At 73.2% G+C, this 57,671-nt stretch carries 48 protein-coding genes and 2 pseudogenes (2 of these 50 running past the window's edge); 24 read left to right on the top strand and 26 right to left on the bottom strand.

Features of this window, described 5'->3' with window-relative positions:
* From HJG43_12355 to HJG43_12320, 8 genes are all read left to right on the top strand, one after another.
* Nucleotides 1-926 carry the 3' portion of an XshC-Cox1 family protein gene (locus HJG43_12355; GenBank protein ID UER55203.1) on the top strand. The gene continues 205 nt to the left of window position 1, outside the view, so the window shows 926 of its 1,131 coding nt (coding positions 206-1,131); its start codon lies off the left edge, out of view; it ends in the stop codon at nucleotides 924-926.
* Between the two features lie 131 nt (nucleotides 927-1,057).
* On the top strand, nucleotides 1,058-1,555 hold the full coding sequence (locus tag HJG43_12350; GenBank protein UER55202.1) for a (2Fe-2S)-binding protein: 498 nt from the start codon (nucleotides 1,058-1,060) through the stop codon (nucleotides 1,553-1,555).
* Nucleotides 1,556-1,683: 128 nt separating this feature from the next.
* Nucleotides 1,684-4,056, top strand: a complete 2,373-nt coding sequence (locus HJG43_12345) for a xanthine dehydrogenase family protein (protein ID UER55944.1) — start codon at nucleotides 1,684-1,686, stop codon at nucleotides 4,054-4,056.
* A complete protein-coding gene (locus tag HJG43_12340) occupies nucleotides 4,053-4,916 on the top strand; it encodes a xanthine dehydrogenase family protein subunit M (protein ID UER55201.1) in 864 nt (287 codons plus the stop codon). The genes HJG43_12345 and HJG43_12340 overlap by 4 nt, the downstream gene beginning before the upstream one ends.
* 4 nt (nucleotides 4,917-4,920) lie before the next feature.
* Nucleotides 4,921-5,724: an SRPBCC family protein gene (locus HJG43_12335; GenBank protein ID UER55200.1), complete on the top strand. Its 804-nt coding sequence runs from the start codon at nucleotides 4,921-4,923 to the stop codon at nucleotides 5,722-5,724.
* A 552-nt stretch (nucleotides 5,725-6,276) separates the two neighbouring features.
* The gene (locus HJG43_12330) at nucleotides 6,277-6,618 is read left to right on the top strand and encodes a transposase (GenBank protein ID UER55199.1); all 342 of its coding nucleotides are present in this window, start codon (nucleotides 6,277-6,279) and stop codon (nucleotides 6,616-6,618) included.
* A 77-nt stretch (nucleotides 6,619-6,695) separates the two neighbouring features.
* Nucleotides 6,696-7,985: an MFS transporter gene (locus tag HJG43_12325; protein ID UER55198.1), complete on the top strand. Its 1,290-nt coding sequence runs from the start codon at nucleotides 6,696-6,698 to the stop codon at nucleotides 7,983-7,985.
* Nucleotides 7,978-8,808: a metalloregulator ArsR/SmtB family transcription factor gene (locus tag HJG43_12320; GenBank protein ID UER55197.1), complete on the top strand. Its 831-nt coding sequence runs from the start codon at nucleotides 7,978-7,980 to the stop codon at nucleotides 8,806-8,808. The genes HJG43_12325 and HJG43_12320 overlap by 8 nt, the downstream gene beginning before the upstream one ends.
* Nucleotides 8,809-8,883: 75 nt before the next feature.
* On the opposite strand, the gene HJG43_12315 is transcribed toward HJG43_12320, so the two are convergent.
* The 3 genes and pseudogenes from HJG43_12315 to HJG43_12305 form a co-directional block, all read right to left on the bottom strand.
* On the bottom strand, nucleotides 8,884-9,567 hold the full coding sequence (locus HJG43_12315) for a hypothetical protein (GenBank protein ID UER55196.1): 684 nt from the start codon (nucleotides 9,565-9,567) through the stop codon (nucleotides 8,884-8,886).
* A 122-nt stretch (nucleotides 9,568-9,689) separates the two neighbouring features.
* Nucleotides 9,690-10,484, bottom strand: a complete 795-nt coding sequence (locus HJG43_12310; protein UER55195.1) for a hypothetical protein — start codon at nucleotides 10,482-10,484, stop codon at nucleotides 9,690-9,692.
* A gap of 327 nt (nucleotides 10,485-10,811) precedes the next feature.
* Nucleotides 10,812-10,919, bottom strand: a pseudogene (locus HJG43_12305) (ATP-binding protein).
* Between the two features lie 211 nt (nucleotides 10,920-11,130).
* Here HJG43_12305 and HJG43_12300 point away from each other — a divergent pair.
* The 3 genes and pseudogenes from HJG43_12300 (at nucleotide 11,131) to HJG43_12290 (ending at nucleotide 12,735) form a co-directional block, all read left to right on the top strand.
* Nucleotides 11,131-11,412: pseudogene (locus HJG43_12300) on the top strand (MFS transporter).
* A complete protein-coding gene (locus HJG43_12295) occupies nucleotides 11,405-12,079 on the top strand; it encodes a metalloregulator ArsR/SmtB family transcription factor (GenBank protein UER55194.1) in 675 nt (224 codons plus the stop codon). Before HJG43_12300 ends, HJG43_12295 begins: the two are co-directional and overlap by 8 nt.
* Nucleotides 12,079-12,735: a PIG-L family deacetylase gene (locus tag HJG43_12290; protein ID UER55193.1), complete on the top strand. Its 657-nt coding sequence runs from the start codon at nucleotides 12,079-12,081 to the stop codon at nucleotides 12,733-12,735. Before HJG43_12295 ends, HJG43_12290 begins: the two co-directional genes overlap by 1 nt.
* Nucleotides 12,736-12,876: 141 nt before the next feature.
* Here HJG43_12290 and HJG43_12285 read toward each other — a convergent pair whose 3' ends face one another.
* From HJG43_12285 to HJG43_12235, 11 genes are all read right to left on the bottom strand, one after another.
* The gene (locus HJG43_12285) at nucleotides 12,877-13,167 is read right to left on the bottom strand and encodes a WXG100 family type VII secretion target (GenBank protein ID UER55192.1); all 291 of its coding nucleotides are present in this window, start codon (nucleotides 13,165-13,167) and stop codon (nucleotides 12,877-12,879) included.
* Nucleotides 13,168-13,239: 72 nt separating this feature from the next.
* Nucleotides 13,240-13,908: a metal-dependent phosphohydrolase gene (locus HJG43_12280; protein UER55191.1), complete on the bottom strand. Its 669-nt coding sequence runs from the start codon at nucleotides 13,906-13,908 to the stop codon at nucleotides 13,240-13,242.
* A gap of 18 nt (nucleotides 13,909-13,926) precedes the next feature.
* Nucleotides 13,927-15,147, bottom strand: a complete 1,221-nt coding sequence (locus HJG43_12275) for a trypsin-like serine protease (GenBank protein ID UER55190.1) — start codon at nucleotides 15,145-15,147, stop codon at nucleotides 13,927-13,929.
* Between the two features lie 52 nt (nucleotides 15,148-15,199).
* Complete coding sequence (locus HJG43_12270) at nucleotides 15,200-16,666, bottom strand: HAMP domain-containing histidine kinase (GenBank protein ID UER55189.1); 1,467 nt, start codon at nucleotides 16,664-16,666, stop codon at nucleotides 15,200-15,202.
* Nucleotides 16,666-17,391, bottom strand: coding sequence for a response regulator transcription factor (locus HJG43_12265; GenBank protein UER55188.1), 726 nt, complete (start codon nucleotides 17,389-17,391; stop codon nucleotides 16,666-16,668). Before HJG43_12265 ends, HJG43_12270 begins: the two co-directional genes overlap by 1 nt.
* A 70-nt stretch (nucleotides 17,392-17,461) precedes the next feature.
* Entirely contained in the window at nucleotides 17,462-19,924 is a 2,463-nt protein-coding gene (locus HJG43_12260) for a sensor domain-containing phosphodiesterase (protein UER55187.1), read from the bottom strand.
* Between the two features lie 44 nt (nucleotides 19,925-19,968).
* Complete coding sequence (locus HJG43_12255; protein UER55186.1) at nucleotides 19,969-20,337, bottom strand: pentapeptide repeat-containing protein; 369 nt, start codon at nucleotides 20,335-20,337, stop codon at nucleotides 19,969-19,971.
* A 632-nt stretch (nucleotides 20,338-20,969) separates the two neighbouring features.
* Nucleotides 20,970-22,316: an IS110 family transposase gene (locus tag HJG43_12250; GenBank protein ID UER55185.1), complete on the bottom strand. Its 1,347-nt coding sequence runs from the start codon at nucleotides 22,314-22,316 to the stop codon at nucleotides 20,970-20,972.
* Nucleotides 22,317-22,481: 165 nt separating this feature from the next.
* Complete coding sequence (locus tag HJG43_12245) at nucleotides 22,482-24,134, bottom strand: DEAD/DEAH box helicase (protein UER55184.1); 1,653 nt, start codon at nucleotides 24,132-24,134, stop codon at nucleotides 22,482-22,484.
* A gap of 108 nt (nucleotides 24,135-24,242) precedes the next feature.
* Nucleotides 24,243-24,881, bottom strand: coding sequence for a hypothetical protein (locus HJG43_12240; protein UER55183.1), 639 nt, complete (start codon nucleotides 24,879-24,881; stop codon nucleotides 24,243-24,245).
* Between the two features lie 9 nt (nucleotides 24,882-24,890).
* Nucleotides 24,891-27,275, bottom strand: a complete 2,385-nt coding sequence (locus tag HJG43_12235; GenBank protein ID UER55182.1) for a helicase-associated domain-containing protein — start codon at nucleotides 27,273-27,275, stop codon at nucleotides 24,891-24,893.
* Between the two features lie 39 nt (nucleotides 27,276-27,314).
* Here HJG43_12235 and HJG43_12230 point away from each other — a divergent pair, with 39 nt between their 5' ends.
* Nucleotides 27,315-28,199, top strand: coding sequence for an LLM class flavin-dependent oxidoreductase (locus HJG43_12230; GenBank protein ID UER55181.1), 885 nt, complete (start codon nucleotides 27,315-27,317; stop codon nucleotides 28,197-28,199).
* Between the two features lie 115 nt (nucleotides 28,200-28,314).
* Here HJG43_12230 and HJG43_12225 read toward each other — a convergent pair whose 3' ends face one another.
* Nucleotides 28,315-31,311, bottom strand: coding sequence for a S8 family serine peptidase (locus HJG43_12225; GenBank protein ID UER55180.1), 2,997 nt, complete (start codon nucleotides 31,309-31,311; stop codon nucleotides 28,315-28,317).
* A 222-nt stretch (nucleotides 31,312-31,533) separates the two neighbouring features.
* Between HJG43_12225 and HJG43_12220 the strand changes: the two genes are divergently transcribed.
* The 4 genes from HJG43_12220 to HJG43_12205 all read left to right on the top strand — a co-directional run bounded on the left by HJG43_12220 (nucleotide 31,534) and on the right by HJG43_12205 (nucleotide 36,412).
* Nucleotides 31,534-32,127: an HAD family hydrolase gene (locus HJG43_12220; GenBank protein UER55943.1), complete on the top strand. Its 594-nt coding sequence runs from the start codon at nucleotides 31,534-31,536 to the stop codon at nucleotides 32,125-32,127.
* A gap of 87 nt (nucleotides 32,128-32,214) precedes the next feature.
* Nucleotides 32,215-32,598 (top strand): cold-shock protein, encoded by a 384-nt coding sequence (locus HJG43_12215; protein UER55179.1) that lies wholly within the window; start codon nucleotides 32,215-32,217, stop codon nucleotides 32,596-32,598.
* On the top strand, nucleotides 32,598-33,425 hold the full coding sequence (locus HJG43_12210) for a DUF3027 domain-containing protein (GenBank protein ID UER55178.1): 828 nt from the start codon (nucleotides 32,598-32,600) through the stop codon (nucleotides 33,423-33,425). Before HJG43_12215 ends, HJG43_12210 begins: the two co-directional genes overlap by 1 nt.
* A gap of 5 nt (nucleotides 33,426-33,430) precedes the next feature.
* Nucleotides 33,431-36,412, top strand: coding sequence for a hypothetical protein (locus HJG43_12205; GenBank protein UER55177.1), 2,982 nt, complete (start codon nucleotides 33,431-33,433; stop codon nucleotides 36,410-36,412).
* A 257-nt stretch (nucleotides 36,413-36,669) separates the two neighbouring features.
* Here the strand turns inward: HJG43_12205 and HJG43_12200 are convergent, their stop codons facing one another.
* The 3 genes from HJG43_12200 to HJG43_12190 form a co-directional block, all read right to left on the bottom strand.
* A complete protein-coding gene (locus tag HJG43_12200; protein UER55176.1) occupies nucleotides 36,670-37,014 on the bottom strand; it encodes a hypothetical protein in 345 nt (114 codons plus the stop codon).
* A gap of 71 nt (nucleotides 37,015-37,085) precedes the next feature.
* Nucleotides 37,086-37,364 carry a DUF2530 domain-containing protein gene (locus tag HJG43_12195; GenBank protein UER55175.1) on the bottom strand — a complete coding sequence of 93 codons (279 nt, stop codon included), beginning with the start codon at nucleotides 37,362-37,364 and terminating at the stop codon, nucleotides 37,086-37,088.
* A 262-nt stretch (nucleotides 37,365-37,626) separates the two neighbouring features.
* Nucleotides 37,627-39,054: an FAD-dependent oxidoreductase gene (locus HJG43_12190; protein UER55942.1), complete on the bottom strand. Its 1,428-nt coding sequence runs from the start codon at nucleotides 39,052-39,054 to the stop codon at nucleotides 37,627-37,629.
* Between the two features lie 194 nt (nucleotides 39,055-39,248).
* On the opposite strand from HJG43_12190, the gene HJG43_12185 reads away from it, so the two are divergent.
* The 4 genes from HJG43_12185 to HJG43_12170 all read left to right on the top strand — a co-directional run bounded on the left by HJG43_12185 (nucleotide 39,249) and on the right by HJG43_12170 (nucleotide 44,327).
* Complete coding sequence (locus HJG43_12185; protein ID UER55174.1) at nucleotides 39,249-40,727, top strand: NCS2 family permease; 1,479 nt, start codon at nucleotides 39,249-39,251, stop codon at nucleotides 40,725-40,727.
* Between the two features lie 398 nt (nucleotides 40,728-41,125).
* Nucleotides 41,126-41,578 carry a MarR family transcriptional regulator gene (locus HJG43_12180; protein ID UER55173.1) on the top strand — a complete coding sequence of 151 codons (453 nt, stop codon included), beginning with the start codon at nucleotides 41,126-41,128 and terminating at the stop codon, nucleotides 41,576-41,578.
* A complete protein-coding gene (locus HJG43_12175) occupies nucleotides 41,575-42,909 on the top strand; it encodes an MFS transporter (protein UER55172.1) in 1,335 nt (444 codons plus the stop codon). The genes HJG43_12180 and HJG43_12175 overlap by 4 nt, the downstream gene beginning before the upstream one ends.
* A gap of 224 nt (nucleotides 42,910-43,133) precedes the next feature.
* Entirely contained in the window at nucleotides 43,134-44,327 is a 1,194-nt protein-coding gene (locus HJG43_12170; protein UER55171.1) for an SAM-dependent methyltransferase, read from the top strand.
* On the opposite strand, the gene HJG43_12165 is transcribed toward HJG43_12170, so the two are convergent.
* From HJG43_12165 to HJG43_12155, 3 genes are read right to left on the bottom strand one after another with little or no spacing between them, the layout of a single operon-like run.
* On the bottom strand, nucleotides 44,269-45,525 hold the full coding sequence (locus HJG43_12165; protein UER55170.1) for an MFS transporter: 1,257 nt from the start codon (nucleotides 45,523-45,525) through the stop codon (nucleotides 44,269-44,271). The two genes, HJG43_12170 and HJG43_12165, sit on opposite strands and share 59 nt — an antisense overlap.
* The gene (locus tag HJG43_12160; GenBank protein ID UER55169.1) at nucleotides 45,492-46,652 is read right to left on the bottom strand and encodes a phosphoserine transaminase; all 1,161 of its coding nucleotides are present in this window, start codon (nucleotides 46,650-46,652) and stop codon (nucleotides 45,492-45,494) included. Before HJG43_12160 ends, HJG43_12165 begins: the two co-directional genes overlap by 34 nt.
* A complete protein-coding gene (locus tag HJG43_12155) occupies nucleotides 46,649-47,773 on the bottom strand; it encodes a citrate synthase 2 (GenBank protein ID UER55168.1) in 1,125 nt (374 codons plus the stop codon). The genes HJG43_12160 and HJG43_12155 overlap by 4 nt, the downstream gene beginning before the upstream one ends.
* Nucleotides 47,774-47,837: 64 nt before the next feature.
* Here HJG43_12155 and pdxH point away from each other — a divergent pair, with 64 nt between their 5' ends.
* Both pdxH and HJG43_12145 read left to right on the top strand, forming a co-directional pair.
* Nucleotides 47,838-48,536: a pyridoxamine 5'-phosphate oxidase gene (gene pdxH, locus HJG43_12150; GenBank protein ID UER55167.1), complete on the top strand. Its 699-nt coding sequence runs from the start codon at nucleotides 47,838-47,840 to the stop codon at nucleotides 48,534-48,536.
* 108 nt (nucleotides 48,537-48,644) lie between these two features.
* Nucleotides 48,645-49,775, top strand: a complete 1,131-nt coding sequence (locus HJG43_12145; protein ID UER55166.1) for a hypothetical protein — start codon at nucleotides 48,645-48,647, stop codon at nucleotides 49,773-49,775.
* Between the two features lie 18 nt (nucleotides 49,776-49,793).
* Here the strand turns inward: HJG43_12145 and HJG43_12140 are convergent, their stop codons facing one another.
* The 3 genes from HJG43_12140 to HJG43_12130 are packed head-to-tail and all read right to left on the bottom strand — an operon-like array spanning nucleotide 49,794 to nucleotide 52,392.
* The gene (locus HJG43_12140; protein UER55165.1) at nucleotides 49,794-50,579 is read right to left on the bottom strand and encodes a metal ABC transporter ATP-binding protein; all 786 of its coding nucleotides are present in this window, start codon (nucleotides 50,577-50,579) and stop codon (nucleotides 49,794-49,796) included.
* Entirely contained in the window at nucleotides 50,576-51,445 is an 870-nt protein-coding gene (locus HJG43_12135; GenBank protein UER55941.1) for a metal ABC transporter permease, read from the bottom strand. The genes HJG43_12140 and HJG43_12135 overlap by 4 nt, the downstream gene beginning before the upstream one ends.
* Nucleotides 51,445-52,392: a zinc ABC transporter substrate-binding protein gene (locus HJG43_12130; GenBank protein ID UER55164.1), complete on the bottom strand. Its 948-nt coding sequence runs from the start codon at nucleotides 52,390-52,392 to the stop codon at nucleotides 51,445-51,447. The genes HJG43_12135 and HJG43_12130 overlap by 1 nt, the downstream gene beginning before the upstream one ends.
* Nucleotides 52,393-52,516: 124 nt before the next feature.
* Between HJG43_12130 and HJG43_12125 the strand changes: the two genes are divergently transcribed.
* Together HJG43_12125 and HJG43_12120 are read left to right on the top strand one after the other, a co-directional pair.
* Nucleotides 52,517-53,548: a C4-dicarboxylate ABC transporter gene (locus HJG43_12125; GenBank protein ID UER55163.1), complete on the top strand. Its 1,032-nt coding sequence runs from the start codon at nucleotides 52,517-52,519 to the stop codon at nucleotides 53,546-53,548.
* Nucleotides 53,549-53,909: 361 nt separating this feature from the next.
* Nucleotides 53,910-55,175, top strand: a complete 1,266-nt coding sequence (locus HJG43_12120) for an MFS transporter (protein ID UER55162.1) — start codon at nucleotides 53,910-53,912, stop codon at nucleotides 55,173-55,175.
* Nucleotides 55,176-55,724: 549 nt separating this feature from the next.
* Here the strand turns inward: HJG43_12120 and HJG43_12115 are convergent.
* Together HJG43_12115 and HJG43_12110 are read right to left on the bottom strand one after the other, a co-directional pair.
* Nucleotides 55,725-57,071, bottom strand: coding sequence for an IS110 family transposase (locus HJG43_12115; GenBank protein ID UER55161.1), 1,347 nt, complete (start codon nucleotides 57,069-57,071; stop codon nucleotides 55,725-55,727).
* Between the two features lie 472 nt (nucleotides 57,072-57,543).
* On the bottom strand, nucleotides 57,544-57,671 hold the 3' portion of the coding sequence (locus HJG43_12110; GenBank protein ID UER55160.1) for an IS110 family transposase. The gene runs 1,219 nt beyond the window's last position; only the last 128 of its 1,347 coding nucleotides appear in the window; its start codon lies beyond the right edge, outside the window — the gene reads right to left on this strand; it ends in the stop codon at nucleotides 57,544-57,546.

The raw sequence follows: 57,671 nt of genomic DNA, 5'->3' as shown, positions 1-57,671 counted from the left end.
GCGGCCGGCCGGTCCTGCAGCGCTACGGCGTCAGTGACGACGACGCCTTCGCCGTCGGCCTGACCTGCGGCGGGATCCTCGACGTGTTCGTCGAGCAGGTCGACCCGGCGACGTTCCCCGACCTCGACGAGGTCGCGGACGACGTCGAGGCGGGCCGACCGGTCGCGGTCGCCACCCTCGTGGAGCACCCCGACCCCGACCGGGTCGGGGCCCGGATCGTCGTCCGGCCGCAGGACGCCGACACCCCGACCCGGGGCAGCCTCGGCTCCCCCCGGTTCGACGCCGCCGTCACCGACGACGCCCGCGGCCTGCTGGCCGCCGGGCGCACCGAGACGCTCGGCTACGGCCCGGACGGCGAACGCCGCGGGGAGGGCGCCCGGGTCTTCGTCTCGTCGTACGCGCCCCGGCCGCGGATGATCGTCTTCGGCGCCATCGACTTCGCCGCCGCCCTGGCCCGGATCGGGACCTTCCTCGGCTACCGGGTCACGGTGTGCGACGCCCGGCCGGTGTTCGCCACCCGGTCACGGTTCCCCGACGCCGACGAGGTCGTCGTGTCCTGGCCCCACCGCTACCTCGCCGCCGAGGCCGAGGCCGGCCGCATCGACCGGCGCACCGTCCTCGCCGTCCTCACCCACGACCCCAAGTTCGACGTCCCCGTCCTGCAGGTCGCCCTGCGACTGCCCGAGGTCGGCTACATCGGGGCGATGGGGTCCCGGCGCACCCACGAGGACCGGCTCGCCCGGCTGCGCGACGCCGGCCTCACCGACGACGAGCTGACTCGCCTGTCCTCCCCGATCGGGCTCGACCTCGGAGCCCGCACCCCCGAGGAGACCGCCGTCTCCATCGCCGCCGAGATCATCTCCACCGAGTGGGGTGGCACCGGCGACCGGCTCACCGAGACGGCCGGCGCCATCCACCGGCACTGACCCACTGGCCGGGGCCGGTGCCCACAGTCCGGACCGAACATCCGGATCCAGTTGGCCCGACCCCTTGCGCGCAGGCCACCGGACCGCGTTTGATCGCCGTAACCCGGACGACACACAGTGGAGGCGGATCGGTGACGACACGACGGATCAACGTGACAGTGGACGGGGTCTCGTACACCGACGACGTGGAGCCCCGCACGCTGCTCGTGCACTACCTGCGCGAGACGCTCGGCAAGGTGGGGACGGTGGTCGGCTGCGACACGTCCAACTGCGGGGCCTGCACGGTCCACCTCGACGGGCGCAGCGTGAAGTCCTGCAACGTGCTCGCCGTCCAGGCCGACGGCTGCGAGGTGACGACCATCGAGGGGCTGGCCCCGGACGGCGACCTGCACCCCGTCCAGCGGGCCTTCCACGAGAACCACGCCCTGCAGTGCGGGTTCTGCACGCCCGGGATGATCATGGCGGCGACCGCGCTGCTCCAGGAGAACCCGTCACCGACCGAGACCGAGGTCCGTGAGGGCCTCGAGGGCAACCTGTGCCGCTGCACCGGCTACCAGAACATCGTCGCCGCCGTGCTCGCCGCCGCCAACGGGTCGGCCGACGACCGGACGAAGGAGGGGGCGCTGTGACGACCCTGGAGGACCGCCCCGCCACCGACGGCTCGGGGGCCGAGCTCGGCCGCGCCCGGCGGCGCAAGGAGGACCGCCGGCTCATCACCGGCCGGACCCGCTGGACCGACAACATCGTGCTGCCCGGGATGCTGCACGCGGCGTTCGTGCGCAGCCCGTTCGCCCACGCCCGGATCACCAGCATCGACGTGTCGGCCGCGCGGGCGGCCGAGGGCGTCGTCGCCGTGCTCACCGGGCAGGACCTGGACGACGAGCAGGGCAGCCTGCCGTGCGCGTGGCCGATCACCCCGGACATGAAGTCGCCCCGTCACCCCGCCCTCGCCGTGGACCGGGTGGCGTTCGCGGGGGAGGCCGTCGCGGTCGTCGTCGCCCGCAGCGCGGCCGCCGCCCGGGACGCCCTCGAGCTCGTCGACGTCGAGTACGAGGAGCTGCCCGTCGTCCTCGACATCGAGGCAGCCGTGCAGGACGGCGCCGACCTGGCCCACCCGGACCTCGGCACGAACGCGTCGGCGACGTGGGTGTTCGACTCCGCCGCGGCCGGCACCGGCGACGACGTCGACGCGGCCATCGAGACCGCCCGGCGCGAGGGCGTCGTCATCGAGCGACGGTTCCGCCAGCAGCGGCTGGTCCCGGCGTTCATGGAGCCCCGCTCGGTCGTCGTCGACCCGACCGGCGAGCAGATCACGATGTGGTCGGCGACCCAGGTGCCTCACATCCTGCGGGTCATGCTCGCGCTGACCACCGGGACGCCGGAGAGCAAGCTGCGGGTCATCGCCCCCGACGTCGGCGGCGGGTTCGGCGGCAAGCTGCAGGTGACCCCCGAGGAGGTCGCGACCCTGCTCGTCGCCAAGCGGCTCGGCAAGCCGGTGAAGTACACCGAGACCCGCACCGAGTCCATCCTCACCGCTCACCACGGCCGCGACCAGGTGCAGCGGCTCACGCTGGCGGCGACCAAGGACGGGCGGGTCACCGGCCTCAAGGTCGACCTGCTCGCCGACATGGGCGCCTACCTCGGTCTGGTCACCCCGGGCGTGCCGATCCTCGGCGCGTTCATGTTCAACGCCATCTACAAGTTCCCCGCCTACCGGTTCACCTGCACGAACGTGTTCACCAACAAGGCGTGGACCGACGCCTACCGCGGCGCCGGCCGACCCGAGGCCACGTTCGCGATCGAGCGGCTCATGGACGAGCTCGCCGCCGAGCTCGGCGAGGACCCCCTCGTCGTCCGGGAGCGGAACTGGATCCGGCACGAGGAGTTCCCGTTCACGACGGTCGCCGGGCTCGAGTACGACTCCGGCAACTACGAGGCCGCCACCGCCCGGGCCAAGGAGCTGTTCGGCTACGACGAGCTGCGCCGCGAGCAGGCCGAGCGGCGCGAGCGCCGCGACCCGGTCCAGCTCGGTATCGGTGTCTCGACGTTCACCGAGATGTGCGGGCTGGCCCCGTCCCGGGTGCTCGGCGCCCTGTCCTACAGCGCCGGCGGCTGGGAGTCGGCGAGCATTCGGATGCTGCCCACCGGCAAGGTCGAGGTCCTCACCGGCTCGAGCGCGCACGGCCAGGGCCACGAGACGGCGTGGAGCCAGATCGTCGCCGACCAGCTCGGCGTCCCGTTCGAGGACGTCGAGGTGCTGCACGGCGACACCCAGATCGCCCACAAGGGCATGGACACCTACGGCTCGCGGTCCCTCGTCGTCGGCGGGATCGCCGTGGTCAAGGCGGCTGAGAAGGTCGTCCAGAAGGCGAAAATCGTCGCGGCCCACATGCTCGAGGCCGACCCCGACGACCTGGAGTTCTCCGGCGGCCGGTTCACCGTCCGCGGCACCGACAAGGGCACGAGCATGGCCGACGTCGCCTTCGCCGTGTTCGCCGCCCACGACCTGCCGGACGGCGTCGAGCCGAGCCTGGACTCCGACGCCACCTACGACCCGGACAACTTCTCCTACCCGCACGGCACCCACCTGTGCGCGGCCGAGGTCGACACCGAGACGGGCCGGGTCACCATCCGCCGGTACGTCGCGGTGGACGACGTCGGCCGGGTGGTGAACCCGCTCATCGTCGAGGGGCAGGTGCACGGCGGCCTGGCCCAGGGCATCGCGCAGGCGCTGTACGAGGAGGCCGTCTACGACGAGCAGGGCACGCTGACGACCGCGACGTTCGTCGACTACCTCCTGCCGGGTGCCCCGGACCTGCCGCACTTCACCCTGGACCGCACCGAGACCCCGTCGACGACGAACCCGCTGGGCGTCAAGGGCGTCGGGGAGGCCGGGACGATCGCGTCGACCCCCGCGGTGGTCAACGCCGTCGTCGACGCCCTGCGCCCGTACGGGGTGCAGGACGTCGAGATGCCGATGACCCCGCAACGGGTGTGGCGGGCGGTGCACGGCGCCGGCGGCGGGGAGACCTCCCGCCAGGACGAGCACTGGGCGCAGCCGGTCCAGTCCTCGCAGTCCGTCAGCGGGGCCCAGGACGACACCCTCGACGCACAGGGAGGTGCCCGGTGATCCCGGCCCGGTTCGACTACCACGCCCCGGAGTCCGCCGAGGCTGCCGTGCAGCTGCTCGGTGACCTCTCGTCGTCCGGGGCCGACGTCAAGGTCCTCGGCGGCGGGCAGAGCCTGCTGCCGGTGATGCGGATGCGCCTGGCCGCCCCCGAGGTCGTCGTCGACCTGTCCCGGGCCGCCGACCTGTCCGGCGTCCGGGACGACGGGGACGCCATCGTCATCGGCGCGATGACCACGCACGCGGACGTCGTCCGCGACCCGTTGGTCCGCGAGCACGCGTTGCTCGTCGCACTGGCCACCGAGACCGTGGCCGACCCGCAGGTACGTCACCGCGGCACGTTCGGGGGCGCCCTCGTGCACGCCGACCCGGCCGGGGACCTGCCCGCCCCGGCGCTGGCCCTGGACGCCGAGATGGTCATCGCCGGTCCGGGCGGACGCCGCACCGTCCCGGCGCGGGAGTTCTTCCTCGACGTGTTCACCACGGCCGTCGGGGAGGACGAGCTGCTCGTCGAGGTGCGGGTCCCGAAGTACACCGGGTGGGGCGCGCACTACGAGAAGTTCTCCCGGGTGGCGCAGGCGTGGGCGATCGTCGGGGTCGCCGCCGCCGTCCGGGTCGAGGGCGGCACCATCGCCGAGGCGCGGATCGGCCTGACCAACATGGGGTCCACGCCGGTGCGGGCCACCGCGGCGGAGCAGGCGCTGATCGGCCGGCCCGTCACGGCCGAGGCGGTCAAGGAGGCCTCGTCGGCCGCCGCGGACGGCGCCCAGCCGCCCGAGGACGCCAACGGCGACGCCGAGTACCGCCGCCACCTCGCCGGGGTGCTCACCGCTCGCGCCGTCCTGGCCGCTGCGGGAGCCTGAGGGGATGGAGCTTCAGCACACGTTCACCGTCCCGCTGCCCGTCGAGGCTGCGTGGGAGGCGTTCAACGACCTGCCGCGGATCGCCCCGTGCCTGCCGGGCGCCGAGGTGACCAGCATGGACGGCGACGACTTCACCGGGCTGGCGAAGGTGCGGCTCGGGCCGATCTCGCTGCACTACACCGGGACCGGGCGGTTCCTCGAGCGGGACCGGGACGCCTACCGCGCGGTCATCGAGGCCAGCGGCAAGGACAGGCGTGGCAACGGGACGGCGTCGGCCACCATCACCGCCCGGCTCGAGCCCGAGGGCGAGGGCACCCGGTGCGTCGTGGACACCGACCTGCGGATCACCGGTCGGCCGGCCCAGTTCGGCCGGGGCGTGATCTCCGACGTCGGGGACAAGCTGCTCGGGCAGTTCGCGACCTGCCTGTCCGAGACGCTGGGCGCTCCGGCGCCGGCGGAGGCTGAGCAGCCAGCGGCCTCGCCGGAGCAGGCGGAGGCTCGGGAGCCGGTGCCGTCCGCCGACCAGGACGCCGCTCAGCGGGCCGTCGCCGCGCAGGAGCCTGCCGCCGCGCAGGAGTTTGCGGTCGGCGGTGCCGCTCCGGGGGAGCCTGCCGCGAAGCCCGCTCCCAGCACGCCGCCCCCGCGCCCGCTGGCGCCGCCGGCGACCCGGAGGACCAGCGCCGAGCTCGACCTGGGATCGGTCGTCGGCCCGGCGCTGGTGAGCCGGTACGGCACGACGGCGGTCGCCGTCGTCGTCACCGCGGTCGTCACCTGGTGGCTGGCCCGCCGCCGCCACCCCCGCCCCTAACCCCCCCCGTGATCATGCAATCCCGCCACCCTGCACCCCCCTAACCCCCCGTGATCATGCAATCCCGCCACCCTGCGGCCACCGTCTGGCCCGCAGAATGCTGGGTTGGTGGCGCGACACGCCGTGAGAGTCGTGCAGAATCCAGCATTCTGCGGCAGGAAGAGGTGGCGGGATTGCATGATCACGAATGTTGGGGGATGGTCGACTCTTACCAGTTCGCCATGTCAGTACGTGCAGGTGCGCCGGGGCAGGAGATAGTCGAGGTCGTGGTTGGCGACGTCGTCACCGGGTTCGGGGTAGATGCGGCTCAGCCTGACCATGAGCGCCTAGCTGCCGTCGCGAGCGGCGTGCAAGACGCCGTGATCGAGACACTACGAGTTGGCGTTCCCGAGTGCCCGATGCACCCCCGGGCGCATCCGCTGGACCCACGCGTCATTGACAACGACGCCTGGTGGGTGTGTCCAGCCACGAGTCAGCCGGTCCGGAGAATTGGCGAACTGAAGAGCCACGCACGCTGAGGCGCGCCTGATCCGTTGCTTGGAGGAGTCCGGGATGCCCGCACCGTACCCGCCGGAGTTCCGCCGGAGGGCTGTCGACCTGGCTCGTCAGCCGGGCGCTTCCGTCGCCCGGGTCGCCAAGGACCTCGGGATCAGCGAGTCTGGTCTGCGTCGCTGGTTGAACCAGGACGGCAGGGACACCGGGCCCAGGGAGGGGACGTCGACCAGCCCAGCAGGTCGTCCACCAGCGGAGAGTGCGGTCCGGACGAGGAGCGCCGACCTCGACCTGGGGACGGCCCTCGGCCCCGGGGTGGTGGAGCGGTACGGCACGACAGCGGTCGCCGTCCTCATCACTGCCCTGGTCACGTGGTGGCTGACCCGGCGAGGTTGCGACTGAGCCGTCGTGGTGGTCGTCGCGTCATTGCCGACACTCAATCATTCCAATGCTCAATGGAATGATGTAGCGTCGGACGGGTGTCCGAGACTCGTCCCGTCCTCGGCCTGCGCGCGAACGCCGCTCAGTTCACGCTGCTCGTGGCCGTCAACGCCCTCGTCGGCGGGATGGTCGGCCAGCAGCAGACGGTTCTGCCGCTGCTCGCCGAGCGTGAGCTGGGCGTCACCGGCTACACGTTCATCTTCAGCTACGTCGCCGCGTTCGGCGTGGCCAAGGCTGCCGCCAACTACGCGGCTGGCGAGCTGTCGGACCGCCACGGGCGCAAGCCCGTGCTCGTCGGTGGCTGGCTGCTCGCCGTCCCGGTGCCGCTGCTTCTCATCTGGGCACCGGACTGGGGCTGGGTGGTGGCAGCCAACGTCCTGCTCGGCCTGAGCCAGGGACTGACCTGGTCGACCACCGTCATCATGAAGATCGACCTCGTCGGCCCGCGGCGGCGGGGGCTGGCGATGGGCCTCAACGAGGCTGCCGGCTACGGCGCGGTCGCCGTGACCTCGGTCGCCGCCGGCTACCTGGCTGCGGAGTACGGCCTGCGGCCGGCGCCGTTCCTCCTCGGCCTCGCCTACACCGGCCTGGCCCTCGGCCTGTCCACGCTCGTCGTCCGGGAGACCCGCGGGCACGCCTCGCTGGAGGCGTCCCGTCACGTCCCGCGAGCCGACGGTCGCCACGACCACCTGCACGGAGGTCTCACCGGTCGCGAGGTTGTGCTGCAGACGAGCCTGCGCGAGCCGGCGCTGTCCTCGGCGAGCCAGGCCGGCCTGGTGAACAACCTCAACTTCGGTCTGTCCTGGGGGCTGTTCCCGCTGCTGTTCGCCGGGTCGGGGCTGCCGGTCGACCGGGTCGGCCTGCTCTTCGCGCTGTACCCGGCGGTGTGGGGGGTGGGTCAGCTGCTCACCGGCGCGCTGTCCGACCGGTGGGGCCGCAAGCACCTCGTCACCGCCGGGATGGCCACGCAGGCCGCTGCGCTCGCCGTTATCGCCTCGGCCGACGCGTTCACGCCCTGGGCCGTGGGCACCGTCGTCCTCGGGGCCGGGACGGCGATGGTCTACCCGACCTTGTTGGCCGTCGTCGGGGACGTGGCTCATCCCGTCTGGCGGGGCCGGGCCGTCGGCGTGTACCGGGTCTGGCGGGACCTGGGCTACGCCGTCGGTGCTGTCGCCGGTGGTGTCGTGGCGGATCTGTGGGACCTGCGTGCCGCGGTGTGGGCCGCCGCGGCGGTTAGCCTGCTGTCCGCCCTGGTCGTCGCGGTGCGGATGTACGAGACGCATGACCCGGTGGGTGCGCGCAGGGCCGTGGAGGTCACCGATGGCTGACCGTGCCGCCAAGGACGCGTTGTTCGCGGAGTTCGCGGCCGTCGGCAAGGCGCTCGGCAGCCCGAAGCGTCTGGAGCTGCTCGACCTGCTGGCGCAGGGGTCCCGGAGCGTCGACGACCTGGCTCGTGCCGCGGGGCTCGGGCTGAGCACCTGCTCGGCTCACCTGCAGGTTCTGCGCGAGTCGGGCCTAGTCGTCTCCCGGCGCGACGGCAAGCGGGTGCGCTACGCCCTGGCCGGGGACGACGTCGCCGCGCTGTGGCAGGCGCTGCGCGGCGTGGCGGCCGCGCACCGTCCGAGTGTGGACGCGGCCGGTGACGCCTACCTGGGAGCGGCGGACGACGCCGCCGTCGGCGTCGATGAGCTGCTCGCCGCCGTGCAGACTGGGGACGCCGTCCTCCTCGACGTCCGGCCCGAGGTCGAGTACGCCGCCGGTCACCTGCCAGGGGCACTGGGCATCCCGCTCGAGCAGCTCGCCGACCGGCTCGCCGAGCTGCCGGCGGACCGGGAGGTCCTCGTCTACTGCCGTGGCCGGTACTGCGCTTTGGCCCACGACGCCCTCCGGCTGCTCGCCGCCCGCGGCCGGCCCGCTCGCCGAAGCCGCGACGGCCTGCTGGAGTGGCGGGTCGCCGGCCGCCCGCTGGAGACCTCCGGGCCGGGGTGCTCGGGCAGGGCCGCCAGTGCCGTGTCTAGCACGGCGACGTGGTCGGCGGCGGTGTTCGACCCGGCGTTACCAGCAGCCCGGCCAGAGCCTCCCCGCCGGCGATCTCGGGGCGGTCGAGGAACGCCAGCGACGGGTGGAACCCGAACGTCTTCTTCCGCGTGACGGGCGCGTTCTCCTCCGAGGAGGCGATGGTGATGACAAGCGAAGGCGGGGAAACCCATCGATAGATTGGCAGCACTATTCCGTCTCGTCTCCCCAACCAGGCACGCCTGATTCGATGAGGGTCGCTCGAAGAAAATTGCCAGCGGACACTCTCATGTGCGCATCAGGAGTTGGGATCGCTGGCCTGACGGGCAGCCACTCCAAGACGATTTCTTGTTCGACTTGTTCGTGCCCGACGGGGATTAGTGGGGATACGCCCGGGGGGAAGGACGTGGTCATTCTTTCGACGAGTCCCCTCTCGTTGACCCGTATAGTCGCGTTGATCTGTTGTCCGGAGAGTCCGACGCGGCCAAATTCCAGCATGCTACGCTCGGTGACGCGTTCCGTGGAATCGAGTTGGTCCAGGTATTCTTGGAAGTCGATCGTGAGCGCATGCTCACCGGCCTGTATGAGGTCGTCCTGAACCTTGACGACGCTACCTCGAAGCCACAGGAGTGGGGCCAGAACGGACGCGGACAGCCCGCCGGCGCCGGTCTCGAATGCAAGCCATTCCTCGTCGGCGTCCTCGGTTGGGGCGAGCACGAAGATGGCGTCTCGATTGGTGATCGTTCGCGTCGCCGGTGGCTTCGCTTTGCTAGTCACGTGGTTGGGGCTGGGTTCGTCGGCCACGAGGTAGTAGTCCACCGTCGCAATTTTCTCGGCTTGGAAGTCGACGACGCCTCGACCGTATGCGATCAAGCCACGGTCTTGGCTGGTCATACGCCAGGTGAATCGGGCTCCAGCTTGCGCGAGCAACCTGTCCACAAGGTTTTCACTCATTAGATCTCTTTGTCTCATGTTGGCCGGACAGCACCGAATTCGCTGATATCGACGTTCGTTGATCAGAGTAGGTGAACGCATCCGCGGTGACAGGGCGCCACTCGGGATCCGCAACTAGCGGTGATGCAGGCTAGGATCGCAGCGGCGAAGATCAGTCGTGAGCAGGTCAGCACCACGGTGGGCGCGCAGAGCCCGGCGACGCAGGTAACCATGCATCCGGTGTACTCGGGTACCCCCGTGGGGGTCACGGTGTTTCCGTCGGAGGTGACGAGCACCTCAAAGTCCCAGTCCTGTGGCGCATCTCCAGCCCGGGTCACCTTCGTCGCTCCGGCCACCGTCTTGTTCGCACTGTCTTGCGCCAGAACGAGAGCAGCTGCCACATTGTCGGGGTCGTCCTTGGATGGGTAGAACAGCAGAGTCTCGCTCTTGCCGCCATCGAAATGACGCACGGTCCCCAGGGGCTCGAGGTCGAAGTCCACGGCGATGGCCTGCTCAAGTTCCGTGATCTGGGATGTGGCTCGTGCTTGCGCCACGAGTTTGTCATCGGCGGCCATCGCGCCCGAAGATTGCGCGGCAGCCGGTGCGGGCCGACCGAGGATCGCTGCGCCAGCTAGTGTCGCGACACCGGCCGCCGCTGACATCAGGAACGTGCGTCGACCTGGTGAGGATGCGTCCGCGGGCGTGCTCTGCTCGCCGACAAGTGAAGCGATCCGCATTGCTTGCCGGGGCCCGATTCCGATCGCGATCCGGGAGAGCAGCGTCGCACCCTGGACGATGCGAACCCGATCGTCTTCGATGAGGAGCAGCGTTGGACGCCATTTCCAATCGGGATCGGCCTTGTCCAGAATCTCCTGCATGGCGGGGTCGCGCAGGCTTCGCACGTCTAGCCAGCCGCGGGCGGCCGTCTTGATCTCGTCAGCGACTCTCGAACACAGTGAGCAACCACTGTCAAAGAGTAGGTATCGACGCATCTCCTTCTCCCGTAAACCGTTGTGCTAGTGGACATGCCAATCTCCCTGTAGACGGACACGGACTCCCTGCCCGTGGCCTGTGGGAACGGCCGTGTCGGTCCGGAGGAAGGCGTCTGTCGATCGTCAGGGTGATAAGACCATCGTGTTGTCACGAGCATGGGACCACCTTGGGGTGTTGCTGAGTATGGCGGACCTCCAGTCCCTGGAGCAACACCGAGTACGCTCGCGTTCGCGGTAGGAGGATCCTTCGACGACGAGGGTGTGGGCGCCTGAGGTGAGCTGGTCGATGGCGGACTGGGCGAGAAGGGTGTCGGTGGTCATGCCCTGCCGTTCAACTGATTCGCCGTTCGCAACTTTGATCGGTCCACCACCGGCGCAAGCCCGTGCTCGTCGGTGGCTGGCTGCTCGCCGTCCCGGTGCCGCTGCTGCTCATCTGGGCGCCGGACTGGGGACCATCGTCATCATGAAGATCGACCTCGTCGGCCCCGCGGCTGTGGGGGCTGGCGAGGGGCCTCAACGAAGCCCCCGGCACGGGACGGCGATGGTCTACCCGACCTTGTTGGCCGTCGTCGGGGACGTGGCTCATCCCGTCTGGCGGGGCCGGGCCGTCGGCGTGTACCGGGTCTGGCGGGACCTGGGCTACGCCGTCGGTGCTGTCGCCGGTGGTGTCGTGGCGGATCTGTGGGACCTGCGTGCCGCGGTGTGGGCCGCCGCGGCGGTTAGCCTGCTGTCCGCCCTGGTCGTCGCGGTGCGGATGTACGAGACGCATGACCCGGTGGGTGCGCGCAGGGCCGTGGAGGTCACCGATGGCTGACCGTGCCGCCAAGGACGCGTTGTTCGCGGAGTTCGCGGCCGTCGGCAAGGCGCTCGGCAGCCCGAAGCGTCTGGAGCTGCTCGACCTGCTGGCGCAGGGGTCCCGGAGCGTCGACGACCTGGCTCGTGCCGCGGGGCTCGGGCTGAGCACCTGCTCGGCTCACCTGCAGGTTCTGCGCGAGTCGGGCCTAGTCGTCTCCCGGCGCGACGGCAAGCGGGTGCGCTACGCCCTGGCCGGGGACGACGTCGCCGCGCTGTGGCAGGCGCTGCGCGGCGTGGCGGCCGCGCACCGTCCGAGTGTGGACGCGGCCGGTGACGCCTACCTGGGAGCGGCGGACGACGCCGCCGTCGGCGTCGATGAGCTGCTCGCCGCCGTGCAGACTGGGGACGCCGTCCTCCTCGACGTCCGGCCCGAGGTCGAGTACGCCGCCGGTCACCTGCCAGGGGCACTGGGCATCCCGCTCGAGCAGCTCGCCGACCGGCTCGCCGAGCTGCCGGCGGACCGGGAGGTCCTCGTCTACTGCCGTGGCCGGTACTGCGCTTTGGCCCACGACGCCCTCCGGCTGCTCGCCGCCCGCGGCCGGCCCGCTCGCCGAAGCCGCGACGGCCTGCTGGAGTGGCGGGTCGCCGGCCGCCCGCTGGAGACCTCGGACCCCGGAGCCGCGTGATGCCCGTGACCACCCTGCCGTCCTGGCGGTCCGTGCTGGCCGTCGTCGCCCACCCGGACGACGAGTCCTTCGCCCTGGGTGCGGTCCTCGCGTCCTTCGCCACCGCCGGCGCCCGAGTGTCGGTGCTGTGCCTAACCCGCGGGGAGGCCTCGACCCTGCACGGCGTCGCCGGTGACCTCGCCGAGCTGCGGGCCCGGGAGCTCGCCGACGCCGCCGAGGTGCTCGGCCTGGACGCGGTGACCCTGCTCGACCACCCCGACGGCGCACTGCAGGACGTGCCGGCCGACCGGCTCACGGACGACGTCCTGCGCGCCGTCCGGGCCGCGGACGCCGACGGACTGGTCGGCTTCGACCTCACCGGCGTCACCGGTCACGCCGACCACGCCGCCGCCACCGCGGCAGCCGTCCGGCTCGACCTGCCGGTCCTGGGCTGGACGGTCCCTCGCACGGTGGCCGAGCGGCTGCGGGTCGAGTACGGCGCCCCGTTCGTCGGGCACGACGACGCCGACATCGACGTCGTCCTGACGGTGGAACGGACCCTGCAGCACCGGGCCGTCGCGTGCCACCCCAGCCAGGCGGTCCCGGGTAGCGTGCTGTGGCGCCGGCTCGAGCTCCTCGGGGAGCACGAGTACCTGCGCTGGCAGGTCCGCGGTTGACGGGAAGGGGCGCCTGCGCCGGGTGGCGGGATTGCATGATCACGAGTGGGGTGGGGTGGCGGGATTGCATGATCACGAGTGGGGGTTGGGGGTCCGCCCTGGCGCTCCGGCCACGGCGGAGCGCCAGGGCGGTGCGCCGCCTCAGCGGGTGAACATCCGCGTGTTGGCCTGCTCCACCTCCGCGTACTGCTGACCGGCCGCCTGCAGCGCCCGGGAGATGTCCTCGAGCGACTGCCGGACCCGCTCCTGGGTGCCGCGCCAGTCGGTGACGAGTCCCTGGAACTGCGTGGCCGCCGTCCCGCGCCAGCTGTTCTGCAGGTCCAGCAGGTTGCGCATCATCCGGTCCACCTCGGTGGAGATCGCCCCCACCGACCCGTTGACAGCGGCGCTCGCCGCCGCCACCCGGGCGCTGTCCACCTCGAAACGGCTCATCTCGTGCTCCTCCCTGTGCCTGTCCTGTGCCTGTGGTCGGCCTCGCGGTACGACGCTAGGCGCAGACGCCGCTCACCCGCCGGCGTTGTCCACAGGCGTCCCCGGCCCGTCAAGGGCAGCGAGCTCGAGCGCGACGTTGCGGCGGGCCCGGGCCTCCCACCGCTCCCGCCCGACCGCGGTGCTGAACAGGGCCGGCCGGTCGAGCAGGTCCCGCAGCACGGCCGCGCGTCCGGCAGCGAAGGTGGCGTCGTCCAGGCCGGGGTACTCGCGGCGCACCCCGGCGACGTAGCGGGCGTACCGCTCGGCGTCCGCGGCGAGAACGGCGAGGTCCGCGTCGCAGAGCGCCGCCGCCGCCTCGTCGCCGGGCGGCACCCGGTGGCCGGCGGTGACGAGGACGAGCCCAGCGACCCGCCGGGCCACGTCGTCCGGCACACCGAGCGCCGCGAGCTCCTTGGCCGCCAGCTCGGCGGACTCGCGCTCGTCGTCCCCGGCCCGGCCCTCGTGGACGGCGTCGTGGAACCAGGCCCCGAGGTAGGCCTCGACGGGCACCGGCACCCCGTGGTCGGCGAGCTCGTCGAGCCGGCCGAGGACCTCGGTGAGGTGCTCGACGTCGTGGTAGCCGCGGTGCGGCTCGGACCACCGGCGCAGTACGTCCATCCCGGCCGCCTCGACGTCGGCCGCCGGGGCGCTGCCCCCGGCGGCGCCGACCGCGGCGGTGAACTGGTCCAGCAGGTGCTCCACGACCACTCCGTCCCCGGCTCAGGGCCGGACGCCGAACTCCACCGTCACCTCACGGACCTCACCGTCCCGGCCGACCACCGACAGGGTGACCTCCGTGCCGGGCTGGCGCTCGCGGACCTGGGCGACGAGCGACTCGGCACCGGGCACGGGCTCGCCGTCCACCGCGACGACCGCCTCGCCGACCCGCAGCCCGGCCTGCTCGGCCGGGGTCCCCGGCACGACGGTGGCGATTCCGGCGGCCTCTCGGGCGACACCGTCGACCTCCACGACAGCGTTCTCCAGGGAGACGCCGAGGTAGGCGTGCTCGACGGCGCCCGTCTCGATGAGCGACTGGGACACCCACTGCGCCTGGTCGACGGGGATGGCGAAACCGAGCCCGATCGAACCGGCCTGACCGCCCTGGCCGAGGGACGCGATGGCGGAGTTGATCCCGATGAGGCGCCCGGCGGCGTCCACGAGCGCACCGCCGGAGTTGCCCGGGTTGATCGCCGCGTCGGTCTGGATCGCGTTCGTCACCACGGGCAGGCCGGGCTCGAACGGCTGACCGCCCACGCTCTGCGTCGTCACCGGGCGGTCCACGGCGCTGACGATGCCCGTGGTGATCGTCTGCGACAGGCCGAGCGGGTTGCCGAGCGCCATCACCGGCTGGCCCACCTGCACCGCGCCGGAGTCCCCGACGTCGATCGCCGGGACGTCGTCCGGCATGTCCGGGACGGCCAGCACGGCGAGGTCGGTCGCCGGGTCGGTGCCGAGCACCTCTGCGTCGAGCACCCGCCCGTCGTCGAGGGAGATCCGGACCTGTGCACCGCTGCCGCCGCCGGCCACGACGTGGTTGTTCGTCAGCACGTGCCCCGCGTCGTCGATGACCACACCGGACCCCTGCCCGGCGCCCGTGCGGCCCCGGACGTCGATGCTCACGACGCTCGGCGCGACCCGCTCGGCGACCGGCGTCCAGTCGACCTGGCCGGCGGGAGCGGGTGCGGACGACGCCGCGTCGGACTGGTCGGTGGTCTCCTGGTCGGACTCGGTGCCCGCCGCCGGCGGGGCCGGGGAAGGGTCGTCGTCCAGGGCGGTGACAAGGCCGGCCGTGCCACCGGCCGCGAGCAGCGCGGACAGGACGGCGGCGGCGATGGTGCCGCCCCAGCCCGGTCCCCGCCGGCGCTCCTCGGCCGGCTGCTGCGGCCCGGGTGGCTCGGTCGGGGGGCGCTGTGCCCACGGGTCGTGCGGGGGCGTGGTCATCTCAGTGGTCAATCGTGCCTCCGGTTCGTCGGTGTCGCACCAGGAGAACCCCTCAGCCTGCGGCCGGGCTGGGCCCTTCCTGGGAGAAACCTGAGGACGCCGCGGGCAGAGCGACCTCGAACGTCGCCCCGCCGCCGGGGGTGGGGACGACGCGCACGGCGCCGTCGTGGGCGCGCACGAGGGCGGCCACGATCGCCAGCCCGAGACCCGACCCGCCGCCCGCGCCGCGGGAGCGGGACTCGTCCCGCCGCCAGAACCGTTCGAAGACCCGCTCGGCGTCCTCGGCCGGAACCCCGGGCCCGTGGTCCACGACCCGGCACAGCGCCCACCCCTGCCGAGTGCCCACCTCGATCTCCACCGGGGAGCCGGCCGGGGTGTGCCGGGCCGCGTTGGCGACCAGGTTCGTCAGCACCTGCCGCAGCCGGGCGTCGTCGCCGACGACCGGGGTGGCGGCCGGCCCGGCACCGTCCAGGCCCGTCAGCCGGACCTGTCGGTCCGGGGCGAGCGCGCGCAGGCTCTCGGCCGCGTCGGCGGCCAGCACCAGCAGGTCGACCGGCTCCCGCCGCAGAGGCCGCTGCTCGTCCAGCCGGGCCAGGGTGAGCAGGTCCTCGACGAGGCCGCTCATCCGGACCGCCTCCTGCTCGATCCGCCCCATGGTCCGGGCGACGTCCTTGGGGTCCCGGACGGCCCCCTGGCGGTGCAGCTCGGCGAAACCGCGGACGGCGGCGAGCGGGGTGCGTAGCTCGTGGCCGGCGTCGCTGACGAACCGGCGCATACGCCTCTCGTTGGCCTCCCGGGCTGCGAGGTCGGCCTCGATCCGGTCCAGCATCTCGTTGACTGCGGCGCCCAGTCGTCCGACTTCGGTGCCGGCCGGCGCGGCCGGCACCCGTCGGGAGGTGTCGCCGTCGGCGAACGCGGCGGTGACCGTCTCGACGTCCCGCAGCGGCCGGAACGCCCTGCGCACCGCCAGCCAACCTGCGAGCACGCTGGCCGCCAGCACCACCAGCCCGAGGACGGCGATCCGGGCGGCAAGTGCCGCCAGCGTCGCGTCCACGGGGGCCAGCGGCAGGGCGACGGTGACCGAGCCGGCCCTGCGGCCCGTCGGGGTGGCCACCGCCACGGGGCGGGACACGGCCCGCCACCCGTCGACCGTGTACGGGTCGCCGCCGATGGCGCGGACCCGCTCCAGGGTGACCGCCGACAGGTCCGGCAGGTCCTCGAACGGGGTGATCCCGGCGTCCAGGAACACCTGCTCGCCGGCGGCGTCGTTGACGCGGACGACGTAGTCCGTCGGGAGTCGGTTGTGCATCCGCCGGCCCAGGCCGGCGTCGTTGACCAGCATCTCCAGGGCCCGTGGGTCGGCGACCGTGGCGGACAGCCGGTCGTCGAGGTCGGCGACGAGTGCCGGGCGCATGGCGGCGAGGGTGGCCGCGCCGACCGCGAGCAGCGACAGCATGACGAGCCCGGAGACGATGGCGACGAGCCGGGTCCGTAGCGAGGACGAGGCGAGCGGGCGCATCACTCCTCCGGCGGGAGGCGCAGCACGTAACCGACCCCGCGCCGGGTGTGGATCAGTGGAGCGAGCGGCGACCCGTCGGGGGCGTGGTCGACCTTGCGCCGCAGGTAGGAGATGTACGACTCGACGATCGAGGCCTCGCCGTCGAAGTCGTAGTGCCAGACGTGGTCGAGGATCTGCGTCTTCGACAGCACCCGGTTCGGGTTGAGCATGAGGTAGCGCAACAGCTTGAACTCGGTGGGGGACAGCTCGATCGTGCGCTCCCCGCGGCGGACCTCGTGGGCGTCCTCGTCGAGCTCGAGGTCGGCGAACACGAGCCGGCCGGCGGCCGGGTCGGCGCCTGCGCCGGTGCGTCGCAGCACGGCGCGGATCCGGGCGACGACCTCCTCCAGCGAGAACGGTTTCGTCACGTAGTCGTCGCCGCCCACGGTCAGACCGGTCACCCTGTCCTGGACGTCGTCCCGTGCCGTGAGGAACAGCACCGGCACGTCCCGGCCGCGCTCGCGCAGCCGGCGGGTGACGGCGAACCCGTCGAGGTCGGGGAGCATGACGTCGAGGACGACGAGGTCGGGGCGGGTCAGCTCGGCCTGCCGCAGCGCCTCCTGGCCGTCGGCCGCGGTGTGGACCTCGAAGCCGGCGAACCGCAGTGCGGCCGCCAGCAGGTCGCGGATGCTCGGCTCGTCGTCGACGACGAGCAGCCTGGCCTCGGGGGTGTCCGGTCGTGCCACCGGACCAGTGTCGGGCAGGAACCTGGGAGTCGGCTGGACGTCGTCCGACGTCGGCTCCGCGGGGGCGGGCTCACACGGCCCGGGGGCGCCCTCCTGCGCGCCGCTCGCGCCGGGTGGCGTCGTGCCGGACCAGCCAGTCCTGCACGTCCTCGGGTGGCATCGGGTAGGCCAGGCCGAAGCCCTGGCCGACGTCGCAGCCCAGCTCGACGAGGGCCTGCCGGGTGGGCTCGTTCTCCACCCCCTCGGCGACGACGGTGAGCTCCAGGGTGTGGGCGAGCTCCACGATCGAGCGCACGATGGCGGTCGCCCCGACGTCCCGGTGCATCGGCAGCACGAACGACTTGTCGATCTTCACCTCCTGCACCGGCAGCCGGTGCAGGTAGTTCAGTGACGAGTAGCCGGTCCCGAAGTCGTCGACCGACAGCCGCACGCCGAGGTCCCGCAGCTGGTGCATGGCCCGGACCGCGGCGTCCGGGTCGGCCATCACGGTGCTTTCCGTGATCTCCAGCGTCAGCAGCTCTGCCGGGACCTCGTGCTCGGCGAGCAACCGGTCCAGCGAGGCGGCGAGACCCGGCTCGAGCAGCCGGCGAGGGGAGAGGTTGACGGCGACGCCGACACCCGGCCGGCGGCTCAGCCAGGTCCGGCACTGCTCGAGCGCCTGGCTGGCGGCGGCCTCGCCGAGGAGCCCGACCAGGCCGGTCTGCTCGGACAGCGGCACGAACACCTCGGGCATGACGACCCCGCGTTCGGGGTGCATCCAGCGGGCGAGGGCCTCGAAGCCGACGATCCGGCCGGTGCGCAGGCTCTCCTTGGGCTGGAAGTACATGACGATCTGGTCCTGCTCCACCGCCGAGCGGAGCTCGCCGGCCAGCTCGAGCAGGCCGGTGCTGCGGTGGTCGAGGACCGGGCTGTAGCGGACGACGCCGGCCCCCGTCCGCTTCGCCTCGTACATGGCCAGGTCGGCCCGGCGCAGCACCGTGGCAGCGTCCCCGCCGTCCGAGGGCACCATGGCGACGCCGACGGAGACGCCGACCTCGAGGAAGGTGCCGGTGACCTCGAACGCTCCGGTGAGGGCGGCCCGCGCGGCGCGCGCGGTGGCCAGCGCCTCCTCCGGTGAGGTGAGACCGCGCAGCAGGACGGCGAACTCGTCGCCGCCGAGCCGGGCCACCTGTGAGCCGGTCGGGACGTGGTCCAGGAGCCGGGCGGCGACCTTCTCGAGCAGGACGTCACCGACCGGGTGACCGAGGGCGTCGTTGACCTCCTTGAACCGGTCGAGGTCGAGCAGCAGGGTCGCGCCGTGGCCGCCGCCGTCGATGAGGGCCTGCAACCCGTCGTTGAACAGGGTGCGGTTGCCCAGGCCGGTCAGGGCGTCGTGGGTCGCCTCGTGGCGCAGCTGGTCGACGAGCCGGCCGTTGTGCCAGAGCACCTCGACGTGGGCGACCAGAGTCTGCAGCAGCTTGAGGTCGTCCTCGGTGAACGAGCTCGCCGCCCCCCGCCGGTTGGCTACCTGGACCACGCCGACCGCTTGTCCGTCGTCGTGCAGAGGCACAAGGACGGCGTCACGCACCCCGGTTCGGTCCAGCCATGCTCGCTGAGCCGGGTCCCGTGTCGTCCGCGGCACGGCGCAGGGGGGAGCGGTCCACAAGAACCGGTCAGCCGATTTGTCGTCTCCCTCCGCTTCCGGCCCCGGAAGCAGGCGAACCACGGCGCTCTCTGCGTTCAGCAGATCCGCAGCCTCCATCTGCAGCTGGTGCACCACCTCCTCGGTCCTGGGCTCGGCGCCGACGGACTGGGTGAACAGGAACAACCGGTTGAGGTCGTTGTGCTGCCGCAGCAGGCGGTGGTACCCGCGGTGAGCAAGGGCCACTGCGACGGCTAGCGTCCCAAGGAGCGCCAGTCCGGCGGTGGAGGCATGCAGCACGAGAACCGCCATCAGGGCGAGTGTCGTGCTGAGCATCCCGGACACGACCAGAGCGGCGAGCATCCGGTACGCCTGAGCCCGGGACGGCGCACTGCCGAGCCGGTGCATGGCCCAGATGACGACTGCGCCACCGACCACGTCCACGATGAGGACGGTGGCGTAGGTCCCTAGCCACGTGCTGATGCCGAAACCGCGTTCAGGGACCAGTGCGTCCATGACGAGGACGGCCAAGCCGACCTCGAGCGTGAACAGCCCGCCATTGAATAGGCCCTTCGGTATCTCGGTCCGGCGCGCGAGCATGACCACAGCGGCAGGCACGAGCCGAGCTGCGAGCAGAAGCGGGGGCGGCAGAAGGAACAGACCGAGCACGAGCGGGAGATCGCTCAGTGACACGGAGAAGGCCTGTCCCCGCACCTCGACGTGCAGCTTGCTCAGCTCCGCCATCACGAACAGGACCGCGACGAAGGCACTGGCAACGGGCAGCCCGATGCCGGGGTCGACCTCGACCCCCGTTGACGGAAGAAATGCGATGAGCCCGGTGGCCGCCAGGACCAGACCAGCCAGCACCAGCGTGGCCTGGCTACGGGACCCTTCGACGTCTTGCGTGGTCATCTGTGCTCCAACGTCGATAGGGCGGACCACCGGGCCCCGTGACGTCAGGTTAGCGAGGCGCCGGTCAGGGACGCGCCGGTGAGGGACGCGCCGGTGAGGGATGCGCCGGTGAGGGATGCGCCGGTGAGGGATGCGCCGGTGAGGGATGCGCCGGTGAGGGATGCGCCGGTGAGGGATGCGCCGGTGAGGGATGCGCCGGTGAGGGATGCGCCGGTGAGGGATGCGCCGGTGAGGGATGCGCCGGTGAGGGATGCGCCGGTGAGGGATGCGCCGGTGAGGGATGCGCCGGTGAGGGATGCGCCGGTGAGGGATGCTCCCGCCGTGTCCTTGGGGGCGGCCTGAGCGGGGGCAGCGGTGACCACGAGCGCGAGGCCGAGGCCGGCCGCGGCGAGCACCTTGAGCGGGGACTTCATGGCATTCTCCTTGTCGTCGGGCGGACCTACTCAGTGTCGGACGTTCGTGACAATCCGTAAAGCGGTGCTCTACGGTCCGTCGCGCCGACCACTCCAGTGGGCTAACGCCTCGGACGGTACCGGATCAGGCCCCGCACGTGTCCGCCCGCAGGCGTCCGCATCGTCGATCCGGTAGGCGTACCTCCGCGCGCCACGTCGACCGGTGCGTGCACCGAGTGCTGCGGGACCTTCCCGGCTTGGCGCGTCCGGTCCGGCGCGTCGGCCACAGAATGCTGCGTTCGGCGCAGCTTGGCCGGCGTGTCGCGCCACCAACCCAGCATTCTGTGAACTGGACAGTGGGCCGTGGGTGGCGGGATTGCATGATCACCAGCGTAAGAGGTTTCACGTCAAGGTCTTGGGTCGTTTTGATCTTGTTGGTGGTGTGTGGGGTTCCCCGCCGGGGGGGGTGGCCGGGGTCGGGTTCCTCGTCTCTACGTAGCTGGCAAGTGGGCTTGGGGTCCCAACAGCGTTCAAGCGAGCTTGTGAGGTTCCCTGGCGGCCTGGCGGGGCTGCTCATGGTGATCATCGAGGTGGAAGGGTTTCCCCTCTACGAAGGTGCGAGCTCGCCCCGCCGGGGTCGGCGGGTGTGCTGGTCAGGCGGCCATGGGGGCCTCGGTGGTGGGGCCGGCGGCGATCCGGGGGTCCCAGCGCTGCCCGGTGGTGGTGACGGCGTAGATCCAGCGCAGCAGGGTCGTGGCGCAGGCCACGTGGGCCTGTGCGCGGGTGAGCCGGTTGTGCTGGCGGCTGGTCAGGTGGGCGTGGCGGGCGGCCAGGACCGGGTTGTGCCGGATCACCGTCCAGGTGGCACGCCAGGCGGCCAGCCGCAGCCCGGGGCGGCCGCGTTTGGAGGTGCGGGTGCGGCCGCGGAAGGTGGCCGAGGTGTTCTCCACCGGGTTCAGCCCGGCGTGCTTGACCAGGGACCGTGCGCTGTCGAAGCGGGTCGGGTCACCGGCCTCGGCGAGGATCTGCGCGGCAGCCGGCAGGGACAGCCCGGGGATCGAGGCCAGCGGGTCGCTCAGGCCCAGGGCGTCCACGGCGGTGAGCATCTCCTGCTCGACGGTCTGCTGCTGGGCGCGGGCGGCGCGCAGGTCATCCACCGCCCAGGCGGCGCGTTTGAGCGCCCCGGCGCGTTGGCGGGCCACCGCGCCGGTGGTGTCGTTGAGGGCGGCGAACACGCCCTCGACGATCCGGCGGCGGATCTTGCGCCCACCCCAGCGAGGCAGCTCACGGCGCACCGCGTCGGTGAACCGGGCCAGGCCCATCCGCCGCAGCCGGGCCGGGTCACCGTTGCAGCGGTCCAGCACCACCGCCACCGACGCCTGCCAGGTCATCGACTCGAACGGCTTGCTCGCCGCCGTCAGGACCGTGGGCCAGCCCACCGCGAGCAGGTCACGCAGCTGCAGCACCGCCCGGGTCGACCGGGTGATCAGCTCACCACGACGGCGACCGAGGTGCCGCAGCACCGCCCACTGCTCCTCCACACGTTCGGGGACGTAGCAGCGCAGCTCACCGGCCAACCGGGCGATCAGCACCGCATCCTTGTAGTCGGACTTGTCCCGGGTGTAGTCCTCCTCCTCCCGGGCCCGGGCCGCGGCCAGCGGCTGCACACACACCACCAGCAGGTCCCGCTCGAAGGCGGCGTCCTGCACCGCCATCCACCGTGACCCGGTCGGCTCACACGCCAACGTCACCGCCGTGAACCCGGCCCGCGCAGCCTGCTCCACCGCCCAGTCCAGGACCGGCCCCAGCTCCCACGCCTTGCCCTTGAACACCCGCCGGGCCAGTACCCGGCAGTCCCGGTCAGTGACCACCACCATCTGGGTGTCCTCCCCCAGATCAACCCCCACCACCGCAGCCGACGCCGGCACCGCCGCACGCAGCCGGGCCCGCCGCTCGTTACGCCGCCGATCACCCCGAGTCAAACCCGTACCATTACCCATGGACGTCCTCCTGTTCATCGCGTTGGGACACCAAGCCCGAGACGTGTACACAGGAGGACGTTCTATGCGAACCCCCTCCCAGAACGCCATTACTACGAAGGGGTCGGGGGGTGGCGGGATTGCATGATCACCGAGTGGGGGGCGCTGGAGGGGGGTGGGGTGGGGCTACTCGTGGGTGCCGGCGAGCAGGTCGTCGGCGTCGACGATCCGGTAGGCGTACCCCTGCTCGGCCAGGAAGCGCTGCCGGTGGGCGGCGAACTCCTGGTCCAGGGTGTCGCGGGCGACGACCGCGTAGAACCGGGCGGAGCGCCCGTCCCCCTTGGGCCGTAGCAGCCGGCCGAGGCGCTGGGCCTCCTCCTGCCGGGAGCCGAACGAGCCGGACACCTGGACGGCGACCGAGGCCTCGGGCAGGTCCACGGAGAAGTTCGCGACCTTGCTCACCACGAGCGTCTGGACCTCACCGGCGCGGAAGGCGTCGAAGAGCCGCTGCCGCTCCCGGACCGTCGTCTCGCCCTTGATGAGCGGGACGTCGAGCCGGTCGGCCAGCTCGTCGAGCTGGTCGATGTACTGGCCGATGACGAGGGTCTGCTCCCCGGCGTGCCGGCGGACCAGGTCCTCGACGACCCGCAGCTTGACCGCCGACGTCGAGCACAGCCGGTAGCGCTCCTCCGGCTCGGCGGTGGCGTAGGCGAGCCGCTCGCCGTCCGGCAGGGTCACCCGCACCTCCACGCAGTCCGCCGGGGCGATGTACCCCTGGGACTCGATCTCCTTCCACGGGGCGTCGAACCGTTTCGGACCGATGAGGGAGAACACCTCACCCTCCCGGCCGTCCTCGCGCACGAGGGTCGCGGTAAGCCCGAGCCGGCGGCGGGCCTGCAGGTCCGCGGTCATCCGGAAGATCGGCGCGGGCAGGAGGTGCACCTCGTCGTAGATGACGAGCCCCCAGTCCCGGGCGTCGAAGAGCTCCAGGTGCGTGTAGGCGCCCTTCCGGCGGGTCGTCATCACCTGGTAGGTGGCGATGGTGACGGGGCGGATCTCCTTGCGGGCGCCGGAGTACTCGCCGATCTCGTCCTCGGTGAGGGAGGTGCGCCGGAGCAGCTCCTGCTTCCACTGCCGGGCCGAGACGGTGTTCGTCACCAGAATGAGGGTCGTCGACCGAGCGCGGGCCATCGCGGCCGCGCCGACGATCGTCTTGCCGGCCCCGCAGGGCAGGACGACGACGCCGGACCCGCCGTGCCAGAAGCCGTCAACGGCCTGCTCCTGGTAGGGCCGCAGTGCCCAGCCGTCCTCGACCAGGTCGATGGGGTGGGCCTCCCCGTCCACGTAGCCGGCGAGGTCCTCGGCGGGCCAGCCCAGCTTGAGCAGCACCTGCTTGAGGTGACCACGCTCGCTGGGGTGCACGACGACGGTGTCCGGCTCGACGCGGGCGCCGACGAGCGGCTTCACCTTCGCGCTGCGCAGCACCTCCTCGAGCACCGGGACGTCGAGGGCGCGCAGGACGAGCCCGTGCGCCGGGTGGTTGGCGAGCTGGAGCCGGCCGAACCGGGACATCGTCTCGGCGACGTCGACGAGCAGGGCGTGCGGCACCGGGTAGCGGGAGTGCTCGAGCAGGACGTCGACGACCTGCTCGGCGTCGTGTCCGGCGGCCCGGGCGTTCCACAGTCCCAGCGGGGTCAGCCGGTAGGTGTGCACGTGCTCGGGGGCGCGTTCCAGCTCGGCGAACGGCGCGATCGCCCGGCGGCACGCCTCAGCTGCCGGGTGGTCGACCTCGAGCAGCAGCGTCTTGTCGCTCTGGACGATGAGCGGTCCGTCGTTCACGCGGGTCCTTCCGCAGGGGGCACTGGCTGCCACAACGTCCAACCGGGCCCGGGACCTTCCCTGCGCCGCGGGCCGCCTTGGACGACGGTCCAGGGCGCAGGTCCGGGCCTACCGCGCTGAGAACCCGCCCGACATCGCCGCGAAGCCGCCGATGAACAGGAACGCGACGACGGCGAGGACGGCGAGCAGCAGGAGGGCGAGCCCGCCGACGAGCACGATCCACGACCAGCGGACGAGGTTCCGCGCCGAGCCGAGGTCGGTGTCGACCCGCCCGAGCGCCACACCCGCGAGGATCCCGCCGGCGATGCCGAACACGTTGGCCATGGCCAGCAGCGACAGGACGTTGAGGACGAGGGACACCACGGCCTGGGTGCGGACCGACTGCTGCTCCGGAGACGTCCCGGCACCGGTGTAGCCGCCGGTGTACCCACCGCTGTACCCGCCCGGGTAGCCCGGCGGCGGGGACGGCGGCGGGGCGGGGTAGCCCTGCTGCCCGGAGGGGTACCCGGGCTGCCCCGGGGGGTACCCGGGGGGCGGGGGGTAGCCGCCGGTGCCGTGCGCAGGTGACTCCGGAGACCCAGAGGCTGCGTTGCTGGGGTTGCTGGGGTTGCTGGGCTCGCTCGGGATCGGGCGGGTGGCCTCCTCCGGCGCCTGCCACGGGCCCGGCGGGTAGGGGTAGGACGGCGGGTCGCCGGGCCGGCGGTCACCGGACCGGTCGGGGGCGTCGCCGGACGGTGGCTGGCTCATGGACCGAACCTACTCCGCCTCGGCGACGGCGACGCCGGTGATCCGGTGCACCGACAGGGTGCGCAGCTGCCCGACCGCGGTGTCCAGCACCGTGACCCGGCCGCCGTCGACCCGGATCGGCTCGACCCGCAGCCGCGCTGTTCGTCCCCCCGGGTCGGCGACTCCCACCCAGACCGGCCGCCGGTCGGCGGCGGCCTCGCGCAGCGCGGCCAGGCTGAGGGCCGGTTCCATCACTGGCAGCGGCGGCAGCCCGGCGGACGCCGCCCGCCGCCGGTCACCCTCGCCGGCCCGGACCTCTCCGCTGCGCAGGGAGGCGACGAGGGCGTGCACGAGCGCGTCGGACGGGGCCGGCGGGTCCCCGGTGACCGGGCGCGGCCGCTCACGCGGCGGGGTGCGGTGCACGTCCGGCCGGTGCAGCACGACGTCCCCGCCGGGTCCCTCGGCCGTCGGGGCCAGCCCGATGCCGCGCAGCGTCTCCAGCACGGTCGTCGGGTCCGCCTGGGCGGCCAGCACGGTCGGCGCGAGCCGCCGCAGCCGTAACGGCGCCGTCCTGCGGTCGGCGAGCACCTCGGCCAGGACGTGCTCGTCGTCCGTGCGCAGGTACGCGCTGGCCGCGCCGACCCGGATCCGGCCGTGCCGTTGGGCGACGTCGCGGACCAGGTACTCCAGCGGCTGGGGGACCGGCGTCCGGGATCGGCTCGCGAGCAGGTCGAGGACCTCCTCGGCGCCGCGCCCGGCGTCCAGGGCACGACGCACCGACGCGGCACTGAACCGGTAGACCGTCGCCCCGCCGCGACTGTCGACGTCCGCGACGAGCGCGAGCTCGGCGGCGAGCCGGGGCTCGAGCGGGCCGGGGGCCACGGCGGTGAGGTCCGCCTGCAGCAGCACGTGGTCGACCGGCTCGGGCAGCGCGGCCTCGAGTGCGGCGGCGACCTGCTCGGCGTCCCCGCCCTCGGCCAGGGCCCGTCCCGCGGTGGCGAGGGCGCCCAGGCCGGTCACACCGAGCCACGCCGCCTCCCGCAGGGTGGCGGCCAGCAGCTGCCGGACGGTGCCGCCGCTGCGACGGGGCGCCCGCCACGCCAGCCGTTCGGCGAGCCCGTCCTCGGTCGGGGCGTGCCCGGGTGCCAGCTCGGCCAGCTCGGTGAGCACGTCCCGGCGGACGGCGACCGCGGCGGGCCGGTCCAGGTCCGGGGACAGCGCGGCCCGGACGGCGTCCCGGCCGTCCCGGCTGCCGACGAGCGAGGGCGTCCGGGAGGTGGCCCGCCAGGCGGTGGCCAGCCCAGCCCAGCGCCCGGCGGTACCGAGGGCCCGCCAGGTGTCGTACGCCGGGGTCGGCGCCCAGGCCGGGTCCAGCTCGCCGTCCGAGGCCAGCAGGCCCGCCGCCCAGGCGGTCTCGACGACGAAGGCGGCCTGGTCGACGTCGATGCCGAGCTCGTCGGCGACCCGGCGCAGCGACCGGACGCCGAGCCCGCCGGCCCGCAGCTGCGGTGCCGGGGAGGCGCCCAGCACCTCGAGCAGGTGCTCGGTGAGCCGGACCGCCTCGACGGCCTGACCGGTCGCGGCGGAGTCCACCAGGTCCGGGCGTCGCTGCGTCGTGCTCACCGGTGGCGGCTGCTCGTCGACGCCGTCGATGACCCGACCGCCGCGCAGCGCCACCGCGACCTCGCGCGGCAGGACCACCCGGTCGGCGCCGACCGCGACGAGCAGCCCCCGGGCGAGCAGCCAGTCGACGGCGCTGTGCGCGGTGGCGGCGCGGACCTGGCGCTGGGCGTGCTCGACGCTGCCGACCGGCGGACCGGGTGCGAGGTGGGCGAGCAGGTCACGGGCCGCGGCGGGGGCGTCCTGCAGGAGTGCGGCGACGGCCGCCGGGTCGGCCAGCCGGGCGACCACCGCGGCCAGGTCCGTCGCCGCGTCACCGGCCGGGACGAGACCGACGTCCGCGGCCAGCTCGGCGAGCCGGCCGGAGGTGCGGACGCCGAGCAGGTCGCTCAGACGGGGTCCCAGACCGGCGACCCCCGGGCCGAGGACCTCCTCGACCGTCCGGACGACGCGCAGCGCGCCGTCCGGACCCCACACCAGGGCCTGGTCCCGCAGCCGGTGCACCTGCCGGGCCACGACCGCCCGCGGGGCGCCGCAGGCGCGGGCCAGGTCGGCCAGGGCCACCGGCTCGTCGAGGACCGTCAGCACCTCGAGTACCTGCAGGGCGGGTCGGTCGAGTCGGTCGACGGCCCGCTGGACGCTGGACCGGGTCGAGGCCCGCGCCGCCAGCGATGACAGGTCCGCCGGGGGCGGGGTGGCCAGGTCCGGCCGGGTGCGCAGCAGCTCGGCCAGGGCGTCGTCGTCCCGGGACCGCAGGTCGTCCGCGAGGCTGCGGGGAGCGCGGGCGGCAGGCATCCGCACCACGGTACGCGCCCTGGCGTAGCGTGCCCGTCCGTGCGGATCGGGATCGTCGTCCTGCCCCAGGGCCGGTGGCGGGTGGACGCCGACCGCTGGCGGGGCGCCGAGCGACTCGGCTTCGACCACGCGTGGACCTACGACCACCTGGCCTGGCGCTCGCTCGCCGACGAGCCGTGGTTCGCCGCGGTGCCGGTGCTGGCCGCGGCCGCGGTCGTCACCGAGCGGATCCGGCTCGGCACGTGGGTCGCCTCGCCGAACTACCGGCACCCGGTGCCGTTCGCCCAGGAGCTGATGACCCTCGACGACCTGTCCGACGGCCGGTTCACCCTCGGTGTCGGTGCCGGCGGGACCGGGTTCGACGCCGAGGTGCTCGGGAGGCCGGTGCTGGCGCCCCGCGAGCGGGTGGACCGACTCGCCGAGTTCGTCGACCTGCTCGACCGGCTGCTCACCGCGCCCAGCACCACCTACCGGGGGGACCGGTACACGGCCGTGGGGGCGCGGATGGCCCCCGGGTGCGTGCAGCAGCCGCGGCTGCCGTTCGTCGTCGCCGCCAACGGTCCGCGGGCGATGCGGGTCGCGGCCCGCTTCGGCCAGGGCTGGGCCACCACGGGCGCTGAGCAGGGCGGTGCCGAGGGGGCTGCCGGCTGGTGGGACGGCGTGGCCGGGCTGGTGCGCAGGTTCGAGGACGTGCTCGGCGCCGCGGGCCGGGACCCTGCGGAGGTCGACCGCTACCTGTCGCTGGACGCCGGCGGGTACGCGCTGGAGTCGGTCGGCGCGTTCGAGGACGCCGTCGGGCGGGCCGCCGAGCTCGGCTTCACCGACGTCGTCACCCACTGGCCGCGAGGTGAGGGCGTCTACGCCGGCAGCGAGGCCGTGCTCGAGGAGGTGGCCGGCCGGCTGCCGGCCCTGCGCGCCGACTGAGCCGGGGCAGTGGACGTGACGGACCGGGCCGGTGACGGCACTCAGACGTGCGACCTCAGACGTGCGACGGGCCCCGCCGGAGAACCGGCGGGGCCCGTCGTCGTGCGGTGCTGCGTCAGCCGACCGACACCAGGGTGCGTACCCCGTCGGCCGAGCCGTTCCCGAACTCGATCCAGCCGAGGTAGGCGGTGTCGGGCTCGACGTCGAGCTGACCGGTGAACGTCACCGGCTCGGCGACGGTGACCTCCTGCTCGGCCGGGACCACGGTGAGGTTTCCGGCGTCGGACTCGGTCACCTGGAACTCCCGGACGTCCGCGCCTGTCGACGGGCCGCCCCCCTCGACGGCCCAGGCCTGGACGTGGACGGTGTACGCACCGGCGGGCAGCTCGGCGGTGATCCGCTCGGCCGCCGTCCCGCTCGCCGAGTACGCCACGAGCGCGCCGTCGGAGTCCCGGGTGATGAACAGGTCGAGGTCGTCGGCCGGGTTGTCCGGCACGAGCTCGACCCGCACCAGCTCGGTGTCGGCGCCGACGACGAGCGGCTGGGTGTGGTTGCGGGTGTCGCCCGGGTCGAAGTCCCCCTGGCCGGTGTTGTCCATCTCGGCGTCAGTCACTTCGGCCGCGGCGAGCCCGGCCACCGACGTCGTCATGGTGCCCGAGAAGCCCGGGGTCACCTCGACCTCGAAGGACTCCGCACCGGCGGGTGCGTGCACCTCACCGGGGGCGGCCACGACGACCGGGCGCACCGCAATCGGGGAGCGGACGGTCGTTCCCTTCGAACCGTTGTTGTCACGCCAGGTGAGGTGGCCCTGGGCGTACTTGTCGTAGGTCGTGGACGACGTCGAGGTGAACGTGACGGTGAAGGAGGCCGACTGGCCAGGCCGTACGACGAGCCGGGACGGGCTGACCTGGACGTCGATCCCCTCCAGACCGCTGACGTCGGCGTGCCACACCTTCGTCTTTCCGGTCACGTTGGTGACCGTCCGGGTCACCGTCTGCGTGCCGGCCAGCGAGCCGATCGCGATGGAGGCCTGGTTGAGGTCGGATGCGTCGATCGGTGTCTCGCTGATGGGTGTGCCGTCGTTGTACGTCACTCCCTGCCCAGCGAGGAAGTTCCACCAGTCCCAGAACCCGGAGTCGTAGACGAGGCCGGGGTCCAGGAAGCGCCGCGGCTCGACGAACCCGGCGCCGCCGGCGAACAGGTCGTTGCTGGCCTCGGAAGCGTGGTCGCGCGCAGTTGTCATCATCGCGGACTTGATCGCCATCGGCGACCAGTCCGGGTGGGCGTCCTTGACCAGGGCGGCGAGCCCGGCGATGTGCGGCGAGGACATCGACGTCCCGGAGAGGAAGTCGAAGTCGCGTCCGGCCGACCGCGGCGAGTACGCGGCGAGCACCCCGACCCCCGGTGCGGAGATGTCCGGCTTGAGGATGTCGCCGTCGGCTCCGTACGTCGGGCCGCGGGAGGAGAACCCGGCCACCTCGGGTACCTGCGTGGTCGTGCCCTCGTTCGTGGGCAGGATCTGGCCGGTCGGCGACTCTGCGTCCCTCACGTAGGCGCGCAGCGCGTCCCGGTACTCGTGGGACAGGTGCACGGTCGGCACGGAGTGCAGGTCCGTGTCCAGCGAACCCTCGGTGACGTTCACCAGCACCATGCCGACGCCCCCGGCGTCGGCCACGACGGCGCTCTTCTCCACGCGTGCGCTGACGCCCCGGTCACAGACGACGATCTTGTCCGCGGCGGCGGTCGGGTCGAGGGTGCCGGGGAAGCAGAGCGCCGCGTCCTCGGACGTCGCGCCCTCCGCCGGGATGTCCTCGGCGAGCACCATCGGCGTGCTGGTCTCCAGCGGGTCGGTGATGGAGGCGCCGATGTACCGGGAGCCGTCTCCGGTGACGAGCGTCTGCTCGCGGATGGCGTGCGTGGACGCGGCGACCGTCGTGAGCCACGGCGACGGGTGATTGGTCGTCGACGTGGTTGGCCCGTCGTTGCCGGACGAGGCGGCGACGAACACCCCGGCCTCGGCGGCGAAGAGGAACGCGAACTCCACGGGGTCGAGGAAGTTCGAGCTCGTGCCGCTGATGGAGAAGTTGATGACGTCGACGCCGTCGGCGACGGCCTGGTCGATTGCGGCGGCGCTGTCGGAGTTGTAGCAGCCGGATCCGGTCTTGCCGTCCCAGCACACCTTGTACGCGGCGATGTGCGCCTCCGGCGCCATGCCCGACACCTCACCGAACTCGCGGCCCTCGATCACGGCGCTGACACCGTTGTTACCGGCGGCGGTGGACGCCGTGTGCGTCCCGTGGCCATCGGCGTCACGCGGGGACAGGTACTCGTAGTCGGCCAGGTTCGCCTCCCCGAAGCCGTCGACGAAGTACCTGGCGCCGATGAGCTTGTCGTTGCAGAACTCGTCTGCGTTCAGGGGATCGTCCTGCGACTCGCACGCCCCCGCCCAGTCTTCCGGCGCCGTGAAACCTTCACCGGCGAAAGACGGGTTCTCCGGCCAGATCCCGGAGTCCACGATCCCCACGACGACGCCTGCCCCGGCGCCGTCCGGCTGGTCCAGGCCACCGAGCCGCTCCCAGACGCCCCCCTCGCCGGTGAGGCCGAGGAACTCAGGAGAGACGACCGTGTCGAGCTGACGCATCTCGTCCGGGGTCACGGCCAGCACCCGATCGTCCTTGGCGAGCGCGGTCGCCTGCGCCGCGGTGAGGTCGGCGGTGAAGCCGCTGAGGGCCTCGGTGTACTCGTAGCTGACCTCGTCGACGCCCGCGGCCTCCTGCGCCTCCCGCTGCTGCGCCTTGAGGTAGTCGCGGTACTTCTTCGCGGCGGCGCTGCGTGGGTTGTACTTCTTCCCCTTGCCCGGCTTGGTCTCGGCGTAGCCGGCAACACCCCCGTCGTAGGCGGCGACCGGCTCGGCCTTCATGAGGACGACGTAGCGGCCGTCCTCGTAGGTCGGTGCGGAGGCCTGGCCGGCGGGCTTCTCGGCAGCGGGACTGTCGGACGGCGGTGCGGCGGTCGCGGCGCCGGCGGTGGACAGGGTCGCTGCCACCATCCCGACACCCGCGACGGCGGCGAGGCTGCGCTTGCGCGCCCTCGCCCAGCGGGAACTCGACACGGACGTGCCTCCTTGAGAGGGACTGGTTCGATCGGCGCGCCGCGCGTCGGAACCCGAGACAGACGCACCGGCCGACATCCCAGCCCGTGACGCAGGGCACGTCAATAGCCGGGCAACCTCCGGTATCCCGGACCGTCAAGATGTTACCAACCCGAAACCAACGAAACCGGACACGCGTAGGGTGGGCCGGTGCACGCTCCCGTCGTCGGGTTCGACCTCGACATGACCCTCGTCGACTCCCGGGAGCGGATCGTCTCCTGCCTGACCTCCACCCTCGCTGACGCCGGGATCGAGGTCAGCGCCCACCAGGTGTGGCGGTACATCGGGGTGCCGCTGGAGACCACGCTGGCCGACCTCGCGCCCGGCCAGGACGTCCCGGCCCTCGCCGCGGAGTACCGGCGCCGCCACGACCTGCCCGACGCCCCGCCGGTGACCGTCCTCCCCGGCGCCGCCGAGGCCCTCACCGCCGTCCGGGACGCCGGCGGCCGCACCCTCGTCGTCAGCGCCAAGATCCAGCCCGCACTGGAGAAGGTGCTCGCCGACACCGGGCTGGCCGGTCTCGTCGACGAGGCGGTCGGCGGCCGGTTCGCCGGCGCCAAGGGGGAGGTGCTGGCGGCCCGCGGTGCGACCGGGTACGTCGGCGACCACCCGGGGGACGTCGCCGCGGCCCGCGCCGCGGGCGCCGTGGCGGTCGCCGTCGCCACGGGGCCGCACACGGCCGCCGAGCTGCGGGCCGAGCACCCCGACGTCCTGCTCGCCGACCTGCGGGCGTTCCCCACCTGGCTGGCCGGCCACCAGGCCGCACTGCGCGCCTGAGAACCTGCGCGCCGGGCGTTAGCCTGGTACCCGCCCCGCGAGTCCCGCGGGGTGCTCAGCCCTGACGAGGACGACGAGGTCGCACAAGTGCCCACTGGCAAGGTGAAGTGGTTCGACGCCGAACGCGGCTTCGGCTTCGCGCAGACGGACGACGGCGAGGAGGTCTTCCTCCACACGTCCGCGCTGCCCGCCGGCACGACCACGCTCAAGCCGGGGACCCGGATCGACTTCGGCGTCGCCGACGGGCGCAAGGGCAAGCAGGCCCTCTCCGTGCGCGTCATGGACCCCACGCCGTCCGTCGCCGCCGCCCACCGCAAGCCGGCCGAGGACCTCGGCGTCATCGTGGAGGACCTCATCAGACTGCTCGACAGCATCGGCAACGGTCTGCGCCGCGGTCGCTACCCCGACCGGCGTCAGGCCGCCAAGGTGGCCTCCGTGCTGCGCGCCGTCGCCGACGACCTGGAGGCCTAGTGCCCGCCGCCCCCCGGACGACGACCCGCCCCCGCAGCAAGGCCCCGGACGCCGTGTGCGCGGCGGCCGTCGACCTCGCCCGTGCGGCGGCCGAGGAGATCGCCGACCCGGGGACGGTCGGCGAGCACCTCGGCGTCACCGCCGACGGCGACCGGCTCGTCACCCACCGGTTCGCCAGCACCGCCCGCGGCTACCGCGGCTGGGTCTGGTCGGTCACAGTGGCCCGTGCGGCGCGCGCCCGGGTGGCCACCGTCGCCGAGGCCGCGCTGCTGCCCGGCGACGACGCGTTGCTGCCCCCGCCGTGGGTGCCGTGGTCCGACCGGCTCGCCCCCGGCGACGTCGGCCACGGCGACGTCCTGCCCTACCGGGAGGACGACGAGCGGCTCGAGCCCGGGTTCGAGGCCACCGGCGACGAGGACGTCGACCAGGTCGCCCTGTGGGAGCTGGGGCTCGGCCGGCGCCGGGTGCTCTCCCGGGAGGGCCGCGACCAGGCCGCGCAGCGGTGGTACGCCTCCGTCGACCACGGCCCCCGTCCGGCCCCGGTAACCGGGGAGGGCCGGGGGCGGCGGTCCGAGCGTGCCGACCGGCGGCTGCCGGGTGCCGACGAGCCGTGCCTGACCTGCGGGTTCTACCTTCAGCTGCCCGGCGCGCTGCGCCAGGTGTTCGGGGTGTGTGCCAACGAGTGGTCCCCGTCCGACGGCCTGGTCGTGTCCTACGACCACGGCTGCGGCGCCCACTCCGAGACCGACGTCGAGCGCAACGTCGACCCGCTGCCGGAACCGATCCTCGACGAGACAGGGCACGTCGCGGTCGTCGTCCCGCGCTGAGCGCCGTGGCCGGGGACTCGTTCGGCACGGCCGTCCTGCGCGAGCGCGTGCTGGCCGGTTGGCGGGCTGCCCCCGACCGCTTTCGTGAGGACGCCAACGCCGAGGAGGAGCTTGCCCTCGGCGGTTACCGGGACCGGCTCGTCGTCGAGCTGGCCCAGAACGCGGCGGACGCCGCGGCCCGGGCCGCGGCGCCCGGCCGGCTGCTGCTCCGGCTCGCCGAGGGCCCGGACGGCGCCACCCTCGTCGCCGCGAACACCGGCGCCCCGCTGGACGCCGCCGGCGTCCGAGCCCTCGCCTCGCTGCGCGCCTCGGCCAAGCGCGGTGACGTCCCCGCCGTCGGCCGTTTCGGCGTCGGCTTCGCCGCCGTCCTCGCGGTCACCGACGAGCCGGTCGTCGTCTCCCACGGCCGCGGCGTCCGGTTCTCCCGCGGCGACACCCTGGCCCTGCTGCGCGAGGCCGCCGCCGACGTGCCGGGCCTGGCCGCCGAGATGGAGCGCCGGGACGGGCACGTCCCCGCGCTACGGCTGCCGTTCGAGGCCGACGGAGCCGCCCCGACCGGGTACGACACCGCCGTCCTGCTCCCGCTGCGCGACGGCGCCGCCCGCGACCTCGTCGAGCGGCTGCTCGGCGAGGTGGACGACCCGCTGCTGCTGGCCCTGCCCGCGCTGAGCGAGGTCGTCATCGAGGTCCCCGGCCGGCCGGCTCGCACGATCACCGACCCTTCCGCGCGCTGGATCACCCTGCGGCGCAACGGGTCCCACGACCCGGAGCTGCTCGCCGACCGGCCCACCGAGGAGCGCTCGCGCACCGGCTGGAGCATCACCTGGGCCCTGCCCCGCGACCCGGCCACGACCGTCCCCGCCGTCCTGCACGCACCCACCCCCACCGACGAGCCGATGGCGTGGCCGGCTCTGCTCGTCGCCACCTTCCCGCTCGAGCACACCCGCCGGCACGTCGCGGACGGCCCTGCCAGCGAGGCCCTCGTCGCCGCGTGCGCCGCTGCCTACACCGACCTGCTGCGCGAGCAGGCTGCGGCCGGCGCCGACGTGCTCCGGCTCGTGCCCACCGGGTTGCCCGCCGGCCGTCTTGACGCCGCTCTGCGCGAGCAGGTCCTCGCCCTGCTGCCCACTGCGGCGGTGCTGCGCACGGTGGAGGACGGGGCGCTCGTGCGCCCCCGGGACGCCGTGGCCCTCGAGGCACCGGCCGGGGACGACGAGCAGGTGCTGCGGGTCCTCGGTCAGGTCCTCGCCGGGCTCGTGCGCGCCCCCCGGGCCGCGGGCCCGGCGCTCGCCGCGCTCGGCGTCCCGCGGATCGCCCTGGCCGACCTCGTCGACCAGCTGCCCGCCGACCCCGACCCCGCAGCGTGGCGCCGACGGTACGCGGCCCTGGCGCACCTGGCCGCCGACCCGGCGGCCCGTGAGGCGCTGGCCGCCCTGCCCGTCCCGCTCGCCGACGGCCGGGTGGTCCGCGGCGTCCGGGGCCTGCTGCTGCCCGGTCCCGGGGTGGCAGGTGAGGCGCTGGCCGGGCTGTCCGCCGCGGGGCTGCGCGTCGTCCACCCCGACGTCGTCGCCGACGAGCAGGCCGCCGGGCTGCTGGAGCGGCTCGGCGCCCGCGCCGTCGGGCCGGTCGCGGTGCTGGAGGACCCGGCAGTCGCCCGCGCGGTCGCGGACGACGAGGACGGGGCGGCCACCGAGGCCGCACTGTCCCTCGTCGCAGCCGCGGTGCGCGACGGGGCGGGCGGGCCGTGGCCGGACTGGCTGGCCGACCTGCCGCTGCCCGCGGCGGACGGCGAGCCGGCGCCGGCCGGCGCGCTCGTCCTGCCCGGGTCGACCGTCGCCGGCCTGCTCCACCCCGACGACGTCCTGGAGGTCTCGGCGGAGACGCTGCACCGGTGGGGCGCCGAGGTGCTCGAGGCGGTCGGTGTCGCCGGCTCGCTGCCGCTGCTGCGGGTCGGCCAGGTCGACCTCGAGGACCTGCCCGACGCGCTCGCCGACCTCGACGGCGCCGACCGCTGGGCCCAGGACGTCGGACCGGGCAGCGCCGAGGAGGTGCTCGCCGTCCGGGACCTCGACCTCGTCCGCGAGGACGCCTGGGCCGACGCCCTACGGCACCTGGCCGCCTCACCCGACCTGCGGGCAGCGCTCGTCGAGCCCCTCCTCGTCCGCCGGCCCGACGGGTCGACCGCCCGGGTGCCGGCGTACACCGCGTGGTGGCTGCGCCGCCGTCTCGGCCTGGCCGGACACACCGACCCGGACGCCGACAGCGCGGTGGCCGCCGCGCTGCCACCTGCCCCCGAGCTGGCCCAGGGACTCGACCCCGGCGCCCGCCGCGCCCTCGGGCTCGTCCGCGACCTCGGCGACCTGGACGCCGACGGCTGGGCCCGGATGCTCGCAGCCCTGGCCGAGCGGGACGCATCCGCGGGGACCGTGCTCGACGTCCTGACCGTTCTCGCCCGTGCCGCGGCGGACGGCGCGATCGGCGACCTTGAGCCGCCGGCCCGGTTGCGCGTCCCGCAGGCCGACGGCACCGCCGTCACCGCCGACGCGGGCGACGTCGCCGTCGCGGACGCACCGATGTGGTGGCAGCGCACCGACCTCGGTCCGTTGCTGCCCGCCCCCGCGGGGACCGCGACCGCCCTGGCCGACCTGCTCGACCTCGACCTGGCGTCCGAGCGGGCCGGCGGCCGCGTCGACGGCGAGTGCCCCGACGACGGCGCCGGCGACGTCCCTGCGGGAGTGCGGCTGCTGCTGGCGCAGGCGCCGCCGTCCTGGTGCGAGCACGACGACCTCAGCGTGGACGGCGAGCCGGTCGAGTGGTGGGTGGACGGGACCGGTCCGGACGCCGTCGTCCACGCCACCACGCTGGCCGGGCTGGCCCGTGGCCTGGCGCAGGCAGCCGGGCGCTGGGGGCGGCGGCAGGCCGTCGAGGAGGTGCTGACGGCACCGGACCGGGCCGCGGCGGTCGCCGCGGAGGAGGCATTCGGGTGAGCCGTCATGGTTGACGACGAACGATGGCAGCGGATCAGCCGACCATCCCTTGTTCGTGATCAGTCGACCACCCCTCGTTCGTGATCATGCAATCCCGCCACCCCAAGCCCGTCGTCTGCAGACAAAGTGCTGGGTTCGTGGCGTGACACGCCGGAAACGTTGTGCCGAACTCAGCATTCTGTGACGGGGCCGCGCATGACGCCACACAGGTCCGGGGCCACCGGCGCCCCATTGTCATCCGCGGGGTGGCCCCAGGTTCAGTGCTGTGGAAGCCCGTCGGCGTGGAGGAGCACGACCTCTGTTGTTCCGCCCTCGTCGGCCGGCTGGCCGAACACGCGGACGAACGTCTTGACGTCCTCCCAGTGCCCGTCTCGAGCGCGAGCACGTTCGGTGCACGGCACAAACACCTCGAAGCTGCCGTCGTGACTCTTGCTCCTGGCCCAGGACAGCACCGAGAGAACGTCGTCCGCCTCGTGCACGTCGTACTCGTCCACCATCCACGCCGCACCGGGGCGCCCGCCGGGCGTCCACACCCGCACTCGGTACACCGGCTCGCTCGCGACACCGACGACGTCGGCGTCCGCCACGGGAACTACGCGCATCGGCTCACACCCTCACCCAGCACGGCCCCGGTGGGTCGCGGGCTGGTTCTCTCCGACATGTCGAGCGCCTCTCAGCTGGCGCGTGTTGGGCGGCCGGCATCGTCCTTGTGCCGGCCGCGCAGCTCGCGGTGGTGCAGATAGGAGAGGCCAAGCAGTCCCAGGCCGGCGCCCGCTGCGCAGGTCCACACCCACCAGGACCGGCCCGCCGCGGCGAGGTCCTCGCGCTGGATCAGCGTGGCGGCCAGGCCGAGGAGCCAGATGACGGTGCCGACGAGGACCGCCTTGCGGTCGTCCGTGTGCAGCGGCTCGGGGTCCGGGTGGCGTTCCTCGGGTCGCAGGTAGAACCGCACCGGCGCAGTGTAGGCGCCGGCGATGGCGACCGGCACCGCGACGGAGGCCAGCAGCGGATGGACAGGCGAACGGCGTCGGCGCAGTGTGCGGCGCGGTGGCGGCGCTCGTCGCCGTCGTCGTCAACCGGTCGCGGACCGCACCACGATCGAGCGTGACTCCGCGTCGAGGTCCATGGCACGGGCCTGCGCGTTCCAGAACCAGCGCTGCCGGAACAGGGACATCTGCTGTGAAGAACGTCCCGACCACCCCGCCCAGGGACAGTCAGGCTTGTTCCCTGCTGGCCGCGGCAAGCCGGGCCGCGGCGAGGAGCGCGTTGCGGTCGTGCAGCGTCGTCCGGTCGCGCCCGTGGGTGGCGCCGAGGGCTTCCTCGGCTGCGTCGATCGCCCTCCAGTCCTCGAGCAGGACGGGCTGCAGCCCCTGCCTCATCAGCACAGCGAGCAGGTCCTCCGGCTGCCGGCGCGATCCAAGCGCTCCGGCGGCGGCATCTTCAAGGAGGCTCGAGACGGTCTCCTTTGCGTCGTGCTTGTTGGTGCCGACCACCCCGGTCGGGCCCCGCTTGATCCAGCCCGCCACGTACTCGCCGGGCGAGGGCCGTCCGTCGCGCAGCACCCGCCCCGCGGTGTGGGCCACCGTCCCCGTGCGCTCGTCGACGGGCAGACCCGGCAGGGAGGTCCCGCGGTAACCGATCGACTGGACCACCAGGTCGGCGGGCAGCAGCTCAAGCTCGCCGGTGCCCACCGTCTGTCCGTCAGCGTCCGAGGCCGTCCGCTCCAGCTCCACCGCACGCACCCTGTGGGGTCCGAGGATGCGTACCGGCCGCCAGCGGAAACGTAGCTTCAGCCGGACGCTTCCCGGGGAAGGCTCGTGCTCGGCCCAGCCGCGCAGAACCGCCAGGTTACGGGCCACGGCCGACTCGGCGGCGGCGCGCTCCTCCGCCGCCCCCACCAGTTCCAGGTCGCGAGGGTCCACCAGTACGACCGCGGACCGCAGCTGGCCGAGCTCGCGCAGTTCCGGGGTGCTGAAACTGGCCATGGCCGGACCCCGTCGTCCGACGACGGTGACCTGCTCGACCGGCGCGTCCGCGAGCGCTTCAAGAACATGCTGCGGCATCTCGGTGGGCTGAAGCTCCTCGGGTGCCCTCGCGAGCACCCGGGCGACGTCCAGGGCGACGTTGCCCACGCCAATGACCGCCACCGAACGAGCGTGGGACAGTGCCTCCTCCACGGTGGCGCGGTCGGCGTCGGGATGTCCGCAGTACCAGGACACGAGGTCAAGGGCGGTCAGGCTCCCGGGCAGCTCCTCCCCCTCGATACCGAGCCGTCCGGCGTCGGCGGCGCCGTATGCGTAGATCACCGCGTCAACATGAGCGCGGAGCTGTGCCAAGGGGAGGGCGACGCCGACCTCGACGTTGCCGAGGAACCGCACCCGCGGGTGTTCGAGGGCGCGCTGCAGCGTGCTCCGCAGACCCCTCATCTTCAGGTGGTCGGGGGCGATGCCGTACCGCACCAGCCCGAAGGGCGTCGGCAAGCGGTCGAGGATGTCGACTGCAACAGGGACGGCGTCCTGCTCGGCCAGCGCCTGGGCCGCGTAGATCCCGGCCGGCCCGGCGCCAACGATCGCCACCCGCAGGGGACTAGCGGGCTGGACCACGAGGTCGCGCCTAACCGTCACGCTGGCATCCTCGCCCATCCGGGTGCGCCCGGTCATCTCCCCGTCGCACCGTACGCGCGCCAAGCACCTCGGTCTCACCCGGTGACTTCCATGGCCAGACCGGTACCAACCGGGAGGGACCCGGCCTCCGCGAGACACTGGCTGCCTGCCGGGCGGGGGACACCTGCCGGTGAGCAGGCTCGACCGGCGGGTGTCTGGCACCATGCGCACCCGTGGCGACGCAGACCTCCTCCGGCACCCCGTCCGCCGTCGACCGGTTCTTCCGGATCACGGAGCGCGGCTCCACCGTGGGCCGCGAGATCCGCGGCGGGCTGGCGACCTTCTTCACGATGGCCTACATCATCGTGCTCAACCCGCTCATCCTCGGCACGGTGCCGGACGGCAGCGGCGGCTTCCTCGGTGGCGGCGACGGCCCCAACCTCGAGATGATCGCGGCGGCCACGGCCCTCGTCGCCGGTCTGATGTCCATCCTCATGGGGCTTGTCGCGAACTACCCCCTGGCCCTGGCCGCGGGCCTGGGGCTCAACGCGTTCGTGGCGTTCGGGATCGCCGGGCTACCGGAGATGACCTGGGCGGACGCGATGGGGCTCGTCGTCCTCGAGGGCCTCATCATCCTCGTCCTGGTCCTGACCGGGTTCCGCGAAGCGGTGTTCCGGGCCGTGCCCGCGCAGCTGAAGACGGCGATCAGCGTCGGCATCGGGCTGTTCATCACGATCATCGGTCTCTTCGACGCTGGCTTCGTCCGCAAACCGGCTGGGCCCACCCCGGTCGAGCTCGGCATCGGCGGGTTCCTCGCGGGCTGGCCCACTGTGGTGTTCGTCGTCGGCCTGCTGCTCATCGTCGTCATGATGGCCCGCGGGATGAAGGGCGCCATCCTCGGCGGCATCGTCGCCGCGACCGCCCTCGCCGTCCTCGTCGAGACCGTCGCGAACCTCGGGCCGCAGATCGGTGCAGACGGTGAGGTCCGCAACCCTCGTGCGTGGGGCCTCAACGTGCCCGCGCCACCCGAGCAGTGGGTGTCGACACCGGACTTCGGCCTGCTCGGCCAGTTCAGCCTGCTCGGCTCCATCGAGAAGATCGGCATCATCAGCGTCGTCCTGCTCGTCTTCACCCTCATGCTCGCCGACTTCTTCGACACGATGGGCACGATGGTCGCCATCGGCAAGGAGGGCGACCTGCTCGACGCGGACGGCAACCCGCCCAACGCCCGGCGGATCCTCGTCGTCGACTCCGTCGCCGCGGCTGCCGGCGGTGCCGCCGGAGTGTCGAGCAACACGAGCTACATCGAGTCCGCGACCGGCGTCGGTGAGGGTGCCCGCACTGGCCTCGCGTCCGTCGTCACCGGTGTCGCGTTCCTGCTCGCGACGTTCCTCGCCCCGGTCGTCGCTATCGTCCCCTACGAGGCGGCGACCCCGGCCCTCGTCGTCGTCGGATTCCTCATGATGACCCAGGTCAAGGGCATCGACTGGGACGACCTGGAGATCGCGATGCCGGCGTTCCTCACCATCGTGCTCATGCCGTTCACGTACTCGATCACCGCCGGCATCGGTGCCGGCTTCGTCGCGTATGTCGTGCTCAAGGTGGCGCGCGGCCGGGCCAGCCAGGTGCACCCCCTGATGTGGGGCGTGGCCGCGCTGTTCGTCCTCTACTTCGCCATCGACCCCGTGAAGCAGGCCCTCGGCGTCGCGTGACCCCACCCCAGCCCCCGTCGTCCCCGTGATCATGCAATCCCGCCACCCCCAGCCCCCGTCGTCCCCGTGATCATGCAATCCCGCCACCCCCGCACGCCGGGCGCGCAAAGTGCTGCGGTGGTGGCACGCACGCCGATGTCGCTGTGACGGACTCCGCGCTCTGCTCGTGGGGCTGAGGATCCGGAGTGTCCGGCGGGCGCGCCTCGGTCGTTCGGGCCGTCCGGGACGGCGGTCATGTGACGTGAGGCCGTACCTGCCTCGCGCCAGCCCGACGCCCGGGTGGCGGGACTGCATGATCACGAGGAGGGGAGGGGAGGGGGAGGGGAGGGGCGATGGGAGGGCACAACCACTGAGGCCTGGCATTTTCGTTAGCCGGAGTAATGAGTTATGCTAACGGCATGCCGTCCGCCCCCATGCCCTCCGCGAGCCAGTGCCGTCCTGCGCCGCTGGCGGCCGACCTGCGCGTCGCGCTCATGCGCTCGGTGCGCCGGCTGCGCCAGGAGAAGAGCAGCGAGGCGATCAGCGACGGTCAGTACGCCGTACTTTCCGTCCTCGACAAGCACGGGCCGATGACACCCCGGGAGCTCGCCGCTCACGAGAACGTGCAGCCTCCGTCGATGACTCGCACCCTCAACGCCCTTGTCGACGCCGGCCTGGTGGAGCGCACGGACCATCCGGACGACGGCCGCCAGGTGCTCATCTCGATCAGTGAGGCCGGTGCCCGCGAGGTGGCCGAGACCCGCAAGCGCCGGGACGCCTGGCTGACCCGGCGGCTTGCCGAGCTCAGTGCCGAGGACCGTGAGGTCCTCGCCCGCGCGGCGCTCGTGCTGCGCGAGGTGGTGGCCCGGTGAGTCCCACCTTCCGCTCCCTGCACGTCTACAACTACCGGCTGTGGGCCAGCGGGGCCATCGTGTCGAACACCGGCACCTGGATGCAGCGCGTCGCCCAGGACTGGCTGGTGCTCACCGTGCTGACCCAGAACTCTGGGGTCGCAGTCGGCATCACCACCGGACTGCAGTTCCTCCCGATGCTGCTGCTGAGCCCCGTCGCCGGACTGCTCGCCGACCGTCTGCCGCAACGTCGTCTGCTCATGGCCACCCAGGCGCTGATGGGCCTGTGGGGCTTGCTGCTCGGCCTGCTCGTCATCACCGACACAGCTCAGCTGTGGCACGTGTACGTGCTCGCCACCCTGCTCGGCGTCACGTCAGCCATCGACTCCCCCGCCCGCCAGACCTTCGTCGCCGCCATGGTGCCGAAGGAGATGCTGCCCAACGCTGTGGGCCTCAACAGCGCCTCGTTCCACGCGGGCCGTCTCATCGGTCCGGCCCTGGCCGGTGCCCTCATCGCCGCCCTCGGCAGCACCGGCCCCGTGTTCCTCATCAACGCCGTCTCGTTCGCCGCCACCGTGGTCGCCTTGATGCTCATGCGTCCGGCAGAGCTCTTCCCGATGGAGCGCGCGTCCAAGGGCCGCGGTGCCATCCGGGAGGGTCTCCGCTACGTGCGCGGTCGCCCGGACATCATGCTGATCATGTTCATCGTCGGCATGGTGGGCACGTTCGGCCTCAACTTCCAGCTGACGACTGCTCTGATGGCTCGGCTGGAGTTCGACAAGGACGCCGGCGGTTACGGCCTGCTCGGCTCGATCATGGCCATCGGGTCACTCGCCGGTGCGCTGATCGCCGCCCGCCGGGAGCGTCCCCGTCTCCGGCTCGTCGTCGGGGCCACCGCAGCCTTCGGCGTCGCCGCCACCGCGGCGTCCGTCATGCCTACCTACGAGCTGTTCGCGCTGTCCCTCATCCCGGTCGGCCTGGCCTCGCTCACCCTCATGACCGCAGCCAACGCCACCGTCCAGATGAGTACCGCGCCGGAGATGCGCGGGCGGGTGATGGCGCTCTACATGGCCATCTTCATGGGAGGCACTCCTGTCGGTGCGCCGATCGTCGGCTGGGTCGGTGAGGTCTTCGGCGCCCGGTGGACCATCGCGGTCGGCGGCCTGGTCTCCCTGGCCGTCGCCGGCGTGGCCGTCGCCTACCTGCTGCGGACGCAGCAGGTCGTCGTCCGGTACCGGCGGGACGATCGGCCGCGGCTGTTCGTCCAGGTGGGAGCGGCGCCGCGGGACCGCGAGGCGGCCCGCAGTGAGCTCGCCGCGCAGCAGTCCCGGGACGCCGCCAGCGCCGCCTGACGCTCCGCCGTCCGCGCAGAGTGCTGGGTTGGTGGCGCGACACGCCGGCAGGAGTGAGCTGGATCCAGCACTCTGTGGCACGGGCGGGGTGGCGGGATTGCATGATCACGAACGAGGGACGCTGGACCGCTCACGGGTGGGTGCGGGCGCGGGGTGGCGGGATTGCATGATCACCGAGGGGTGGGGGGAGGGGTGGACGGTGGTGGGGCTGGGACGATGACCTCATGCCGACCCCGCTGCCCGAGGCCCTCGCCGAGGTGCGGGCCGCGCTGACCGACGTCGACCGGCTCGTCCGCGCCGTGGGGGCCGGGCGTCGGCGCGGGGCCCGGCCGCGCTGGCGGCGGGTCGAGCTGCGACCGGTGGACCTCAAGGCGGGTCGGCGTCTGCAGGTCGTCGAGCACACCGAGACCGGCGCGACCACCCGAAACCTGGAGCCGGCGGACGTCGCCGGCGCGGTCGACGTCCTGCTCACCGAGCCGTTCGGCAACTGGCACGTGGAGACCCTCGAGCAGACCCTCCAGATCCGGGTGACGAAGAAGGGGGAGGCGCAGGTGCACCGGGCGGCGACGAGCCGCCGCACCGTCGCGCCGTCCGCGCTGCACGCCCACGACCGGATCAAGCCGCGACTCATCGAACCGGACGACCCGCTGTTCACCGTGCTCGGGGCGGACGCCGACAAACGGCGCCAGGTCGACGCCTTCCTGCGGCTGCTGGAGCCGGTCGTGCGCCGGCTGGACGCCGCCCCGCTGCGGGTCGTCGACCTCGGCTGCGGCAACGCGTACCTGACGATGGCGGCCCACCGCTACCTGTCCAGCAGGCCGGGCGGCGTGCGCACCGTCGGGGTCGAGCTGCGCGAGGACCTCGTCGCCCGGTCGGCCGAGCGCGCCGCCGCCGTCGGGCTGGACGGCCTGTCGTTCGTCCCCGGCACGATCGCGCAGGCGGACCCCGGCCTGGGCGGCGTCGACGTCGTCCTGGCCCTGCACGCCTGCGACACCGCCACCGACGAGGCGCTGGCACGCGCCGTGCGCTGGCGGGCGCCGGTCGTGCTGGCCGCCCCCTGCTGCCACCGCGACCTGCACCGCCAGCTCGGCGCAGCCCCCCACCCCTACGGGGCGCTGACCCGCCAGCCGATCCTGCGCGAGCGGTTCGCCGACGTGCTGACCGACGCCCTACGGGCCCTGCTCCTGCGGATGGTCGGCTACCGCGTCGACGTCGTGGAGTTCATCGACTCCCGGCACACCCCACGCAACGCGATGATCCGGGCGGTGCGCACCGGCGCCCCACCCGGCCCCGACGTCGTCCGGGAGTACACCGACCTCGTCGAGCAGTGGGACGTCGTCCCGGCCCTGGCCCGGATGCTCACACCCGAGCTCGCCGACCTGCGCCTACCGCCGTCAGCAGCAGCGCTGCCGCGCTGAGCAGCAGCACCGGCACCAGGAGGAAGCCCTGGTGCGGTCCGACGGCGTCCGCCAGCGCACCCAGCGCGAACGGGGCGGACCCGATGGCGACCCCGGCGCCCACCGACCCGGCCGCCGACCCCAGGTCGGGCCGCCCTCCGCTGGCCGCCATCACCAGCGACACGGACAGCGGGAACAGCAGCGCCACCCCGCCGCCGGCGACGACGAGCCCGACGACGGCCGCCGGCACGGCGGGGGCCGTCCACAGCACGAGCCAGCCCGCGCCGGCGGTGAGTAGGCCGGCGAGCAGGAGACGGGCAGGTGAGAAGCGCAGCGCGAGCCGGCCCGCCAGCAGCCGGCCGACGGCCATCCCGGCGACGAAGCCGGTGACCGCCGCGGCGGCCGTGCCGGGCGCCGCACCGAGCCGCACCTGGAGCAGGTCCCCGGCCCAGAACGTGGTCGAGAACTCGACTCCGACGCCGAGGGCGAGGACGCCGACCAGGCTCCAGAACCGCAGCCCCAGCCGGGGGCTCGCGGACGGCGGTGCGGGCGGGCCCGAGCGGTCGAGGGCCTGGTCCGGGCGGTCGAGGGCGGGGCCCGGGCGGTCGAGGGCCGGGTCCGGGGGCAGGCGGCGGACGGCGAGGAAGGCCGCGACGCCGAGCGCGGCGGCGACTCCGACGGCCGGCCGCCAGCCGAGCCCTGCGGCCACCGAGGCGCCGAGCGCGAGCGGCGCCAGCACACCGACGAGCGCCGCGCCGGCGTTGGCCTCGGAGATGGCGGCCGCCCCGGCCGGACCGTGGTGGTCGGCCAGCGCCGGGGAGGTCGCGTTGAGCGCGGTGGACCCGCCGGTGCCGGCGAGCAGGGCGCCGGGCAGCGTCACCTCCAGCCCACCGCCGGAGACGAGCAGCAGGACGCCGAGGGCGAGGGTCAGCGCACCCCCGGAGATGACTGCCCGGCGGCCGAACCGCCTGGTCAGCGCCACCCCGAACCAGCCGGCCAGGACCGCACCCAGGGCCAGCATCGTGCCGTGCAGCGCGGCCACCGACCGGCTCGTGCCCTGCTCGGCCCGCAGCAGCGGCACCGCGGGGCTGAAGCCGAACACGAACCAGCCCCAGGTGCCGAGCCAGCCGTAGAGGGTCCAGGTCAGGCCGTCGCGCCGCAGCGTCAGCCGACCCGCCCCGGCGCTCAGAGCAGCCTCTCGACGACGTGGTCGACGCACCGGGTCAGCGCCGTCACGTCGTCCGGGTCGATCGCCGGGAACATCGCGATCCGCAGCTGGTTGCGGCCCAGCCGCCGGTACGGCTCGGTGTCGACGACGCCGTGGGCGCGCAGCACCGCGGACACCGTCGCCGCGTCGACCGAGGGGTCGAGGTCGATCGTGCCCACGACGTGCGAGCGGGCCGCCGAGTCGGCGACGAACGGCGTCGCCCACTCCCGGGCCTGCGCCCAGCCGTAGAGCCGCGAGGCCGAGTCCGCCGTCCGGGCCGTCGCCCACGCCAGCCCGCCCTGCCCGAGCAGCCAGTCGAGCTGCTCGGCGGCCAGGACGAGCGTCGCGATCGCCGGGGTGTTCACGGTCTCGTCGCGGCGGGAGCTGTCCAGCGCCGCGGTGAGCGACAGGGACGTCGGCACCCACCGTCCGGTCGCGGCCAGCTCACCGGCGCGCTCGACGGCGGCCGGGGAGAGCAGCGCGAGCCACAGCCCGCCGTCCGAGCCGAGCACCTTCTGCGGGGCGAGGTAGTAGACGTCGCACTCGGCGAGGTCGACCGGCAGGCCGCCGGCCGCGGAGGTGGCGTCGACGACGACCAGCGGTCCGCCGTCCGCTGCCGGGGCGGTTCCCGGCACCCGGTGCACGGGGGCCATCACCCCGGTGCTCGTCTCGTTGTGCACCAGGGCGTGGACGTCGACCCCGTCCTGCGCGTGGGGCATGGCCAGGCTGCCCGGGTCGGCGCGGACGACGGACGGCTCGGCCAGGAACGGCGCTGCGGCCGTCACCGCGGCGAACTTGGCCGAGAACTCCCCGTGGACGACGTGCTGGGAGCGTTCGCGGACCAGACCGAGGGCGGCGACGTCCCAGAACGCGGTGGCGCCACCGTTGCCGAGGACGACCTCGTACCCCTCGGGTGCACCGAGCAGCTCGGCCAGGCCGCGGCGGACTCGGCGGACCAGGGAGCGCACCGGAGCCTGCCGGTGGGAGGTGCCGAGCAAATCGGTGGCGGCAGCGGCGAGCGCGCGGACCTGCTCGGGGCGCACCTTTGACGGCCCGGAGCCGAACCGTCCGTCGGTGGGCAGCAGGTCGGCCGGGATCCGGATGTCCGGGACGGCGCCGGTCGGGGGCACGGCGCTCATGCGGTGCGGTGCGCCGGGGACAGGTTGTCGGACCAGCCGTCGACCTGTTCCGGACGGCGCGGACCGGGCCCGACGTAGCGGGCGGACGGGCGCACGAGACGGCCCGTCGCCTTCTGCTCCAGCACGTGCGCGGCCCAGCCTGCCGTCCGGGCGCAGGTGAACATCGGCGTGAACATGGCCGGCGGGACCTCGGCGAAGTCCAGGACGACGGCGGCCCAGAACTCGACGTTCGTCGCCAGCACCCGGTCCGGGCGGCGGGCGTGCAGCTCGGCGAGAGCGGCGTCCTCCAGCGCGCGGGCCACCTCGTAGCGGGGAGCGCCGAGACGTCGGGCGGTGTCCCGCAGCACCCGGGCCCGCGGGTCCTCGGCCCGGTAGACGCGGTGCCCGAAGCCCATCAGCCGCTGACCGCCGTCCAGCACCGCCCGCACGTAGGCGCCGGCGTCCCCGGACCGTTCGACCGCCTCGAGCATGTGCAGCACCCGGGACGGCGCTCCGCCGTGCAGTGGTCCGCTCATCGCGCCGACCGCCCCGGACAGGCAGGCGGCGACGTCCGCCCCGGTCGAGGCGATGACCCGGGCGGTGAACGTCGAGGCGTTCATCCCGTGCTCGGCGGCGGAGACCCAGTACGCGTCGACGGCCTCGACGTGGCGGGGGTCGGGCTCGCCGCGCCAGCGGATCATGAACCGCTCGACGATCGTCGAGGCCCGGTCCACCTCCCGCTGCGGGACCATCGGCAGCTCCTGACCGCGGGCCGACTGGGCGATGAAGCTCAGCGCCATCACCGAGGCGCGGGCGAGGTCCTCGCGGGCCTGCTCGACGTCGATGTCGAGCAGCGGGCGGAAGCCCCACACCGGGGCGAGCTGGGCCAGCGCCGACTGCACGTCGACCCGCACGTCGCCGGTGTGCACCGGCAGCGGGAACGGCTCGGCCGGCGGCAGGCCGGGGTTGAACCGGTTGTCGACGAGCAGGCCCCAGACGTTGCCGAAGGAGACCCGGCCGACCAGGTCGGTGATGTCGACGCCCCGGTACCGCAGCGACCCGCCGTCCTTGTCGGGCTCGGCGATGCGCGTCTCGAAGGCCACGACGCCCTCCAGGCCGGGGACGAACGTGGTGTCGGTCATGCCGTCATGGTGCCAGGCGGGCCCGCGGCCGCCGCCGGGGGAGCGCGGTCCTACTCTCGCCGGTATGGACGCCGTGCGACCGGTCGTCGACCCGGCGGCCCGGGTGCTCTACACCGGGGAGGGCCTGGACGACGCCGCCGTCGAGGCGCTGCGTGCCGCCGGCCCGCTCGCCGTGCTCGAGCAGTGGTACGCCGAGGCGGCCGCCGACCAGCGGGTCACCGAGCCCGGCGCGATGGTGCTCGCGACGGTGGACGCCGCCGGCGACCCCGACGCTCGCACCGTCCTGCTCAAGGGGATGGACGCCGACGGGCTGACGTTCTTCACGAACCTGCGCTCGGCCAAGGCCCGCCACCTGGAGCACCGTCCACGGGCGGCGCTCGTGCTGGTGTGGCACGCGATGTTCCGGCAGGTGCGGGTGCGCGGACCGGTGTCCGTCGTCCCCCGCGAGCAGGCGGCCGCGTACTTCGCCTCGCGCCCGCGGGCCTCGCAGCTGGGGGCGTGGGCGTCCCGGCAGTCCGAGCCGATCGGGTCCCGGGCCGAGCTGGACGCCGCCGTCGCTGCGGTGACCGCTCGCTTCGAGGGCTCGGACGACGTCCCGCTGCCGCCGTTCTGGGGCGGGTACCGGGTGCACCCGGTCGAGGTCGAGCTCTGGGTCGGGCACGCCGACCGGCTGCACGACCGGGTCCGGTTCGCTGCCGTGGACGGGGTGCCTGCGCCGCTCGACGACCCGGCGGCGTGGAGGGTGCAGCGGCTGCAGCCGTGACCGTGCAGCCCTCACCGTGCGGCCCTGACCGGGGGCACCACACCGGATCGGCGCTCAGCGCCCCGGTGACAGGGAGGACAATGGCCTCGACCTGACGAAGGAGGGACCATGAGCACCAGGCCCATCCAGGCCGACCTCGACCGGTACGCGGGCTACCTGGCCGCGGAGTGGGACGCCGCCGCGCTGTACCGCGGGCTCGCCGAGCTCAGCCAGGGCCGGCGCCGCGAGGTGCTCGAGGAGCTGGCGGCGATCGAGGAGAAGCACGCCGCCTTCTGGGCGGCCAAGATGGTCGAGCACGGCGGTACGGCGCCCGATCGTGCGGCCTTCCGCCCCTCCCAGCGCACCCGTGAGCTGCTCGCTCGGGCCCGGGCGGAGTCCACGGACGTGATCCTGCCGATCGTGGAGCAGGGCGAGCGCGATGCCGCCGACGAGTACGCCGACGAGCCCGAGGCGCCGCCGTCCATGCTGGAGGACGAAGCCGGGCACGCCCGGGCGCTGCAGGGGCTGATGGCGGAGGCCAGGGGCGGGACGTCGTCCCCTCCCGTCTCCGAGGGGTGGCACCGGGCCGACAAGTCCGGGACCCTGCGGGCGGCGATCTTCGGGGTCAACGACGGACTGGTCAGCAACACCGCCCTGGTGATGGGCTTCGCCGGCGCGGCCGTCGACCAGCAGGTGGTGCTGCTGGCCGGGCTCGCCGGGTGGTTGGCCGGCGCGTTCTCGATGGGGGCCGGGGAGTTCATCTCGATGCAGAACCAGCGCGAGGCGTTCGAGCGCGAGCTCGAGATCGAGCGACGGGAGATCGAGGCGCACCCCGAGGACGAGCGGCGTGAGCTGGAGCTCATCTACGAGGCGAAGGGGATCGACCCGGCTACCGCGCGCCAGATCGCCGAGCAGGTGATGTCCGACAAGGACATCGCGTTGGAGACGATGGCGCGCGAGGAGCTGGGCCTTGACCCGGACGACCTCGGCTCGCCGTGGGGGGCAGCAGGGTCGAGCTTCCTGTCCTTCTCCCTCGGCGCGGTCATCGTCGTCATCCCCTACCTGTTCACCGGGGGTGGTCTCGCCCTGGGACTGGCGATCACGATGGCGCTGGTGGCGCTGGCCGCGGTCGGCGGCGGGATCGCCCGGCTCACCGGACGGCCGCTGCTGCGCGGCGTCGTCCGGCAGGTCGCGGTCGGTGCGCTCGCGGCGGGCGCCACCTACCTGTTCGGCACCGTGTTCGGCGTCACCGTCATCTAGCTCGGTGTCACGCCGCGGTCAGTCGTGCGGCGAGTGGGCCGGGTCGTCGAGGAACCCGTGCCACTCGTGCAGGGCGCCGAGACCGAAGGCCACCTCGACGGTGCGACGGTCGCAGACCTCCTCGGGCGGGCCGCTGGCGATGACCCGCCCGCTGACGATCAGCACGTGGTCCGCCGCCCTCGCCTCGTCGAGGTCGTGGGTGGTGAGCACGATCGCGCCGCCGCGGTCGCGCTCCTCGTGGATGATCGTGTCGATGGTCCTCGCCGAGACGATGTCCAGTCCGGTCAGCGGCTCGTCGAGCAGCAGCACCCGGTGGTCCTGGACGAGCCCCTGGGCGACGTACACCCGTTGGCGCTGGCCCCCGGACAGCTCGTGCAGGTGACGCCCGGCAAGGTCGTCGATCTGCAGCCTGGCCAGCGCCTCGTCGATCCGGCGGCGGTCGGTGCGGGAGAAGGGTCGCCACCATCCCGCGCTCGGGTAGCGGCCCATGCCGACCGTCTCGCGCACCGTCATCGGGGTGGTGCGTGGCACGGTCATGGACTGCAGCACGTAGCTGAGCTCCCCGCGTGCCTCCCGAGGGGGCTTGCCGAGAACCTCCAACGACCCGGCCGAAGGGGCGAGCAGGCCGGCGAGGGCGTTGAGGATCGTGGACTTTCCGGAACCGTTGGGGCCGATGACCGCGGTGATGCCACGGCCGGGGACGGTGAACGTCGACCGGTCCACGGCCGTGCGACCGCCGTACCGCAGGACGAGGTCGGTGGCCACGGCCACGGGCACCTCGGTGCTGGGCGCCGAGCCGGTCATGGCGTCGCCTGCTGCGTCGTCCCCACGGCTGGGCGGACCCGTCGGCGCCCGAGCACGGCGACGGTCCGCGTCACCGCCAGGGTCACGAAGAAGACCACGATCGGCACGATGGCCATCGTCGCGGACGCCGCGGTGCCCAGGTGGTAGCTCGCCAGCAGTCCCGCGGCTACGGACAGCACGGAGATCACGGCCGCCGTCACCATCATCCGGGGCACCGTCCGGACCAGGAGCACCGCGGTGGCCGGGGGGCCGATCAGCAGACCGAAGACCAGCAGCGTCCCGACGGCCTCGAAGCTGCCGATGACGGCAGTGGCGATGAGCGCCAGGAGGGCTGCGTGGGCCACGTTGGGGCGCATGCCGAGCAGCTCGGCCTTCTGCTCGTTGAACGCCAGGGCCAGGAAGGGGCGGTACATCACCACCGAGACCAGGAGCACCGCTACGGTCAGCACGCCCTGCCGCACCAGGTCGGCCGAGGTGACTCCCAGCGCGTCGCCGAACAGGATGCTGGTCAGGCTCCCGGTGTAGGCGTCCGTCCGGGAGATGATCACCACGCCGAGGGCCAGCATGCCGACGAACAGCAGCCCGATCGCGGTGTCCTCGCTGAGCGCCGTCTGCCTGCTCACCAGCTCGATGCCGGCCACCATGACGAGCGCCGCCACGGCCGCCCCGAGCAGGGGGCTGACGTCGAGCACGACCGCCGCCGCGATACCTGGTACCACGCCGTGGACGAAGGCGTCTCCGAAGAAGCTCATGCCGCGCAGCACCAGCCAGGTGCCGACGACCGAGCTCATCAGGCCGGCCAGGACCCCGCCGGCCAGGGCGCGCTGCTGGAAGGCCAGCTCGAACGGTTCGACCAGCCACTCCATCACGCACCGTCCTCCTGCGGGGTCAGAGCGTCGGCGATCCGCCGGGCGTTCTCCAGCATCATCGAGGAGTAGTCCTCCGCGCCGGACCCCTCGGGGCCGACGCTGCCGACGTAGAGCTCGACGGTCTCGATGTCCTTCCCGGTCTCCGCGGCGAGGGCGGTCAGCAGCTCCGAGTCCTCCGCCACGTTCCCGAAGATCGCTGTGACGCCGGTCTCCTCGATCACCGTGACGAGCTCCGCGAGGTGCGCCGAGCTCGGCTCACCCAGTGTGGACCCCCCGGGGACGACGACCCCGGCGACCTCGAAGTCGTAGGCCTCCGAGAAGTAGCCGAACGCCCGGTGGTCGGTGATCAGCACTCGGCGCTCGGGAGGGACGGCGGCCAGGACGGCGCGCACCTCGTCGTCCACGGCTCGCAGGTCGGCGCCGGCGTCCTCGCCGCACGAGATGTACGCGTCGTCGCCGGTCAGCTCGGCGAGCTGGGCGCCGATGAGCTCGGCGGCGTCCGCCATCCTGGCCACGTCGAGCCACACGTGCGGGTCCAGGGAGAGCCCGTGTCCGTCGTCCGCCAGTGCGTCGGGCTCCTCGGCCACCAAAGGCAGGGGATTCACCAGCTCGGCCACCTCGATGACGGTAGCGCCGTCCTCCTGCGCCGCCTCGAGGGCGGAGGCGAGACCCTCCTCCAGCCCGAGTCCGTTCGCCACCACGAGGTCAGCCGCAACCATCTCCTGGACGTCGGTGGACGCGGGGGCGTAGTCGTGCGGGTCCGCGCCCACGGGCATCAGGGTCTGCACCGTCCCGCCGCCGCACTCGACCACCCGCCCGGCGACGTCCCCCAGGATCGTGGTGGTGGCCACCACGGACACCTCGGCGTCCTGGTCCGCCGGTCCCGCGCAGGCTCCGGCGGCAAGGACCGCGAATGCTGTTCCGACGACGGCGAGTGCTCTCATCACGGCTCCCAGGGCTCTGGTGCGGCGGCGCGGCCGATGTACTGTCGAGAACTGCTCTATAGTGATAATCATTCCCACATAACGGGCCCCGCGTCCGCCGCCGTCCGACAGGAAGACTGAGACCATGACCTCGCAGGCTCAAGGATCCCTCGGCGACCGTCCCGGCGCCGGCACGGTGTACGTCGAACCCGACAGCGCGACCGGCCCCCGGCTGGCCCACTTCCCGGTGACGTTCTTCGCCGCCGCGATGGGGCTCGCTGGCCTCTCCCTGGCCTGGACGCGGGCGGCGCCCGTCCTCGACGTCCCGGAAGCGGTCGGGACGGCGCTGTTCTGGGTCTCGCTGGTCGTGTACGCCGCGATCCTGGTGACCTACGTCGCCAAGCTGGTCCGCCACCCTGGCGCCGTGCGCGAGGAGCTCGGTCATCCGGTCCGGCTCTCCTTCGTCCCCACGACCAGCATCGGTCTGCTCCTGGTCGCCACCGCGGGGCAGGACGTCCACGCGGTGGCCGCACCGCTGTGGTGGGTAGGAGCGAGCGCACAGCTGGCGCTCACCCTCTACGTGCTGTCGGCGTGGATCAACCGGCCGGTGTTCGCGATGGACCACGTGACCCCGGCCTGGTTCATCCCCGTCGTCGGGCTGATGGTCGTGCCGTTGGCGGGAACCGAGTTCGCTCACCCGGAGGTGTCCTGGTTCTTCTTCGCGGTCGGGGTGACGTTCTGGGTGCCCCTGCTGGCGATGGTGCTGTCCCGGTTGTTCGTGCACGAACGGCCGGTGCCGCCCCGGCTCCTGCCCACGCTCGCCGTCCTCATCGCACCACCTGCCGTGGCCACCGTCGCCTACCTGCGGCTTGTGCCGGATGCCGGCGACGGTCCCGTGCCGCGGCTGCTGTACTACGTCGCCCTGTTCTTCACCGTGCTCTTCGTCGTCCAGGTGGACCGGCTGCGCAGGCTGCCGTTCTTCCTGTCGTGGTGGGCGTACGCGTTCCCGCTGGCGGCGCTGAGCGTCGCGACCAGCGTGATGGCCGGGGAGATCGGCGGCTGGTTCTTCACCGCGGCGTCCTGGACCTTCCTGGTGACGGTCAGCGCGCTCGCGCTGCTGCTGGTGGTGCGCACCGCGGCCAGCATGCTGCGGGGAGAGGTGTGCGTCCCGGAGTAGCGCCCAGCACGTCCGCGCCGTCACGGAGCTCCGTCGAGCCGGCTGGGCGCCACGAGGGTCCACAGACGGCGGAAAAGGGGCTGGCGATCGGCCGTCTCGACGACGTAGCGTCTGCGGTACACGGGAAAGGAGGTGGTCCGAACAGTGAGTGACAGACGGACGCGTGAGGTGGCTGCCAGCTAGCCGCCCGAAGCACTTCGGACGGACTGCCCCCGGTCCTCCGGCCCGCTCGTGGCGGCCGGCGAGTCCACGGCAGTCACCGCAGCCCGCGGGTGCCGCACCTCGTCCAGTGCGGCGTCCTCCTCGGCGAGGAGGGAGCCCGCGGGCTGTTCCCTGTCCAGGCGGGACCACAATCTGGCGAGTGCCGCGCCTGTTCGCCGACCTGACCCCGCTGCGGGTCAGCGCCGACTACCGGCGGCTGCTCGTCGGCAACGCGCTGGCGAACGTGGGCCAGCAGCTGGCGATCACAGCGCTCGGCCTGCAGGTGTACGACCTGACCGGCTCCACCCTCGCCGTCGGGCTCGTCGGCCTGTTCGCGCTCGTCCCCCTCGTCGTCCTCGGTCTGTACGGCGGGGCGATCGTCGACGCCTACGACCGTCGCACGGTGGCCCTGGGCGCCTCCGCGGCGTTGTGGGTGGTCTCCCTCGCCACCGCGGGACAGGCGTGGGCGGGGCTGGAGCAGGTGTGGGTGCTGTACCTGCTGACGTCCCTGCACAGCGCCGCGTTCGCCGTCGTCCAACCGGCTCGGGCCGCGATCCTGCCGCGGCTGCTCCCACTGCGTCTGCTCCCCGCCGCGAACGCCCTGCAGGCAGCCGTCTTCCCGGTGGGGTTCACCCTCGGCCCGGTGCTCGCCGGCGTCCTCGTCGGGCAGCTGGGCTACGGCGTCGCCTACTCGGTCGACGTGCTCACCTACCTCGCCGCGCTGTGGGCACTCGTGCGGCTGCCGTCGTTGCCCCCGCAGGGGAGCGTCCGCCGCGCCGGGTTCTCCTCGGTCGTCGAAGGGCTGCGCTACCTACGCACTCAGCCGAACGTCCGGATGACCTTCGTCGTCGACGTCCTGGCGATGGTCTCCTCGTTCCCCCGGGCGCTGTTCCCCGCAGTGGCCATCGGGGCGTTCGGGGCCGGTCCGACGACCGTGGGCCTGCTGTCCGGCGCGATCGCCGTCGGGTCGGGGCTGGCCGGTGTGCTGTCCGGGCCACTGGGACGGGTCAACCGGCAGGGCCTGGCGGTGCTGTGGGCGATCACGGCCTGGGGGACCTCGATCATCGGGTTCGGGGTCGTCGTCCTGCTCGCGGAGGTGGTCGGGCCGGGGACGTGGGCCCTCGCTGCGGGGCTGGGGTTCCTCGTGCTGGCCGGCGCGTCGGACGCGGTCAGTGCGGTGTACCGGCAGACGATCCTCCAGTCGGCCACGCCCGACGCGATGCGGGGGCGGCTCCAGGGGGTGTTCGTGGTCGTCGTCGCCGGCGGGCCGCGACTGGGCGAGCTCGCGACGAGCGGGGTGGCGCAGGCGGTTGGCGAGGGTATGGCGGCGGTTGCGGGCGGGGTCGTCTGTGTCCTCGGGATCGGCTGGCTCGCTCGTCGCAACCCGCGGTTCCGTCGTTACGACGCCCGCCACCCCGAACCCTGACCCCTGGTCTCGGCCCACCCCAGCAGCACCAGGCACACCGCCCCCACCCCCTTTTCGTGATCATGCAATCCCGCCACCCCCGCCCGCCCTGCTCGTGATCATGCAATCCCGCCACCCCCACCCCCTTTTCGTGATCATGCAATCCCGCCACCCGGGTGGACGAGTGGTCGTTGCGGTGGTCACAGAGTGCTGCCGCCGGCACCGGCCTACTGGCGTGTCGTGCCGCCAAGCCAGCACTTTTCGGGAGCGGCGGCGGGTCGTGCAGGTGGCGGGATTGCATGATCACCAGCGTAAGAGGTTTCACGTCAAGGTCTTGGGTCGTGTTGATCTTGTTGGTGGTGTGTGGGGTCCCCGCCGGGGGGGTGGCCGGGGTCGGGTTCCTCGTCTCTACGTAGCTGGCAAGTGGGCTTGGGGTCCCAACAGCGTTCAAGCGAGCTTGTGAGGTTCCCTGGCGGCCTGGCGGGGCTGCTCATGGTGATCATCGAGGTGGAAGGGTTTCCCCTCTACGAAGGTGCGAGCTCGCCCCGCCGGGGTCGGCGGGTGTGCTGGTCAGGCGGCCATGGGGGCCTCGGTGGTGGGGCCGGCGGCGATCCGGGGGTCCCAGCGCTGCCCGGTGGTGGTGACGGCGTAGATCCAGCGCAGCAGGGTCGTGGCGCAGGCCACGTGGGCCTGTGCGCGGGTGAGCCGGTTGTGCTGGCGGCTGGTCAGGTGGGCGTGGCGGGCGGCCAGGACCGGGTTGTGCCGGATCACCGTCCAGGTGGCACGCCAGGCGGCCAGCCGCAGCCCGGGGCGGCCGCGTTTGGAGGTGCGGGTGCGGCCGCGGAAGGTGGCCGAGGTGTTCTCCACCGGGTTCAGCCCGGCGTGCTTGACCAGGGACCGTGCGCTGTCGAAGCGGGTCGGGTCACCGGCCTCGGCGAGGATCTGCGCGGCAGCCGGCAGGGACAGCCCGGGGATCGAGGCCAGCGGGTCACTCAGGCCCAGGGCGTCCACGGCGGTGAGCATCTCCTGCTCGACGGTCTGCTGCTGGGCGCGGGCGGCGCGCAGGTCATCCACCGCCCAGGCGGCGCGTTTGAGCGCCCCGGCGCGCTGGCGGGCCACCGCGCCGGTGGTGTCGTTGAGGGCGGCGAACACGCCCTCGACGATCCGGCGGCGGATCTTGCGCCCACCCCAACGAGGCAGCTCACGGCGCACCGCGTCGGTGAACCGGGCCAGGCCCATCCGCCGCAGCCGGGCCGGGTCACCGTTGCAGCGGTCCAGCACCACCGCCACCGACGCCTGCCAGGTCATCGACTCGAACGGCTTGCTCGCCGCCGTCAGGACCGTGGGCCAGCCCACCGCGAGCAGGTCACGCAGCTGCAGCACCGCCCGGGTCGACCGGGTGATCAGCTCACCACGACGGCGACCGAGGTGCCGCAGCACCGCCCACTGCTCCTCCACACGTTCGGGGACGTAGCAGCGCAGCTCACCGGCCAACCGGGCGATCAGCACCGCATCCTTGTAGTCGGACTTGTCCCGGGTGTAGTCCTCCTCCTCCCGGGCCCGGGCCGCGGCCAGCGGCTGCACACACACCACCAGCAGGTCCCGCTCGAAGGCGGCGTCCTGCACCGCCATCCACCGTGACCCGGTCGGCTCACACGCCAACGTCACCGCCGTGAACCCGGCCCGCGCAGCCTGCTGCACCGCCCAGTCCAGGACCGGCCCCAGCTCCCACGCCTTGCCCTTGAACACCCGCCGGGCCAGCACCCGGCAGTCCCGGTCAGTGACCACCACCATCTGGGTGTCCTCCCCCAGATCAACCCCCACCACCGCAGCCGACGCCGGCACCGCCGCACGCAGCCGGGCCCGCCGCTCGTTACGCCGCCGATCACCCCGAGTCAAACCCGTACCATTACCCATGGACGTCCTCCTGTTCATCGCGTTGGGACACCAAGCCCGAGACGTGTACACAGGAGGACGTTCTATGCGAACCCCCTCCCAGAACGCCATTACTACGAGGGGGTGGGGGTGGGGTCGGCGGGTCGCGCAGGGTGGCGGGATTGCATGATCACGAAAGGTTGGGGGGCGGGCCGGTGCGCCGTGGCAGGGTGGCGGGATTGCATGATCACCAGCGTAAGAGGTTTCACGTCAAGGTCTTGGGTCGTGTTGATCTTGTTGGTGGTGTGTGGGGTCCCCGCCGGGGGGGTGGCCGGGGTCGGGTTCCTCGTCTCTACGTAGCTGGCAAGTGGGCTTGGGGTCCCAACAGCGTTCAAGCGAGCTTGTGAGGTTCCCTGGCGGCCTGGCGGGGCTGCTCATGGTGATCATCGAGGTGGAAGGGTTTCCCCTCTACGAAGGTGCGAGCTCGCCCCGCCGGGGTCGGCGGGTGTGCTGGTCAGGCGGCCATGGGGGCCTCGGTGGTGGGGCCGGCGGCGATCCGGGGGTCCCAGCGCTGCCCGGTGGTGGTGACGGCGTAGATCCAGCGCAGCAGGGTCGTGGCGCAGGCCACGTGGGCCTGTGCGC

The organism is Kineosporiaceae bacterium SCSIO 59966 (assembly GCA_020881835.1).
In the GTDB taxonomy this organism is placed as follows: Bacteria; Actinomycetota; Actinomycetes; order Actinomycetales; family SCSIO-59966; genus SCSIO-59966.
Note: the sequence above shows the minus strand (reverse complement) of the source record. Positions and strands in the feature narration are given on the sequence as shown.

Coding starts and splice junctions, on each gene's coding strand:
- HJG43_12345 (UER55944.1), top strand. CDS start 1,684: ATGCTGCACGCGGCGTTCGTGCGCAGCCCGTTCGCCCACGCCCGGATC.
- HJG43_12330 (UER55199.1), top strand. CDS start 6,277: ATGCCCGCACCGTACCCGCCGGAGTTCCGCCGGAGGGCTGTCGACCTG.
- HJG43_12335 (UER55200.1), top strand. CDS start 4,921: ATGGAGCTTCAGCACACGTTCACCGTCCCGCTGCCCGTCGAGGCTGCG.
- HJG43_12235 (UER55182.1), bottom strand. CDS start 27,275: ATGCCTGCCGCCCGCGCTCCCCGCAGCCTCGCGGACGACCTGCGGTCC.
- HJG43_12135 (UER55941.1), bottom strand. CDS start 51,445: ATGGAGTGGCTGGTCGAACCGTTCGAGCTGGCCTTCCAGCAGCGCGCC.
- HJG43_12315 (UER55196.1), bottom strand. CDS start 9,567: ATGACCAGCCAAGACCGTGGCTTGATCGCATACGGTCGAGGCGTCGTC.
- HJG43_12190 (UER55942.1), bottom strand. CDS start 39,054: ATGGGCGAGGATGCCAGCGTGACGGTTAGGCGCGACCTCGTGGTCCAG.
- HJG43_12180 (UER55173.1), top strand. CDS start 41,126: ATGCCGTCCGCCCCCATGCCCTCCGCGAGCCAGTGCCGTCCTGCGCCG.
- HJG43_12310 (UER55195.1), bottom strand. CDS start 10,484: ATGCAGGAGATTCTGGACAAGGCCGATCCCGATTGGAAATGGCGTCCA.
- HJG43_12125 (UER55163.1), top strand. CDS start 52,517: ATGACCTCGCAGGCTCAAGGATCCCTCGGCGACCGTCCCGGCGCCGGC.
- HJG43_12295 (UER55194.1), top strand. CDS start 11,405: ATGGCTGACCGTGCCGCCAAGGACGCGTTGTTCGCGGAGTTCGCGGCC.
- HJG43_12285 (UER55192.1), bottom strand. CDS start 13,167: ATGAGCCGTTTCGAGGTGGACAGCGCCCGGGTGGCGGCGGCGAGCGCC.
- HJG43_12220 (UER55943.1), top strand. CDS start 31,534: ATGACCCTCGTCGACTCCCGGGAGCGGATCGTCTCCTGCCTGACCTCC.
- HJG43_12145 (UER55166.1), top strand. CDS start 48,645: ATGAGCACCAGGCCCATCCAGGCCGACCTCGACCGGTACGCGGGCTAC.
- HJG43_12290 (UER55193.1), top strand. CDS start 12,079: ATGCCCGTGACCACCCTGCCGTCCTGGCGGTCCGTGCTGGCCGTCGTC.
- HJG43_12270 (UER55189.1), bottom strand. CDS start 16,666: ATGCGCCCGCTCGCCTCGTCCTCGCTACGGACCCGGCTCGTCGCCATC.
- pdxH (UER55167.1), top strand. CDS start 47,838: ATGGACGCCGTGCGACCGGTCGTCGACCCGGCGGCCCGGGTGCTCTAC.
- HJG43_12250 (UER55185.1), bottom strand. CDS start 22,316: ATGGGTAATGGTACGGGTTTGACTCGGGGTGATCGGCGGCGTAACGAG.
- HJG43_12115 (UER55161.1), bottom strand. CDS start 57,071: ATGGGTAATGGTACGGGTTTGACTCGGGGTGATCGGCGGCGTAACGAG.
- HJG43_12130 (UER55164.1), bottom strand. CDS start 52,392: ATGAGAGCACTCGCCGTCGTCGGAACAGCATTCGCGGTCCTTGCCGCC.
- HJG43_12275 (UER55190.1), bottom strand. CDS start 15,147: ATGACCACGCCCCCGCACGACCCGTGGGCACAGCGCCCCCCGACCGAG.
- HJG43_12155 (UER55168.1), bottom strand. CDS start 47,773: ATGACCGACACCACGTTCGTCCCCGGCCTGGAGGGCGTCGTGGCCTTC.
- HJG43_12320 (UER55197.1), top strand. CDS start 7,978: ATGGCTGACCGTGCCGCCAAGGACGCGTTGTTCGCGGAGTTCGCGGCC.
- HJG43_12240 (UER55183.1), bottom strand. CDS start 24,881: ATGAGCCAGCCACCGTCCGGCGACGCCCCCGACCGGTCCGGTGACCGC.
- HJG43_12160 (UER55169.1), bottom strand. CDS start 46,652: ATGAGCGCCGTGCCCCCGACCGGCGCCGTCCCGGACATCCGGATCCCG.
- HJG43_12200 (UER55176.1), bottom strand. CDS start 37,014: ATGCGCGTAGTTCCCGTGGCGGACGCCGACGTCGTCGGTGTCGCGAGC.
- HJG43_12260 (UER55187.1), bottom strand. CDS start 19,924: ATGACCACGCAAGACGTCGAAGGGTCCCGTAGCCAGGCCACGCTGGTG.
- HJG43_12255 (UER55186.1), bottom strand. CDS start 20,337: ATGAAGTCCCCGCTCAAGGTGCTCGCCGCGGCCGGCCTCGGCCTCGCG.
- HJG43_12170 (UER55171.1), top strand. CDS start 43,134: ATGCCGACCCCGCTGCCCGAGGCCCTCGCCGAGGTGCGGGCCGCGCTG.
- HJG43_12140 (UER55165.1), bottom strand. CDS start 50,579: ATGACCGGCTCGGCGCCCAGCACCGAGGTGCCCGTGGCCGTGGCCACC.